This window comes from Klenkia soli, assembly GCF_900103975.1.
Classification (GTDB): Bacteria; Actinomycetota; Actinomycetes; order Mycobacteriales; family Geodermatophilaceae; genus Klenkia; species Klenkia soli.
This window is the reverse complement of the sequence record NZ_FNIR01000017.1, coordinates 1-57,671: the sequence shown is the minus strand read 5'-3', so window position 1 is coordinate 57,671 and position 57,671 is coordinate 1. Positions and strand designations below refer to the sequence as shown.

Sequence of the window (57,671 nt, the reverse complement as noted above, 5' to 3'; positions counted from 1 at the left end):
CGATGGCCGACCTGGTGCCCGACGACGCGCTGCGGGCCGAGATCACCGCCGAGGCGCCGTCCCTGCCGCTGGACCTCTACGACGAGCCGGTGCCGGTGCCCGAGGTGTGGCCGCACGACGACGTCACCTTCGTGCACCTCTCGCGGGCCTACGACGCCGACGCCGAGGAGGCCGGCCGGCGGGGCTGGCGGGTGGTCGGCGACGGCGCCGGCCTGCACACCGACGTCGCCACCGACCCCGCCGCGGTGCTGGAGCTGCTGCGCTGAGCTGCGGGACCCGTCTCAGGCGGGCTGGATGCCCAGCGCTGTGGCCAGCGTGGTGATCTTGCGGGCCCGGCCCAGGCGGGGCAGGTCGCTGCCGTCGCGGATGACCTGGCCGCGGGCGTCGAAGTCGGCCAGGAAGTCGGTGGCCCACGCGACGTCGGAGGGCGTGGGGCTGATGACCTCGTTGATGACCGGCAGCTGCTCGACGTCCAGGCAGAGCTTGCCGGTCAGCCCGAGGGACACGGTGACGCCGGTGGCCTCGCGCAGCACGCCGTGGCTGGAGCCGACGGTCGGGCCGTCGATCGGGCCGGGCAGCCCGCCGATGCGGCTGCCCACGACCAGGCGGGAGCGCGGGTAGGCCATGGCGAGGTCGTCGGCGGCGGTGCCGGTGTCGCGGCGGTAGTCGCCGGACCCGAAGGCCAGCCGGAACGCACCGCGGGCCGAGGCGATGCGCACGGCCTCCTCGATGCCCAGCGCGGACTCGACCAGCGCCAGCACCCGGGTGGACCCGCCGAGGCGGTCGTAGGTCTCGGTGACGTGCTCGGCGGCCTCGGTCTTGGCCAGCATCACGCCGGCCAGGCCCGGCAGGCCGGCCAGGGCGGTGACGTCGTCGGCCCAGAACGGGGTCGAGTGGTCGTTGATGCGCACCCACGCCGGGCGGTCGCGCTCGGCGGAGAGGTACTCCACGACCGAGGCGCGTGCCTGCGGCTTCGCCTTGGGGTCGACGGCGTCCTCGATGTCGAGGATGACCTGGTCGGCCCGCGAGGCCAGCTTCTCGTCGAACTCCGCGTGGTCGCGGGCGCCGTTGACCAGCAGCCAGGAGCGGGAGATGTCGGCGTCCACGTGTCGTCTCTGCACGCGGCGATCATCCTCGTAGGACCGGTGTCACTCAGGGCCGGGGCCTGGCCCGGCGGGTGGGCACGGCCCGGGCCGGGTCCTCGGGCCAGGGGTGCTTGGGGTACCGCCCCTTGAGCTCGCTGCGCACCGCGGGGTAGCCGGTGGTCCAGAACCCACCCAGGTCACCCGTGGTGGCCACGACGCGGCGGGCCGGCGACAGCAGCTCCAGCCGCAGCGGGCGACCGGCGACCACCGGGGTGTCGGCCCAGCCGAACGCCTCCTGCACCCGCATCGACGCCGTCGGGCTCTCCGGGTTGGCGTAGTCGACCCGGTGGCCGGTGCCGCCGGGCACCACCACCTTCTCGGGGACGACGTCCTCGAGCGTGCCGGCGACCTGCCACGGCACCAGGGCCCGCAGCGCGGCGACGACGTCCAGCCGGCGCAGGTCGGCGCGGCTGCGGGCGGCACGCACCTGCGGGGTGGCGCCGAGGGCGGAGCGCAGCGCTGCGTCGTCCACCGCGGGCCAGGGCTCGCCGAGCCCCGCGTGGGCGGCGGCCAGCCGCTCGCGCAGCGACGTGGCGGCCGGGCTCCACCGCAGCAGCGCGAGGCCCTCGGCGCGCAGTCCCTCGGCCACCGCGGCGGCGACCAGGTCGGGGTCGGGGTCCGGCAACGGCCGCTCGGTCAGCACGATCGCGCCGAGCCGCTCGACCCGGGCGGCCCGCACGTCGCCGTCCCGCCAGACGACCTCCGGGCCGTCGGTGTGCTCGCCGATCTCGAGGGCGGTCGCCTGGTCCACGGCGACGGCCAGCCGCACCCGGGCGTCGCGGCGGCCCGGGGCCCGGTCGGCGGCGGCGACCGCGATCCACCCGGCGCCGGCCAGCGCGGTGCCCGGGGGGAGCTCGGCGCCGGTGCCGGCCGCCAGCAGGTAGGTGCGCTCGGTGCGCGGCCGGCGCCGGGCCAGCCACTCCGGGTGCGCCAGCGCCGTGACGAGCCCGGCGGCGGTGTCGTCGGGGACGTCGGTGCGGCGGGAGTCGGGGACGGCGCGCTCGAGCCGGGCGACCTCGTCGCGCCAGGGCCCGTGCCCCTGCCGGGCCTCGCGGAGGGCGGCGACCAGGTCGTCCGAGCGCGGGCTGCTGTCGGTCGAGAGCAGCGCGACCACCTCGGCGGCCCGCCGGCGGCCGACCAGGGGGGCGCCGTCGAGCAGCGCGCGGGCCAGGCGGGGGTGGGCTCCCACGGAGGACAGCCGGCGGCCGCGGTCGGTGACCCGCCCGTGCTCGTCGACGGCCCCCAGGGTGCGCAGGGTCTGCCCGGCGACGGTCATCGCGGCCGCGGGCGGCGGGTCCAGCAGTGCCAGCCCGACCCCGCCCCGCGCGCCCCAGGAGGCCAGCTCGAGGGCGACCTGGGTGAGGTCGGCGGTGGCCATCTCCGGCTCGGGGGCAGCCGGCCGGCGGGCATGCTCGGCCTCGGACCACAACCGGTAGACCCGGCCCGGGCCCTCGCGCCCGGCCCGGCCGGCCCGCTGGGTGGCCGCGGCCTGGGAGGCCGGCACGGTGACCAGGGCGCCCAGCCCGCGGGACAGGTCGACCCGCGGGGTGCGGGCCAGGCCGGCGTCGACGACCACCCGGACACCGGGCACGGTCAGGCTGGACTCGGCGACGTCGGTGGCCAGCACCACCCGCCGCCGCGGGCCGGGGGTGAGAGCGGCGTCCTGCTCGGCCGCGGGCAGCCGGCCGTGCAGCGGACGGACGTCGACGTCCAGCCCGCCCAGCCGGCGCTGCACCCCGCCGATCTCCGCCGCGCCTGGCAGGAACACCAGCACGTCGTGGGCGGTCTCGGCCAGCGCCCGCCGCACGGTGTCGGCGACGGCGTCCAGCAGCCGGGGGTCGACCCGGGTGCCCAGGGGTGGCTGCACGGGCGGGGTCGGCGGGCACCACAGGACCCCGACGTCGAACAGCGCCCCGGTGGCCTCGACCACGGGGGCCCCGCCGAGCAGGGCGGCCAGCCGGTCGGCCTGGGCGGTCGCGGACATCGCCAGCAGCTGCAGCTCGGGCCGCAGGGTGGCCCGGACGTCGAGGGCGAACGCCAGGGCCAGGTCGGTGTCGGTCTGCCGCTCGTGCACCTCGTCGAGCACCACGGCGTCGACGCCGGGCAGCTCCGGGTCGGCCTGCAGCCGGCGCAGCAGCAACCCCGTCGTCACCACCTCGACCCGGGTGGCCGCCGAGCGCCGGGACTCCCCGCGCACGCTGAACCCGACCCGCTGCCCGACCGGCTCGCCGAGCAGCGATGCCATCCGCCGGGCCGCGGCTCGGGCGGCCACCCGGCGCGGCTCGGCGACCAGCACGGTGCCGGTCGCGGCGAGGGCCAGCGGCACCAGCGTGGTCTTCCCGGTGCCCGGGGGAGCGACCAGCACGGCGCTGCCGTGGTCGGCCAGGGCGGCCAGCAGCTCGGGCAGCACCGCGCGCACGGGCAGGTCGACGTCGGCGGGCAGCACGCACCCAGTCTGCCAGGGCCGGGTGCGTCAGGGGCCGGACGCCAGGACCTCGGCGACCCCGCCCAGCACGCTGGCCCGGCCGGGGCGCAGGACGTGGGCGAACAACGCGGTGGCCAGCTCGTCGTCGGGGGTGTGCGGCGCACGCACCTCGATCGCCGGGCCGGGCGCCGACCGCAGCAGCGTGGACAGCCAGGCGCCGTCCCGCAGCACCCGGGCCCGCCGCCCGGTGCGGTGCTGCAGCACGTAGGAGACCCCGCCCAGGGTGAGCAGACCCCGGGTGCGGGCCCGGCGGGTGCCCCACCAGCGGGTGCCGTTGCGCAGCGGCGTGGTCGACCCGTCGGGCAGGTGCACGGTCAGGGTCTGCCGCGCCGCGGCCGTCGTCCGTCGGCGGCGCAGGCCGGAGACCCGGGCGCGCTGCACGCCGGCGCCGTCGGTGACGTCGAGCCAGCCGGGCTCGCCCGGCGCGGGCGTGCTGGTCCAGCCGCGGAGGGGGAGGTAGCCGGGCACGTGGGCAGCCTCCCGCACACCCAGGTCGCCGGAGCGGCGGGTACCCGATAGACACAGGCCATGACCGACCCGGACCTGCACGCGTGAGGGTCAGCGACACCGCGGACCTGTGGTGGAAGAACGCCGTCCTGTACTGCCTGGACGTCGAGACCTACATGGACTGGGACGACGACGGCACCGGCGACTTCCCCGGGCTGGTGCAGCGGCTGGACCACCTGGTCGACCTGGGCGTCACCTGCCTGTGGCTGATGCCCTTCTACCCGACCGCCGAGCGGGACGACGGGTACGACATCACCGACTTCTACGGCGTCGACCCGCGGCTGGGCACCCACGGCGACGTGGTCGAGCTGATCCGCACCGCGCACGACCGCGGGCTGCGGGTGATCGTCGACCTGGTGGTCAACCACACCTCCGACCAGCACCCGTGGTTCAAGGAGTCGCGGAGGTCCACCGACAACCCGTACCGCGACTGGTACGTCTGGCGCTCGGACACCCCGCCGGACACCAGCGACCAGGTCGTGTTCCCCGACCAGGAGGACTCGATCTGGGAGCTGGACGAGAAGACCGGCGAGTACTACCTGCACCAGTTCTACAAGACCCAGCCCGACCTGAACGTCACGAACCCGCTGGTCCGCGACGAGATCGCCAAGATCGTCGGGTTCTGGACCCAGCTGGGCATCGACGGCTTCCGCATGGACGCCGTCCCGTTCCTGCTGGACACCGCCGGCACCTCGACGGCCGAGGCCGACCGCCTGCCCGACCCGCACGCCTACCTGCGCGACATCCGGGCGTTCCTGGACCGGCGGACCAACGGCGGGATCCTGCTCGGCGAGGTCAACCTGCCCTTCGACGAGCAGCTGGAGTTCTACGGCGGCACCGACGGCGACGAGCTGACGATGCAGTTCGACTTCATCGGGATGCAGGCGACCTACCTGTCGCTGGCCCGCGGCGACGCCGGTCCGCTGGCGCGTGCGCTGACCGGTCGGCCGGCCACGGCGCCGGAGTCGCAGTGGGCGACGTTCGTGCGCAACCACGACGAGCTGACGCTGGACAAGCTGACCGAGGACGAGCGGCAGGAGGTCTTCGCCGCCTTCGGCCCCGAGCCCGAGATGCAGATCTACGACCGCGGCCTGATCCGCCGGCTGCCCCCGATGCTCGGCGGCGACCCCCGACGGATCCGGCTGGTCTACAGCCTGCTGTTCTCGCTGCCCGGCACCCCGACGATCTTCTACGGCGAGGAGATCGGCATGGGGGAGCAGCTGTCGGTGGGCAGCCGGCTCGCCGTGCGCACGCCCATGCAGTGGACGTCGGGGACCAACGGCGGCTTCTCCCGGGCCCGTGCCTCGAGGCTGCCCGGCCCCGTGGTCACCGGTGGCTACGGGCCGGAGTTCGTCAACGTCGCCGACCAGCGCAAGGACCCGGACTCGCTGCTGACGTTCTTCCGGCTGCTGATCGCGCGCCGGAAGGAGTGCCCCGAGCTCGGGTGGGGGTCCTTCGAGGTGCTGGACCAGCCGCACACCGCCGTCCTGGCGCACCTGTGCTCGTGGGACGACGGGGCGCTGCTCGCGCTGCACAACCTGGGGGCCGAGCCCGTGGTCGTGCCGGTGGCGCTCGACGGGTGCGGCGCCGAGCACCTGCTGGCCGACCTGCTGGTGGAGGGCACCACGGCGCTGGACGAGCGAGGCCGCGCCGAGGTGCCGCTGGAGGGGTACGGGTTCCGCTGGTTGCGGGTGGTGGCACCGGGGACGCGGAGGTTGCTGTGAGTCGAGGAGTCGACACGTCGACCGACTCGTCGGTGCTCGCCGGGGTGGGGCCCCGGCTGAGGGCGCTGCGCCAGCGGCGGGACCTCACGCTGACCGCGCTGTCGGCCACCACCGGGATCTCGGTGAGCACGCTGTCGCGGCTGGAGTCCGGCGGGCGCAAGCCGACCCTGGAGCTGCTGCTGCCGATCGCGCGGGCCCACGGGGTGCCACTGGACGAGCTGGTCGGCGCGCCGCCGGTGGGCGACCCGCGGGTGCGGGCCACGCCGGTGCAGATGCACGGCATGACGATGTGGCCGCTGTCGACCCAGCCCGGCGGGCTGCAGGCCTACAAGCTGCTGCTGCCCGCCGGGGGCGAGCGGGGTGAGCCCGACCAGAAGACCCACGAGGGCTACGACTGGCTCTACGTGCTCGCCGGTCGCCTGCGCCTCGTGCTGGCCGAGCACGACCTGGTGCTGGGGCGGGGTGAGGCGGCGGAGTTCGACACCCGCACCCCGCACTGGTTCGGCAGCGCCGACGGCCACCCGGTCGAGCTGCTGGCGCTGTTCAGCAAGCAGGGGGAGCGGATGCACCTGCGGGCCCGTCCGAAGGGCTCTGCCTGACCCAGATCCGCAGCGGCCCGAGCGGGACCATGCCGGCCGCGCACGCGGCCACCAGCTCGTCCCCGTGCTCGTAGCCGGTCACGTCGGCGCCGGCGTGCATCGCCAGCAGGTCGGCCCAGGGGTCGTCGCCGGCGACGTTCGTCAGCCCCACGGCGCCCCGCCACCGGTTCGCCGTGGCCCCCGCCACCAGCCGACCGGCCCGGCGCCGGGCGAGGACGGCGACCTCCGGTGCGTCCAGCAGCGCGACGGGCAGCGACTCCGGCAGACCCGCCGCGACGCTCCAGGCCCCGAGCTCGGCGGGGGTCGTCACGGTGCCCCACCCGGTGGGTGCTGCCGCCGGCTCGCCTGCCGCCGCCCGGCCGATCCACGTCGCCTCGAGCAGCATCCGGAACCCGCTCGACGTGAGGTCGACGTCCGCCCAGCTGTCCTTCACCGAGCAGACCGGACGGTCCCGCAGTGCCGCGGCCACGTCCGTGGCGGACACCAGCGGCCGGAGGGTGACCAGGTCGGGGAAGAACGGGGGAGGGTCCGGCGGTGCCAGCCAGCACCCCGGGTGGGGCTCGGTGCCGGGGCCGCCGGACACCCGCGCGCACCACGCCACGTTGGCCCCGACGGCGTCCTCGAGCAGGGTCACCCGGTCACCGTGCCACCTCGGCCCGGTCGGTGTCGGTGGGTGGTGGCAGGCTCGGGGCCGTCCGTCCGTGCCGTGGAGGTTGCCCGTGCCCGTCTCGTCGTTGGACCCCGCCAGCACTGCGCTCGTGCTCGTGGACCTGCAGCGGGGGGTGGTGAGCCGGGACGTCGGACCGCACCCGGCGGACACGGTGCTGGAGAACGCGGTGCAGCTGGCCGAGGCCTTCCGGGCGGTGTCGGCGCCGGTGGTGCTGGTGCGGGTCGAGGCCCGCGAGGGGACCGCGCCGCCGACGGACGCGGATGTGCAGCGGCGCGCCGGCGGGCCCGCCCTGGGCGAGGTCGTCGACGAGCTGCGGCCGCTGGGCGACGTCCTGGTGGTGAAGCGCGGGTGGGACGCCTTCCACGAGACCGACCTGGACGCCGAGCTGCGGAAGCGGTCCGTGGAGACCGTGCTGCTGGCCGGTCTGGCCACCAACATGGGGATCGAGTCCACCGCGCGGTCGGCGTACGAGCACGGCTACGCGGTCGTCGTGGCCGAGGACGCCACCAGCAGTGTGGACGCGGTCATGCACGAGTTCGCCGTGGCCCGCGTCTTCCCGCTGATCGCCCGGGTCACCACCACCGTCGCCGCCATCGCCGCCCTGGGCTGAGCACCCGCCCGGCCTCCCCGTCGCCGGGCACGGCATCGATCACCGCGCAGCGATCTGGTCGGGTCCTGCGGTGACCGAACCGCTCTGCGGTGACCGAGCCCCCTGCGATTGCCGACTCCACCCAGTGGCGCCCGGACCCGGACGACCGCTCCGTCCTGCGCGAGCTCCCCGTGGCGGTCGCCGGCTCGTCGCGCGATGAGTCGCAGTGCGACAACCACGTCGCGTCACCCGGATCGGCACGCGATCGTCCGCGCGCTGGTTCGGCTCAGAAGGGCGGCGGCTCGTCGTCCTGGACCGCCGTCGGCCCGTCGGCAACCGGCGCCTGGTTCGCGGCAGCTCCCGGCGAGGGCTCCCGGCCCCCGGCAGGTCGGCTCCCGTCGGCGCGGCGGGCGAGGGCTGCGTCGAGCTCGGCCTCGATGTCTGCGGCCAGCCGTGCTCGTTCGACTGCGGCCGTTCGCCTTGCGGCGCGTTGTTCAGGTGTGGGGGTGCGGTAGCGCTTCGGGGTGGGGCCTAGGAGGTCGGTGAGGGTGTCGAGGTGGCCCCGTGTCGACATGTCGGCCTCGGCGATGCATGCGGGCTTGGTGGTGCGGGTGCGTCCGCCGGGTGGGGTGACGTGCAGGGTGCCGTCGGGGTCGATGGCGAAGTGCCAGCCGGGGGCGTGGGTCTTGAGCCGGTGGTGTCGTCGGCACAGGCAGACCAGGTTGGTGACGCAGGTTCGTCCGCCGGCGGTGGGGTTGTCGTGGTCGTAGGCGGTGACGTGGTCGAGGTCGACGTACTCGGCGGGCCGGTGGCAGCCAGGGAACCGGCAGTGCTGGTCGCGGGCCTTGACGAAGCGGACCTGGTCGGCGCTGGGGCTGTACCGGTCAACCGCCGGTGGCGGGCCCAACCCGGTGCCGCGGCGAACCGCGGCGCGGGCCTGGGCCGGTGAGGTGAGCGCCTGCAGCCGGCCGGTGGCGTCGGTGATCTCGAACCACACCTGCCCGCCGTCGACCCACCCGCGAGGTCCGGTGACCAGCAGCGCCTCGTAGCGGGCCAGCAGCTCGGCGACCGCCACCGGGGACACCGTCAGCCCACCGATGGACCCGATCCCCGACCCGGCACCGGGCGCTGACACCGGCAGGTCGTCGGCCGGCGGGTCCACGGTGGCTGCGGCGGTGGTCGTCGGGTCGTCCCGTGGATTCGCCACCGGGCCGAGGTGGTCCAGGTCGGCCAGGTCCACGCGCATTCGTAGCTGCCCGCGGGCAGCTGCGACGTCATCGGGCAAGGGCTGCCAGGGGCGGGTGATCAGCTGGTGGTGGGCGGCGACCCGGAGCTGACCCATCGGGCGCTTGTCCCCGCCCTTGCGCATGCTCGCGGCCAGGGCGTCGATGACCTCGAGCTGCTCGGCGACGTCGGCGGCATCAGCGTGGTCGGTGCGCAGCGAGGCCAGGCCGTCGCCCTGGCTCAGGCTGGTGACGTTCTGCCGGCGCTTGCGGCGCTCGGCACGGCGGTCGGCCTCGGCCGGGTCGGCGGCGATGACGGCACCGGCGATCCGGTCGGTGAGCGGCGTGGGGCCGATGCCCTCGCCGATCCACCCGAGACCCTGGGCGGCGATGGCGTCGACCACGTCGTCGGGCAGACCGCCACCGGCGGACTGCTTGCGGTCGGCCAGGGCATCGACGAGCACCTGGGCGCGGCGGACGTCGATCCGGCCGTCGGCCAGCGCCACCCACACCGCTGGCAGCTGCTCGAACAGCGCCCGCTGCTTGGCCACCAACGTCGACGCCGACCCCACGCTGATGCCCAGCACGACCGCGACCTCGTCAGCCACCCAGTCGTCGGGACGATCCGGGTCGGCCGGGTCGTCGTCGCGGGCACCGGGCAGCACCGTCTGCGCCGGCTGCAGCTCGGCCAGCCGGGAGATGGCGGCGGCCTGCAGGGCATGCAATTCGGCCTGGGCCTCGGCCACGTCAGCCAACACCGCCTGCACCCCCGCCCGGGTCGTGGCAGAGGTGACCAGCAGCTCGGACAACCGCATCGGCCGGTGCACCACATCCAGCGGCAGACCAGCCGCGACCTGCGCGGCCCGCTCGGCCTCCAGCACCGCAGCCTTCGCCGCAGCCGAGGCGAACACCTCCACCTGGGCGATGCCCAGCGACAACCCGAACCGGGTGCCCACCACCGCCTGCTGCACGTCACCCTCCCGACCGTCGTGTTCGAATGTGTGTTCGAAGTCTACCGGAACGGGTCGCTGTCGGCGAGGTGAATGCACAGGTCAGCGGGTTGTCCACAGATCAGCTGCGGGTCTTGACCATGTTCGCCTTGCAAGGAAAGAAGTCGCGACTCCCGTGGCAGCGGTCTGCCGGGCCAGGAGACGAGCGACGAATTCGGTGGCCGCCCGCCGCGCAGCACGCAAAGCTGGCGGCGATGTCAGCGCGCATGCACCCCGACCAGGTCATCGCGACGCCTGCACTCGTGCGACAGCTGGTCGACGAGCAGTTCCCGCAGTGGGCCGACCGCCCGATGACCCGGGTCGAGCACCACGACACCGACCACGACGTGCACCGGTTGGGCGACGACCTCGTCGTCCGGTTGCCGGTGGTGGGTTGGGCGACCGGGCAGGCCGAGGCCGAGCGCCGCTGGCTGCCGGTGCTCGGCCCGCACCTGCCGCTGGCGGTGCCGCAGCACCGGGCGACGGGGCGACCCGCGCACGGCTACCCGTACGCCTGGTCGGTCTGGGAGTGGTTGCCCGGCCACCCGGTGCGGCAACGGCTCGGCGACCAGGACGCCGACCTCCTGGCCCACTTCGTCGCGGCCCTGCACGCCGTCCCGACGGACACGGCACCGCCGCGCAGGCCGCGGAGCAGGGGTGGGCCGCTCGCGGAGCGGGACGACGAGGTCCGGGAGTGCGTCGCCGTCCTGGGCAGTGCGGTCGACGGCCCCCGCACGCTGGCGACCTGGACCGACGCCGTGGCGGCACCCGGCTGGGGCGAGGACGTCTGGCTGCACGGTGACCTGCTGCCCGGCAACGTCCTGGTGCACGAGGGGCGGGTGTCGGCGGTCATCGACTGGGGCTCCCTCACCACCGGCGACCCGGCGGCCGACCTCGTGCCGGCCTGGCACCTGTTCCGCCGTCCCGACCGGTTCCTGCACGGTCAGGACGACGCGACCGTCGCCCGGGCCCGCGGGTGGGTGATCAGCCAGGCGGTGATCGCGCTGCCGTACCACCGGGACACCAACCCCGGCATCGTCGCCCAGTCGCTGCGCGCGCTGGCCGCCGTCCTCAGCTGAACGCGTCGAACCCCAACTTGATCGCCAGACCCAGCCCGAGGACGGCGATGACCCGGCGCAACCAGGTGCCGTCGACCCGGCGCACCACGCGCGGACCCAGCCGGCCCCCGACGAAGAACCCGATGGCCAGCGGCAGCATCGCCGCCCACGCCACCTCGGCGAACAGGGCGAACCCGACCGCGGCGACCAGGTTGGCCACGAACAGCAGCACGTTCTTGGCCGCGTTCCCGCGGGGCACGGTGGTGCCCGTGGTCAGCAGGAACATCGCCAGCATGAGGACGCCGGCCGCCGCGCCGAAGTAGCCGCCGTAGATCGCGATGGCGTAGACCCCGAGCGCCAGGCCCCAGGGCGACCCGTGCGACTCCCGGGCCCCCTCGGCGGCCAGTTCACGCGGGGGTCGCTGCACCAGGATCGCCACCGACGCCCCGGCGATGAGGAAGGGCACGATCCGCTCGAACCCGCCGGCCGGGGTGACCAGCAGCAGCACGGTGCCGGTGACACCGCCCAGCAGAGCGGCGACCGACAGCGGCACCAGCCGGCGTGCCTGACCGACGAGCTCGGGTCGCGAGGCACTCACCGACCCCACCCCGTTGAACACCAGCGCCACGGTGTTGGTGACGTTGGCGGTCACCGGCGGCAGCCCGGCCGCCAGCAGCGCCGGGTAGCTGACCAGCGAGGCGAGCCCGGCGATCGACCCGGTCAGCCCACCGCCCACGCCGGCGGCCAGCAGCAGCACCCACTCCAGGGCGGTCACCGGGTCACCAGCACCACGATCGCGACGACGCCGACCACCACGATGAGCGAGCGCAGCAGCCACGAGGGCAGCCGGCGTCCGTACCGGCCGCCCAGGAAGCCGCCCACCAGCGAACCCGCTGCGACCAGCCCCGCGGCGCGCCAGTCGATGCGGTCGGCGGCGACCACGACGTAGGTGAGGGCGGCGACCGCGTTCACCCCCAGCGTCAGCACGTTCTTCAGGGCGTTGAGCTGCTGCAGCGAGTGGGGGAGCAGCAGCCCGAACAACCCGATCTGCAGCACGCCCTGGCTGGCCGCGAAGTAGCCGCCGTAGGTGCCGGTGGCGTACGCGCAGCCGAACAGGGCAGCGGTCCGGCCGGGCCCCACCCGGTCGGTCGGCGCCGGGCCGGCGCCGGTGCGCCGGGACGCCAGCCACCGCTGCAGCAGCGGCTGGGTGGCCACGAGCACGACCGCGAGCCCGACCAGCACCGGTACGACGGTCTCGAACGCCGATGCGGGCAGGTGCAGCAGCAGGAACGCCCCGGTCAGCGCACCCAGCACCGAGGCGGGGAACAGCGAGAGCAGCAGGCGGCGCTGGCCGGTCAACTCGTGCCGGTAGCCCAGGGCCCCGGTGAGGTTGCCGGGCACCAGACCCATCGAGTTCGACACCGTCGCGGTCACCGGCGGCAGCCCGACGGCCAGCAGCACCGGGAACGTCACGAGGGTCCCCGAGCCGACGACGGCGTTGATGCCGCCCGCCGCCAGGCCGGCGCCGACCACCGCCAGCATCTCGAACCAGCTCACGACCGCATCGCCCGCGACGATGCCACAGCCGGTCCGGGCCCCCCGACGCGGCTAGGCGTCCTTGCGGCCGGCGTCGACCACCCGCAGCACCGGAGCGCCCTGCTCGTCGGAGGCCTCCAGGTCGACCTCGACGTCGATGCCCCAGTCGTGGTTCCCCTCGGGGTCGTCGACGATCTGCCGCACCTTCCAGAGGCCCGCAGACGACCGGTCGACGACGAACAGGGCCGGCCCGCGCGCGTCGGCGCCGGTGAGCACCTCGGCGTGCTCGGCGAAGTAGGCCTGCACCACCTCGCCCCACCGCTCGGCGTCCCAGCCCGCGGGAGCGTCCAGCTCGCCCAGGTCGTACCAGCGCCGGCGGGCCCAGAACTGCACCCGCTGCCAGACCGCGTTGCGCACCATCGCGGTGAACGCCCGCACGTTGCCGGTGAGCGGCCGCGGCCGGGCCGGGACGGCGGGCACGTCGACGGCGTCCGAGGGGTTGGTCAGCTCCTCCCACTCGTCCAGCAGGGACGAGTCGACCTGCCGCACGACCTCGCCGAGCCACTCGACGACGTCGGTCACCTCCTCGGTGCGCGCCTCGGCGGGCACCCCCGACCGCAGCGCCCGGTAGGCATCGGTCAGGTAGCGCAGCACCGCACCCTCGGACCGGGTGAGCCCGTAGGCGTTGACCAGCTCGCGGAAGGTGTAGGCGCTCTCCCACATGTCGCGGACGACGGACTTCGGCGAGGGCTGGACCGCGGCGGCCCACGGGTTGCCGCGCACGAACGTCTCGTGCGCGGCCTCGAGCAGCTCGGCCAGCGGCTTGGGGTAGCTGACCTCCTCGAGCAGCTCCATGCGCTCCTCGTACTCGATCCCCTCGGCCTTCATCTCGGCCACCGCCTCGCCGCGGGCCTTGTTCAGCTGGGCGCCGAGGATCTGCCGGGGGTCGTCCAGCGTCGACTCGATGACGCTGACGACGTCGACCACGAACGTGTCGGACTCGGGGTCCAGCAGGTCGATGACGGCCAGCGCGAACGTCGAGAGCTGCTGGTTCAGCGCGAACCCGGCCGGCAGGTCACCGGTCAGCTGGTAGGTGACCCGGCCGTCGTCCAGCACCACCCGCTCCACCACCTCGGCGGCGATCAGCGTGCGGCCGATGCCGATCGCGTCGCGGATCAGCTTCAGCTGGCGCTTGCGCGGCTCGTGGTTGTCGGTCAGCAGCTTCGCGAGCGCCGCCACCGGGTCGCCCGGGCGGGCCAGCACGTTGAGCAGCATCCCGGTGGTCACCTGGAAGTGGCTGGTCAGCGGCTCGGGCTCGGCGGTCTCCAGCCGCTGCGCGGTGGCCTCGCTCCACGGCACCATGCCCTCGGGCACCTTCTTGCGCACGAGCTTGCGGCGCTTCTTCGGGTCGTCGGCGACCTTGGCGAACTGCTTGAGGTTCTCGACCTCGTGGTCGGGCGCCTGGACGACGACGTACCCCGCCGTGTCGAACCCGGCCCGCCCGGCCCGACCGGCGATCTGGTGGAACTCCCGCGCCGACAGCATGCGCACCCGGGTGCCGTCGTACTTGGACAGCGCGGAGAACACCACCGTGCGGATCGGCACGTTGATGCCCACGCCCAGGGTGTCGGTGCCGCAGATGACCTTGAGCAGGCCGGCCTGCGCCAGCTGCTCGACCAGCCGCCGGTACTTGGGGAGCATCCCGGCGTGGTGCACGCCGATGCCGTGCCGCACCAACCGCGAGAGGGTCGTCCCGAAGGCGCTGGAGAACCGGAACCCGCCGATCAGGTCGGCGATCTTGGCCTTCTCCTCCTTGGTGCAGACGTTCACGCTCATCAGCGCCTGCGCCCGCTCGAGCGCGGCGGCCTGGGTGAAGTGCACGACGTAGACCGGGGCCTGCCGGGTGTCCAGCAGCTCCTGGATCGTCTCGTGCGCCGGGGTGGTGGCGTAGGAGAAGTGCAGCGGCACCGGGCGCTCGGCCCCGGCGACCAGCGCGGTGGGCCGGCCGGTGCGGCGGGTGAGGTCCTCGCGCAGCGCGGTGGTGTCGCCCAGCGTCGCCGACATGAGCAGGAACTGGGCGTTCGGCAGCTCCAGGATCGGCACCTGCCACGCCCAGCCGCGGTCGGGGTCGCCGTAGAAGTGGAACTCGTCCATCACGACCAGGCCGATGTCCGCGGAAGGCCCCTCGCGCAGCGCGATGTTGGCCAGGATCTCGGCGGTGCAGGCGATGATCGGGGCGTCGGCGTTGACCGCGGCGTCGCCGGTGAGCATGCCGACGTTCTCCGCGCCGAAGACCCCGCAGAGGGCGAAGAACTTCTCGCTGACCAGCGCCTTGATCGGCGCGGTGTAGAAGCTCACCCGGTCCTGCGCCATCGCGGCGTACTGCGCACCGGTGGCCACCAGCGACTTGCCCGAGCCGGTGGGGGTCGCCAGCACCACGTTGGCGCCGCTGACCAGCTCGATCAGCGCCTCCTCCTGGTGCGGGTACAGCGTGGTGCCGGCGGCCTCCGCCCAGGCGGCGAAGTCGGTGAACAGGGTGTCGGCGTCGGCGCCGTCAGGCGGGGAGAGGACGGTCATGGTGCCCCCCAGCCTCCCTCATGCGGGTCGGGACACGATCGCGTCCACCACCAGTTCGGGTACGAGGTGCCCGTCGGTGCCGTCGCTGCGCGCCGGGAAGTCGAAGACGGCGACCATCAGCTGCAGCGGGTAGGTCGGGGGTGCAGCGCACCGGCGCACCACCTCGCCGTCGACCCGGAACACCGCCTCGGACGCGTCCCAGTCGACGGCGTACGTGTGCGGTTCCGCGACGTCGACCGGCAGCCGGGGTGCGGCGAAGTCGGCGGCCAGGTGGGGATCGCGGATGGGCTTGAGGCCGATGCCCACCTCCGCCGAGACCCCCGGGTCGACGGCGTCGCCGAACACCTCGACCACGCAGATCTCGCCGGACTCGGCCGGCACCTCCTCGAAGCCGCACAACCACAGCGCGGCCATGGACCGCGGCGACAGGTGCATCGCGCAGGTGATCTCGACGTGCCCCGCGGAGACCAGGTGCCCGACGCTGCGCGGCTGCTCCTCACGCACGCGCTGCCCGGGGAAGACCTCCTGCTGGCCGGACGTCGACCCGACCGGACCCGACCGGTTGCCGGACTGGATGCCCGACACCCGCAACGGGGGGTCGTGGTCCTCGGGCAGCCACACCGGGTGGTCCACCGGCACCGAGAGCACCAGCTGCGAGTCGGCGAGGCGGTAGGCGGCCGCGGTCGCGGCGCGGCTGCTCCACATCGGCAGGTAGTGCGGTGTCCACACCGCCGGGTCGAGCTCGGGGCCGTCGAAGTCCTCGTGCATGCCGGGGAAGCTAGTGCAGCCCTCCGACGGTCCCGGCCACGGTCGCGATGTGGGCCGGCCGCACCCGGCAGCAGCCGCCGACCAGCCGCGCACCGGCCGACAACCAGGCGGACACGTCGCCGACCCCGGCGTCCCCGGTCCACGCGCGGGCGTCGGCGTCCCAGGTCTCGCCGCTGTTGGGGTAGACGACGACCGGCTTGCCGCTGGCCACCCGCGCCCACACCACCGCCGGGACGACGGAGGCCGGATCGGTGCAGTTGACGCCCACCGCCACCACCTGGTCGACCCCGCGGACCATGCCCAGGACGTCGCTCAGCGGTTCGCCGCGGCGGGTGCGGGTCACGCCGTCCGGGCCGGTGACCGAGGACAGCGAGAACCAGGCGGGGACGTCGAGCGCGGTCACCTCGGCCAGCAGCGCCTCGACCTCGGCGGCCCCGGGCAGCGTCTCGCAGGCCAGCACGTCCACGCCGGCCTCGGCGAGCACCTGGAGCCGCGGCCGGTGGAAGGCCCTCAGCTCCTCGACGCCCACGGAGGAGAGGTACGCGCCGGTGTACTCCGACCCGTCGGCCAGGTACGCCCCGTACGGGCCCACCGAGCCCGCGACCCACGAGGACGGCGCCCCCTCCCGGGCCAGCTCCACCGAGCGGGCGATGAGGCCCTCGGCGTCGGCGAACCCGGCGGCGGTGAAGCCGGGCACCGTGGCCTGGTAGCTGGCGGTGGTCGCCACCTGGGCGCCGGCGGCCTCGAAGGCGGCGTGGGCGTCGCGGATCGCACCCGGGTCGTCCCGCAGCAACTGCGCCGACCACAGCGCGCTGGTCACGTCGTGCCCGCGGGACTCCAGCTCGGTGGAGAGCCCGCCGTCCAGGACGACGGGTCCGGCGGCCAGGGCGTCGGCGAGGGAGGAGCGCACGGACGCCGATCCTCCTCCGGTCCGCCGATCAACCGGGTTGCCGGTCACGGGAGACTGGTCGCCGTGCCCACCGACGACCCCGCAGGCGACCTCCCGGTCACCCCGCGGCTGGTCGTGCCCGCGGGCATGCTCGGCTGGCGGTTCAGCCGCTCCTCGGGCCCGGGCGGGCAGGGTGTCAACACCGCCGACAGCCGGGTCGAGCTGTCGGTGCACGTGCTGGACGTCCCCGGCCTGACCGAGCACCAGCAGGCCCGCCTCGCCGAGCGGCTCGGGTCACGGCTGGTGGACGGCGTCCTCACCATCGCGGCGTCCGAGCACCGGCAGCAGCTGCGCAACCGCGAGGCCGCCCGCGCCCGCATGGCCATGGCCATCGGTCAGGCGCTGGCGCCCCCGGCCCCGCCGCGCAGGAGGACGAAGCCGACCCGCGGCTCGAAGGAACGCAGGATCACCGCCAAGAAGCAGCGCGGGCAGCTCAAGAGGCAGCGAGGCGGACTGGACTGACGCCGCGCTCGCGGTCGAGGTCGCGCTCGCGGCGCTCGGCCCGCCCGGGCACCACGACCTCGCGCAGCTCGTGGCTGGCCACGTCGTGCACGAACCCGCGCACCGCTTCGGGGTACAGCAGGAACGCCGAGCGCCGCACCCGGCGCACCGACTGGGCGACGTCCTCCTCGAGGTCGGTGAAGGTCTCGATCGCGAACGAGGGCGCGACCCCGCTGGCGGCCTGCAGCTCGGCCCGGAACCCGTCGTCGGTGATCTTCTGCATGCCGCAGTCGGTGTGGTGCACGAGCACCACCTCGCGGGTGCCGAGCTTGCGCTGGGAGATGGCCAGCGACCGCACGACGTCGTCGGTGACGATGCCGCCGGCGTTGCGCAGCACGTGCGCCTCACCCGGGGCCAGCCCCAGGACGTCGAAGAGGTCGAGCCGCGAGTCCATGCAGGTGACCACGGCGACGTGCAGCCGCGGCTGGATGGGCAGGTCGGACGGCGCCTGGGCGGCCGACCAGGTGCGGTTGCGCTCGACGAGGTCGTCGGTGGCGGTCACGGGTGCTTCTCCTCGATGTCGGGGTGCGTCCCCGAGGTCATCGGCAACGAGCGCCCGGGCTGCATGACCCCGAGGGATGAACCGACCGCACGGTGGCCCCCGCCCGCCGGTGAGGACGACGGAACGCGACCTTGACGTCGGCGCAGCGGACCGGACACGGGCCGTCTGCAGGCTCGCCCACGTGCCCACCCCAGCGCCGCCCCGCACCCGGACGACGCAGACCCACTGCCCCTACTGCGCCCTGCAGTGCGGCATCGCGCTGACCGCCGGCGACCGGCCGGCCACCCTCGTCCCGGCCGACTTCCCGACCAACCGCGGTGGCCTGTGCTCCAAGGGTTGGTCGGCCCCCGAGCTGCTCGACCACCCCGAGCGGCTGACCCGACCGCTGGTCCGCAGCACCCCCGGCGACCGCACGTCGCCGTTCGTGGAGACCAGCTGGGACGCCGCCCTCGACCTCGTGGTCGCCGGCATCCACGCCACCCAGGCCGGACACGGCCGCGACGCGGTCGGCTGCTTCGGCGGCGGTGGGCTGACCAACGAGCAGGCCTACCAGTTCGGCAAGTTCGCCCGGGTCGCGCTGCGCACCTCGCAGATCGACTACAACGGCCGCTTCTGCATGTCCTCGGCGGCCGGTGCGGCCAACCGCGCGTTCGGCCTGGACCGCGGCCTGCCGTTCCCGCTGGCCGACGTCGGCGGGGCCGACGTCCTGCTGCTGGTGGGCAGCAACCCGGCCGACACCATGCCGCCGGCGATGCAGTACCTGGACGCCTCCCGGGAGAAGGGCGGCCGGTTGTTCGTCGTCGACCCCCGCCGGACGGCGACCGCCCGCGCCGCCGAGCTGCACCTGCAGGCCCTGCCCGGCACCGACCTTGCGCTGGCCAACGGACTGCTGCACATCGCGGTCGCCGATGGCCTGGTCGACGAGCAGTACGTCGCCGCCCGCACGACCGGGTGGGACGCCGTCCGGGCCTCGGTGCAGGCGTACTGGCCCGACCGGGTCGAGCGGCTGACGGGGGTGCCGGTGGCGCAGATGCGCCGGACCGTGCTCGCCCTCGCGCAGGCCGAGAACGCGATCGTGCTGACCGCCCGCGGCGCCGAGCAGCACCGCAACGGCACCGACACCGCGCAGGCGTGGATCAACCTGGCGCTGGCCCTCGGCCTGGTCGGCCGCCCGGGCAGCGGCTGGGGCACCGTCACCGGGCAGGGCAACGGCCAGGGCGGCCGCGAGCACGGGCAGAAGGCCGACCAGCTGCCCGGCTACCGGATGCTGGGCGACCCCGCCGCGCGGGCGCACGTCGCCGCCGTGTGGGGCGTCGACCCCGCCGACCTGCCGCAGCCCGGTCGCAGCGCCTTCGAGCTGCTCGACGCCCTGGGCCGCGACGTGCACGCCCTCCTGGTGCTCGCCTCCAACGTGGCGGTCTCGGCCCCCGACGCCCGCCGCGTGGTCCGGCGGCTGCGCGATCTCGAGTTCCTCGTGGTCAGCGACTTCTTCCTGTCCGAGACCGCGGAGCTCGCCGACGTCGTCCTGCCCAGCGCCATGTGGGCGGAGGAGGACGGCACCATGACCAACCTCGAGGGCCGGGTCATCCGCCGACGCAAGTCACTCGACCCGCCCGGCGAGGCCCGCGACGACCTCGCGCTCATGGCCGACCTGGCCGACCGGCTCGGCGCCGGGGCGCACTTCAGCGCCGACCCCGAGACCGTCTTCGCCGAGCTCGGCCGGGCCAGCGCCGGCGGCAAGGCCGACTACGCAGGCATCACCTGGGACCGGGTGGACGCCGAGCAGGGCGTGTTCTGGCCCTGCCCGACGCCTGCGCACCCCGGCACCCCGCGGCTGTTCCTCGACCGCTTCCCGACCCCGGACGGTCGGGCCCGGTTCGTCGCCGTCGAGCACGTCGGCGCGCACGAGCCCCCGGACGCCGAGCACCCCTACGTGCTCACCACCGGCCGGGTGATGGCCCAGTACCAGTCGGGCACCCAGAGCCGGCGCTCCCGCAGCCTGCAGCTCGTGGCCCCGGCCCCGCGCTGCGAGCTGCACCCCGACCTCGCCGCCCAGCACGGCATCGCGCACGACGACGTCGTCGAGCTGACCACCCGTCGCGGCAAGGCCCGGTTCACCGCCACGGTCACCGACGCCATCCGCCCGGACGTCGTCTTCGCGCCCTTCCACTGGGGCGGCGGGTCCAGCGCCAACGCGCTCACCGACGCCGCCCTCGACCCGATCAGCCGCATGCCGGCCTTCAAGACCTGCGCGGTCGCCGTCGCCCGCGTCGGCGGACCCGTCGAGCAGGTGCCCGCCCCGATCTCCCAACCGGTGCCCCTCGTCCTCGAGACCGCACCCCGCACCCCGCTCACCCCCACCCGGAGGAGAACCGCAGCCGTGAAGAGCACCCCGAGGTTCCTGCAGGGCGTCTACCCGATCACCGGCGAGGGCCTCACCAAGCCCGGCCCCGTCGACCCGGCGCTCACCTACACCGTGCCCGCCGGCGCGAGTGCCCAGGCGCTGTACTTCCGCGGCGGCAACTCCACGCCCGAGCTGGTCTACGTGCTGCTGGTGCGCGACGGCGAGCCGATGCGCTGGTTCCCGATCGGGGCCAGGGGCGACGTGCACGTGCCGCTGCGGGTGGTCGAGGACCTCCCCGGCGGCAGCGTCGTCACCCTGCACGTCGCCGCCCCCGAGGGCATCACCGGCGAGCTCGTGGTCGACCTGGGCCTGGTGGAGGTCTGATGACGGCGATCCTGGGTGGCTCGACGCGCGAGTTCGCGGTCCTGCAGGCGGCCGACTCGCGCGCGCAGATCGTCGTGGTCGGCAACGGCATGGCCGGGGCACGGTTCGTCGAGGAGGTGCTCGAGCGGGACGGCGGCGAGCACTTCCGGATCACCGTCTTCGGCGACGAACCGCACGGCAACTACAACCGGATCATGCTGTCCCCGGTGCTGGCCGGGGAGGCCGACGAGGCCGACATCGTGCTCAACAGCCACGACTGGTACGCCGAGCGCGACGTCGAGCTGCGCGCCGGGGTGCGGGTCGAGCGCATCGACACCGCGGCCAAGGTGGTCCACGCCGCCGACGGCACGGCCACCGCCTACGACCACCTGGTGCTGGCCACCGGCAGCCACTCGTTCATCCCGCCCATGACCGGCGTCCGCACCGCCGACGGCGCACTCCTGGACGGCGTCGTCGGGTTCCGCACCATCGACGAGACCCGGCAGATGCTGGCGGCCTCCCGCACGCACCGGAAGGCCGTGGTGATGGGTGGCGGGCTGCTCGGGCTGGAGGCCGCCCGTGCGCTCCAGGCCCAGGGCATGGAGGTCGAGCTGGTCCACGCGATGGGCTGGTTGATGAACGCCCAGCTCGACGTCGAGGCCGGCGGGGTGGTGCGGCGCAGCGTCGAGGAGCTCGGCATCGCCGTGCACACCGACGCGATGGCCACCGAGGTGCTGGGCACCGACCGGGTCACCGGTGTGGTGCTCAAGGACGGCCGCACCCTGGACTGCGACCTGCTCGTGGTGGCCGCCGGGGTGCGCCCGCACACCGACGTCGCCGTCCGGTCCGGGGTCGAGGTCGAGCGGGCGATCCTGGTCGACGACCGCCTCGCCACCGACGTCCCCGACGTCTACGCGATCGGTGAGTGCGCGCAGCACCGCGGCACCGTCTACGGCTTGGTCGCCCCCGCCTGGGAGCACGCCACCGTGCTGGCCGACCTGCTCACCGGGGCCGACCCCGAGGCCGCCTACACCGGCTCCCGGACGGCGACCAAGCTCAAGGTGGCCGGGGTCGACGTCGCGGTCATGGGCGTGAGCACCCCCGAGCGGGACAGCGACGAGTTCCTGGTGATCAGCGAGCCCAAGCGGGGGGTGTACCTCTCGGTCGTCGTCCGCGACGACCAGCTCATCGGCGCCACGCTGGTCGGCGACACCCGCAAGGTCGCCTTCCTGACCCAGGCCTTCGACCGGCGCACGCCGCTGCCGGCCGAGCGGATCAAGCTGCTGGTCGACCTCTCCGACGGCGACGCCGAGGTGGGCGTGGCCGAGCTGCCCGGCGACTCCCAGGTCTGCAACTGCAACGGCGTCACCAAGGACCGGATCTGCGGTGCCGTCGCCGACGGCTGCACCTCGCTGCCGAAGGTCATGGACGCCACCCGCGCCGGCAAGGGCTGCGGCTCGTGCAAGGGCCTGGTGCAGCGGATCGTCGAGTGGGCCGCCGACGGCGCCCTCACCGAGGAGGAGTCGGCGTCCTGGTACGTGCCGGGTGTGCCGATGCCCAAGCCCGAGCTGATCGCGGCGATCAAGCGGCACGACCTGCGCAGCGTCTCCGCCGTCTTCGCCACCCTCGCCCGGGGCGGCGAGGAGGACGCGAAGTCGAAGATGGGGCTGGCCAGCCTGCTCAAGATGATCTGGGGCAGCGACTACGTCACCGAGCCCGACGCCACGTTCGTCAACGACCGGGTGCACGCCAACATCCAGCGCGACGGCACGTTCTCCGTCGTCCCGCAGATGAAGGGCGGGGTCACCACCCCCGACCAGCTGCGCAAGATCGCCGACGTCGCGGAGAAGTACGACGTGCCGATGGTCAAGATCACCGGTGGCCAGCGGATCGACCTGCTCGGCATCCGCAAGGAGGACCTGCCGAAGGTGTGGGCCGACCTCGACATGCCCTCGGGCTACGCCTACGGCAAGTCGATGCGCACGGTGAAGACCTGCGTGGGCAGCGACTTCTGCCGCTTCGGCCTGGACGACTCCACCCAGCTCGGCATCGACCTGGAGACCCGGTTCCAGGGCGTCGAGAGCCCGGCCAAGATCAAGATGGCCGTGGTCGGCTGCCCGCGGAACTGCGCCGAGGCCTACGTCAAGGACGTCGGTGTCGTGGCCACCGGCAAGGGCCGGTGGGAGGTCTACGTCGGCGGCGCCGCCGGTGCCTCGGTGCGCAAGGGCGACCTGCTGGCCACCGTCTCCACCACGGCCGAGGTGCTGGAGCTGACCGGCCGGTTCCTGCAGCTCTACCGGGAGAACGGCAACTGGCTCGAGCGCACCTACGACTTCGTGCCGCGCTTCGGCCTCGACCGGCTGAAGGCGGTGCTGCTGGAGGACAGCGAGGGTCTGTGCGCCGCGCTCGACGAGGGCATCCAGCGCTCGGTCGACGCCTACACCGACCCGTGGGCCCGCGACCGGGCGGAGCCGGCGTCGCCGGGGCAGTTCCGCACGTCGCTGCCGCTGACCGTGCTTCCGCAGGTGCCGGTCCGATGACGACGACCGTGACCGCCCACGTGGTCGGCCGGGCCGACGAGGTGCCGGTGGGGGAGGGCCGCGCTTTCACCGCCGGCGACACGTCGGTGGCGGTCTTCCGGCTGCGCGACGGCTCGCTGCGCGCGGTCGCCGCGGTCTGCCCGCACGCCGGCGGACCCATCGCCGACGGCCAGAGCGACGCCCGCGTGGTGGTGTGCCCGCTGCACCTCAACGCCTGGCGCTGGGACGGCACCCCGACGACCGGCGCGGGCCCGCTGCCGGTCTACGCGGTCCGCGAGGCGGACGGCCACCTCGTCGTCGAGGTCTGACACCGCGGCCCACGGGTGGCAGGGTGGGGGCATGGCTGCGCAGTACCCGGCGATCGAGCCGCACGACAGCGGGATGCTCGACGTCGGCGACGGGCACCGGCTCTACTGGGAGACCTCGGGCAACCCCCACGGCAAGCCCGCCGTGGTGCTGCACGGCGGCCCGGGTGGTCGCAGCAGCCCCGGCATGCGCCGCTCCTTCGACCCCGAGCGCTACCGCATCGTGCTGTTCGACCAGCGCAACTGCGGCCGCAGCACACCGTTCGCGGGCGAACCCGAGGTCGACCTCTCGGCGAACACCACCCAGCACCTGGTCGCCGACCTCGAACGGCTGCGCGAGCACCTGGGCATCGACCGGTGGCTCGTGTGGGGCGGGTCGTGGGGCGTGACGCTGGCGCTGGTCTACGCGGAGACGTTCCCCGAGCGGGTGACCGAGCTGTGCCTGGTCGCGATCACCAGCGGTGACCAGGGCGAGATCGACTGGATCACCCGCGACGTCGGCCGGGTCTTCCCGCGCGAGTGGGAGGCCTTCGCCGGGCACGTCGGCCACGCCGCCGACCTCCCCGCCGCCTACGACCGGCTGCTGCACGACCCCGACCCCCGCGTGCGCGCCGACGCCGCGGCCGCGTGGTGCGCCTGGGAGGACGCCCACGTCTCGCTCGCCCCGGACCACCGGCCCCGCTTCACGGTCATGGCGCCGACCGACCAGCTGGCCATCTGCCGGGTGGTCACCCACTACTGGGCCCGCGGCTGCTTCCTCGAACCCGGGCAGGTGCTCCGCGACGCCCACCGGCTCGCCGGCATCCCGGGGATCATGGTGCACGGCCGGTTCGACGTCAGCGGCCCGCTCGGCACGGCCTGGGCGCTGCACCGGGCCTGGCCGGCCGGCGAGCTCGTGGTGGTGGGCGACGCCGGCCACTCCAGCGCCTCGATGGGCGCGCCCTTCGGCGCCTTCCTCGACCGGGTCGCCGGGGTCAGCTGAGCGCGGAGAGGGCGGCGTCGACGTCGTCGGCGCGGACGAAGTCCAGGGCCAGCAGCCGGTGCAGCAGCACGCCGCGTCGGGTCAGCCGCAGGTCGGCCGGGCGCAGCCGGGGCTGGGCGGCGCCGCCGGGCCGGGGGACGGCGACCGGCGGGTCGAGCAGCCCGGCCTCCTGCAGCCCCACCAGGTCCTCGAGGGCGCCCCAGGTCGACCAGGCCCGCGGGTCGACCGGCACCGGGACCAGCGGCAGCGGTGAGCGCTCGCGGCGGCCGACCGCGGCCAGCAGCGCCCACTGCCGCCAGGTGAGGTCGCGGGCCACCAGCAGCGCCCGCTCGGCCAGGGCGGCGTCGACGTCGGGGGAGAAGACCACCTCGGCCAGCAGGTAGCCCAGGTGCCGCACCCGCCGCTCGTCGGCCGCGGCGCGGGCGGCCAGCAGCACGCCCTCGCCCACCTCGCGCGCGGCCACCCGGCCGCCGGCCCGCTCGGCGAAGAAGCCGTCGGAGCGCACGTGGCGTTCCCGCCGGGACAGCGAGACGCCGTGCTCGACGGCGAAGGCCAGCGCCGCCCCGGCCCGGGCCGCCTCGCGCTGCGGCAGCGCTCCGCCGCCGAGGTCGTCGGCCAGGTCGCGCAGGCACCCCGAGAACCGGTCGTCCAGCTGCAGCGCGGCGTCGGCGGGGGAGTAGACGACGGTGGCGGCCGAGCCGGTCATGGACCCGGCGATCCCGAAGCCCGACTCGATCAGCGAACGGCCCGGTTCGGGAGAGGTCACGGGGTGATCATGCGGGTCGCGACCCGCGCGCGCAGCATTCCTCACCACGTCGGGTCAGCCCCGGTGCGGGGAACGGAACACAGCTCGCCCGCAGGGGCAACCGTCGGGTCACCCGGGATCGGCAGGGTCGCCGCATGGCCGTGACCACCGAGACCGCACCCACCACCAGCACCCGCCGGGGCGGGAGGTGGATCGACGACTGGCGCCCCGAGGACCCGCAGTTCTGGGCCGCCACCGGCAAGCGCATCGCCCGCCGGAACCTGTGGTTCTCGGTGTTCTCCGAGCACATCGGCTTCTCGATCTGGAGCCTGTGGTCGGTGATGGTGCTGTTCCTCGGCCCGGCCTACGTGGCCGCCGGCACCTTCACCGGCGAGCCACCCGAGGTGGCCGCGCAGAAGTTCCTGCTCACCGCGCTGCCCACGGCGCTGGGCGCGTTCGTGCGGCTGCCGTACACCTTCGCCGTCGCCCGCTTCGGCGGCCGCAACTGGACGATCGTGTCGGCGGCTCTGCTGCTGGTGCCGACCGTGGCCACCGCCCTGGTGCTCGAGCCCGGCGTCTCCTACTCCACGCTGCTGCTGGTGGCCTGCCTGGCCGGTGTGGGCGGCGGAAACTTCGCCAGCTCGATGACCAACATCAACGCCTTCTACCCCGAGCGGGAGAAGGGCTGGGCGCTCGGGCTCAACGCCGGCGGCGGCAACCTCGGGGTGCCGGTGATCCAGCTGGTCGGGCTGCTCGTGCTGGCCACCGTCGGGGCCGAGCACCCGCGCGTCGTGCTGCTGGTCTACGTGCCCTTCATCGTGCTGGCCGCCGTCGGCGCCGCCCTGGTGATGGACAACCTGACCACGCTGGCCAACCAGCCCCGGGCGCTGCGCGACGCGGCCCGCGAGCGGCACACCTGGGTGATGTCCTTCCTGTACATCGGCACGTTCGGCTCGTTCATCGGGTTCAGCTTCGCCTTCGGCCAGGTGCTCACCAACCAGTTCGCCAGCTCGTTCGCCACCCCGCTGGCCGCGGCGTCGCTGACCTGGCTCGGCCCGCTGCTGGGCTCGCTGATCCGCCCGGTCGGGGGCAAGCTCGCCGACCGGTTCGGCGGCGCCCGCATCACGCTGTGGAACTTCGTGGCCATGGCCGTCGGCGCCCTGGTGGTCTTCGTCGCCAGCCAGGTCGGCTCGCTGCCCTTGTTCGTCGTCGGCTTCGTGCTGCTGTTCGTGCTCAGCGGCCTGGGCAACGGCTCGACCTACAAGATGATCCCGGCGGTCTTCCGGGTGCAGGCCATGGACGCCGTCGCGGCAGGCGAGGAGTCCGCGACCGCTGATCGTCGGGCACTGCGCATGTCCGGTGCCGTGATCGGCATCGCCGGCGCGGTCGGGGCCTTCGGCGGCGTGCTGGTGAACCTGGCCTTCCGGCAGTCGTTCCTCACCACGGGCACCGGGGACGGCGCCTACCTGGTCTTCATCGCCTTCTACCTGGTCTGCGTCGCGGTCACCTGGGCCGTGTACCTGCGCCCGGGAAAGGTCGCGGTCTAGACGGCCAGGCGGTAGCCGCGCTTGACGACGGTCTCCACGACCGGTGCGCCGAGCGCGGCCCGCAGGCGGGTCACGGCCATCTCGACGGCGTGCGCGTCCGACCCGCCGGAGACGGTGGCCAGCAGGTCCGGCCGCGAGACCACCGCACCCGGGCGGCGGGCCAGGGACTTCAGCACGGTCATCGGCGCCGGCGCCAGCTCGACCAGCCGGCCGTCGAGGACGACGGCGTGCCCGCGCACCTGCAGGCGGTGCCCGCCGGCGGTGAGGACGGCGTCGCGCTCGGGCAGCCGGGCGACCACCTCGCGGGCCAGCGCCCCGAGCCGGGCCCGGTCGGGCTGGGCGGTGGTGATGCCGGCGGCCTCCAGCGGACCCGCCGTCACGGCGCCGACGGCGACGGCGAGCACCCCGTCGGTCAAGCCGGCGAGCACCCCGGCCAGCACGCCCTCCTGCTCGGCCACCTGCAGCAGCGAGGCGGCCGCGGGGGCGGAGGTGAAGGTGACGGCGTCGACGGCCCGGGCGGCGATGGTGTGCACCAGCCGGCGCAGCGGGGCGGTGTCCTCGGGCAGCACCCACCGGTAGACCGGCACCTGCAGGACGTCGGCCCCGACGGCGAGCAGACCGGCCACCAGGTCGGGCAGCGGGTCCCCGTGCAGCTGGACGGCGATCCGGCGGCCCTCCAGCGGTCCCTCGGCGCCGGACAGCAGGTGCTCGAGCACCTCGGCCGAGCTCTCGGACGCCGGTGACCACGCGTCGACCAGCCCGCCGCCGCGGATCGCGCCGCGGGCCTTGGGGCCCCGGGCCAGCACCCGGGCGCCGGAGAGGTGCTCGACCAGCGGCAGGTCCCAGGCGTCGGCGGCCTCCAGCCACCCGCGGAAGCCCACGCCGGTGGTGGCCACGACCAGGTCGACCGGGGCGCGGAGCACCTCGCGGGTGGCGGCCACCAGCTCGGCGTCGTCGGACAGCGGCACGATCCGGATGGCCGGCGCGGCGATGACCCGGGCGCCGCGGCGGTCCAGCAGCGCGGCCAGCTCCTCGGACCGGCGGGCCGCGGTGACGGCCACGGTGTAGCCGGCCAGGGGCAGGACGTCCACGGGCTCGGGCGCGGGCTCGGGCACGGTCTCGGTCACGCCGTCCATCGTGCTGCGTCCGTGTTCCGGGGATGTGTCAGGGAGTCACCGGTGCGGCGTGCTCGGCGATCGCGCCGGCCGTGGTGAGCCAGACGTCGTCCCGGTGCGCCGCGACGTGCGCCAGCGCCGCCCGCAGCGGTCGCAGCCGGTGCGGGTGACCGACGACGTAGGGGTGGACGGCGATGCCCATGACCAGCGGCGCCGAGCGGGACTGCTCGAGCATCTCGTCGAAGGTGGCCACGACCATGTCGGCGAAGTCCTGGCCCGACACCTGGCGGGACACCACGGCCGGGATGTCGTTGAGCTCCTGCGGGTAGGGCACCGAGAGGATCCGCCCGCCGTCGCGGGTGGTCAGCCAGGTCGGCTGGTCGTCGTGCGCCCAGTCCAGCAGGTACCCGTAGCCGGCCTCGGCCAGCAGGTCCGGGGTCACCCGGCTCTCCGAGATCCACGGCCCCAGCCACCCCGCGGGAGCACGCCCGGCGGCCGTGGTCAGCGCGGCGGTGGCCTCGGCGACCAGGGCCCGCTCGTCGTCCTCGGTGAGGTCGGCCTGCCGCTCGGCGTTGGTGCGGCCGTGCCCGACCAGTTCGTCGCCGCGGGCCAGGAAGGCCTCGACCAGGCCGGGGCACTCGGTGAGCACCCGGCCGTTGGCGATCACCGAGGTCGGCAGCCCGAGCGCGTCGAGGGTCTCCAGCAGTCGCCAGGCGCCGACCCGGTTGCCCCAGTCCCGCCAGGAGTAGTTGAGGACGTCGGGGTCACCGCCGCCGGGGGCCAGCTCGGCGCCGAGCCCGTCGCCGAAGTCGAACACCTCCAGGTTCAGGCCGACGTAGACCGCCAGCCGGCGCCCGCCGGGCCAGTCGTACAGGGGGCGCTCCGGGAGCGGGGACCAGGGGTAGCGGCCGTGCCGGGCGGGGGAGTCCACGACACCCCACTGCCCGGCCGGGACCCGAGGGACACGTGGTGCAGGTGGGACGACGTCCTGCCCGGTGCGGAGCCGACTGCCGATGGGTGAGGAACCTCACCCCTCTGGGACCCCAGGACCGGCCATGTCGCTTCCGCTGCCCACCCTCCCCGCCGCGCCCGCCGCGGACCCCGCCTCGGCCGCCGCCCTCGCCGCAGCCGTGCAGCTGCTGGCCGAGCGGGGGTGGCACGGACTGGCCCTGGACGACGTCGCCGACCGGGCCGGCCTGCCGGTGACCCGGCTGCGGGCCACCTGGCCCTCGCTGTCCGCCCTGGTCGGCGAGGCCGTCGCGACCGTGCCGGTGGTCGTCGACCGCGGCGACACCGGCAGCACCGCCCGCGACCTGGGGGCCGCCCTGGAGCACTGGTCCCGCCCGCTGGGCCGGGGTGAGCTGGCCGTGGCCGCCGTCGCCGAGGCCGCCGGCCGGGACCCGCTGCTGCGCGCCGGCGTCGAGGTCGCGGTCACCGACGCCGTCTGCGAGGTGATGTGCGCCGTGGCGGCCCGCGCCCGTCGCCGGGCCGAGCCGATCGGCGCCGCCCGCCAGCAGTGGATCACCGCCGTCCTGGGCGGGGCGGTGTGGGAGCGCATCACCGGCCGCGGTCGTCCGGTCCCGGCCCACCGCCGGGCCGAGCTGGTCGAGTCGATCCTCGCCTGCGCCTGACCTCAGAGCACCGCGAAGGACCCCGGGGACGGCGGGACGGCGGGGGCACCGTCGACCCGCAGGTCCGCCCGGTCCCGGGTGCCCTCGCGGGCGAAGACGACCCCCTCGGCGCGGGCCCAGGCCGGCTGGAACGCCGTCATCGCCGCACCACCGCGGGCCGCCCACCGCTGCGCGCAGACCTCGGGCGGGGCCTCCACCCAGATCCGCAGCGAGGCGGCGTCGTCCACGGCCCGGGAGGCGGCGCCGCAGCCCTCGACGACCAGCGCGCCGCGGGCCGGCACCGTCGTGGGGACGGCGAACCGGCCGGTCGCCCAGTCGTAGGCGGCGAACTCCGCGTCCCGGCCCTGCCCCAGCGGGTCCAGCACCCACGCGGCGAGCCGCTCGGTGACCCCGTCGAGGGTCCAGCCGTCGTAGAGGTCGTCCAGGTGCACCACCGGTGCGCCGTCCAGCTCGGCGGCCAGCCGCCCGGCGAACGTCGTCTTGCCCGACCCGGCGGGGCCGTCCACGAGCACCAGCCGGGTCGTCCCCAGCCGAGGTGGTGCGGCCATCACCCGGGCGGCCAGGTCGGTGAACCTCACGCCGCCGACCTCACGCCGCGGTGAAGCGCGGCACCGGCCCCGCGGTGCCCACGACGGCGCCGCGGCTGGCCAGCAGCCGCAGGTGCGCGTCGGTCTCGGTCACGGCGAAGACCCGCATGCCGCGCTCGTAGGACGACCACGGGCGCGACCAGGTCAGGTGGCCCGCGAGGTCCCACGGCGTGCTGCCCGGGTGCTCGCGGACGGCGGTCAGCAGCTCGGCCAGCCGGCCCTCGTGGTGCGCCCGCAGCGCGTCGGTGCGGGCGGTCAGCCCGGTGAACCGCCACTCGTGGGCCGGCAGCACCTCGGCCGGCTCGGGCCGCTGCCCGACGGCGGCCAGGGCGGCCAGGTAGTCGCGCAGCGGGTCGGCCTCGCCGCCGGGGTTGGTGGAGATGTTCGGGCTGATGCGGGGCAGCACGTGGTCGCCGGACAGGAAGACCCCCGTGCGCTCCTCGTCGAAGCACAGGTGCCCGGCGGTGTGGCCGGGGGTGTGCACCGCCCGCAGCGACCACCCGGGGAAGTCGGCGACGTCGCCGTCGAGCAGGTCGCGGTCGGGGGTGGCCATGCGGTGGAAGGACTCCCACCGCGCGGGGTCACCGACGTCGGACACCGCGGTCTCCCGGTCGGCCCCCAGGCCCACCAGGAACCCGACCTGGGTGGCCACCGCGGCCGCGCCGTCCCGGCCCGACATCTGCCGGACGACGTCGCCGTCGGCCGGGTGCATGGCGATCCACGCCCCGCTGGCCTCGCGCACGCGGCCGGCCAACCCCAGGTGGTCGAAGTGCAGGTGGGTGATGAGCACCCCGCGGACGTCGGCGATGCCCGCGCCGATGCCGGTCAGGCCGTCGGTGAGCGCCGTCCAGCCCGCCTCGTGCTCCCACCCGCAGTCGACCAGGCCGAGACCGCCGCCCTCGAGGGCGAAGGCGTGCACCGACACGTAGCGCAGCGGGTTGTGCGGGATCGGCACCGGGATGGACCACAACCCCGGGCGGACCTCCTCGACCGGCGGCAGTTCCCTGGCCTGCCAGGCCGCGTGCTGGGCGGTCCCGGTGATCTCGCTGCTGGTCACCGCCCGCACTCTGCCAGTGGGACACTGCGGGGGTGACCTCGACCGCGATCACGACCGTGTCCGCCACACCCCGCCGCCAGCGCATCATGTGCGGCCTCATGGCGGCGGTGATCTTCGGCGTGATGCTGGTCGTGTCGATCCTGCTGAAGTCCTCCACCACCGGCGTCGTGGCCTTCCAGACCTCGGACCAGGTGGCCACCAGCGGCCTGGGCCTGGCCATGGCCGCGGCCACGCTGTACCTGTCCCGCGCCCGGGTCGACGCCGACGCCGAGGGCGTGACGGTGCGCAACATCGTGGGCACCCACCGGCTGCCGTGGGCGCACGTCCGCGCGGTCCGGTTCGACCAGAACTCGCCCTGGGCCTCGCTGCTGCTCGTCGACGACGACGAGCTCTCCGTCCTCGCCGTCCAGGCCGCCGACGGCGAGCGCGCCGTCCGCGCCGTCGAGGGCATGCGCACCCTGCTGGCCGCCAGCCGCGCCGACGGGGTAGTCTGAAGGGCGTCTCACCCCGCTACATGAGGCGCACCACCACCGGCAGCCCCGCCCCGGGCCGCCGGACCAAGAGGAGCCCGCTCCCACCTGACGCCGTCACAGGCACCCAGGTCACCTGAAGTACGGGGGTCGGTCCGCCGGCTCCTGGCCCTCCCCGCACCAGCGGGTCGAGGGCCCTTCTTCGGGTCGGGACGCTGACTCCTCGTCGCAGAACGCAGAGGAGAGGCCATCACCGAGCCACGCATCAACGACCGCATCCGCGTCCCCGAGGTCCGTCTCGTGGGGCCCGAGGGCGAGCAGGTCGGCATCGTCTCGATCGGCGAGGCGCTGCGCCTGGCCCAGGACAGCGAGCTCGACCTCGTCGAGGTCGCCCCCATGGCGCGCCCGCCCGTCGTGAAGCTCATGGACTACGGGAAGTTCAAGTACGAGGCCGCGCAGAAGGAGCGCGAGGCCCGTCGCAACCAGACGCAGACCGTCATCAAGGAGATGCGTCTGCGGCTGAAGATCGACCCGCACGACTACGAGACCAAGAAGGGCCACGTCGTCCGCTTCCTCAAGGGCGGCGACAAGGTCAAGATCACGGTGATGTTCCGCGGTCGCGAGCAGTCCCGCCCCGAGATGGGCTACCGGCTGCTGCAGCGCCTGGCGGGCGACGTCACCGACCTCGGCGTCGTGGAGTCCAACCCCAAGCAGGACGGCCGCAACATGGTCATGGTCATCGCGCCGCACCGCAACCAGGCGGCGCAGCAGGCCCAGATCGTGGAGCGCAAGAAGGCCAAGGCCGCCGAGAACTCGGCCGAGCCCGCCGCCGAGGTGCAGGAGCGGCCGCTGGCCCCCCAGTCGCCGCCGAAGCCCGCACCCCCGTCGCCCGTCGAGGCCGACCAGGCCTGACGGGCCGACCCAGACCGCACGAGTGAGGACCAGGACATGCCGAAGAACAAGACCCACAAGGGCACGGCCAAGCGCATCCGCGTGACCGGCAGCGGGAAGCTCGTCCGCGAGCACACCAACAACCAGCACAAGTTCGAGGTGAAGTCCTCCTCCCGCAAGCGCCGGGTGAAGGGCACCGAGGTGCTGTCCCCGGCCGACGCCCCCCGGATGAAGAAGCTGCTCGGTCTCTGACCGGCGCCCACACCCTTACCGACAGAGGAGTACTCACGTGGCACGCGTGAAGCGGGCGGTCAACGCCCAGAAGAAGCGCCGGACGACCCTCGAGGCCGCCAGCGGCTACCGGGGTCAGCGTTCGCGCCTGTACCGCAAGGCCAAGGAGCAGCTGCTCCACTCGGCCACCTACGCCTACCGCGACCGCAAGGTGCGCAAGGGTGACTTCCGCAAGCTGTGGATCACCCGCATCAACGCCGCGGCCCGGCAGAACGACATGACCTACAACCGCTTCATGCAGGGCCTGAAGCTGGCCGGCATCGAGCTGGACCGCAAGGTCCTGGCCGAGCTGGCCGTCAACGAGCCGGCCGCCTTCGCCGCGCTCGTCGAGACCGCGCGCGCCGCGGTCGCCGCCGCCCCGAACCAGACCGGCGTCGCAGCCGCGTAGTTCGACCCCGTACGACGCCGTCGCCGGTGGGCCCCCGCCCATCGACGGCGGCGTCGTCGCATGTCCAGGAGACGAGATGACCGACGCCCTCACCGCGCGCAACGCGCGGGTCGCCGCTGCCCGCAAGCTCACCCGCCGGGCCGGGCGCGACGCGGCGGGCCTGTTCCTCGCCGAGGGCCGGCAGGCGGTGGTCGAGGCGCTGGCGGCCGGGGTCGCCCAGGAGGTCTTCGTGACCGGGTCGGCCGCGGCCACCCACCACGAGCTGCTGGCCGGCGCCGGGGTGCCCGTGCGGTTGGTCACCGACGAGGCCGCCGGCGGGCTGAGCGAGACCGCCACCCCGCAGGGTCTGGTCGCCGTCTGCCCGCTGCGCGACGTCCCCGCGGCGACCCTGGCCACCGACCCGCCGCAGCTGGCCGTGGCGCTGGCCGAGCTGAACGACCCGGGCAACGCCGGCACCGTGCTGCGCACCGCCGACGCCTGCGGCGCCCGCACCGTGGTCTTCGGGTCCGGCTCGGCCGACCCGTTCCAGGGCAAGGTGGTGCGCTCGTCGGCCGGCAGCCTCTTCCACGTCGACGTCGTCCGCAGTGCGCCCCTCGAGCCGCTGCTGGACGACGTCCGGGCCGCCGGGGTGACCGTCCTGGCCGCTGCCGGTGACGGTGAAGTCGCCCTGGACGCCGCCGGTGCCGAGGGTCTGCTGGGCGGCCGGGTGCTGTGGCTGTTCGGCAACGAGGCCCGTGGCCTCGCCCCCGCCCTGGCCGCACGGGCCGACCACCGGGTGCGGGTGCCCATGCGCGGGCGGGCCGAGTCGTTGAACCTCTCGGTGGCCGCGGCGATCTGCCTCTACGCCACCCAGCTCGCCCAGGATGACCACATGCGCAGTCGTTGATGCGAACCACTTGCAGTTAGGGTCGGGTGATCCCCCGTCCTGAGGAGTGGCTGAGTGCTGCGCGTGCACGACCTGTCCGTCGCCCTGCCCGGACGGCGGCTGGTGGACGGCATCTCGTTCGAGGTGGACGCCGGTGAGCGGGTGGGCGTGGTCGGCTCCTCCGGTGCGGGCAAGTCCCAGCTGGTCGGCGCGCTCCTGGGCCTGACCCCGGCCGGGCTGCGGGTCACCGGCAGCGTGCGCGTCGAGGGCACCGAGGTCGTCGGTGCCGGGCCGGCCACCTGGCGGCCGCTGCGCGGACGGGTGACGGCGCTGGTCGCCCAGGACCCGGGCACCGCGCTGGACCCGCTGAGCCGGGTCGGCCGCCAGGTCGCCCTCCCGCTGCGGGCGCAGGGCGTCCCGTTCGGCCAGGCGCGCGAGCGGGCCGCCGCCCTGCTGGCCGAGGTGGGGCTGGCCGGCACCGACCGGCGCTTCCCCAGCCAGCTGTCCGGCGGGCAGCGGCAGCGGGTGGCGATCGCCCTCGCCCTGGCCGGTGCGCCCCGGCTCCTGGTGGCCGACGAACCCACCTCGGCGCTGGACCCCACCGTGCAGGCCGGGGTGCTCGACCTGCTGGACCGGGTCACCGGACCCGACCGCGCCGCGTTGCTGCTGGTCACCCACGACCTCGCCGTCGCCACCCGGCTGTGCACCCGGCTGCTGGTGCTGGCCGGCGGCCGGCTGGTCGCCGACGGACCGGTGGCCGAGGTGCTGACCGACCCGCTGCTGGCCGACGTCGTGGCCGCCTCCCGGGCGCTGGCGGTCACCCGGTGACCCCGCTGCTGCAGGCCGAGGGCCTGACCAGGCGGTACCGGGACGTCACGGCCCTGGACGACGTGTCGCTGCGGCTCGGTGCGGGCGAGCGGGTGGCCGTCGTGGGGGAGTCGGGCTCGGGCAAGTCGACGCTGGCCCGGCTGCTCCTGGCGCTGGACACCCCCGACGCCGGCACGGTCGCCCTCGACGGCCGGCCCGTGCGCCCGGGGTCCGCGCGCTCGCTGCGCTGGTTCCGCCGTCGGGTGCAGACGGTGCCGCAGGACCCGGGCCGCTCGTTCAACCCGCGCATGCGGGTGGGCCAGGCGGTCGCCGAGCCGCTGGCCTGCCTGCGGGTGCACGGCGACCACACCGCCCGGGTCGCCGAGCTGCTGGTCGCCGTCGGCCTGGAGCCCGACGCCGCCACCCGGTGGCCGCACGAGTTCTCCGGCGGGCAGCGGCAACGGCTGGCTATCGCCCGCGCGCTCGCACCGCGCCCCGACGTCCTGCTCGCCGACGAACCGGTCAGCGCCCTGGACGTCGTCGTCCGGCTGCAGGTCGTGGAGCTGCTGGCGCAGGTGTCGGCCGCCGAGGGCCTGGCCCTCCTCGTCGTCTCCCACGACCTCGGCGTGGTGCAGCACCTGTGCGACCGCGTGCTGGTGCTCGAGGCCGGGCGCGTGGTCGAGCAGGGGCCGGTGCCGCAGGTGTTCGGGGCCCCCGCCCACCCGGTCACCGCCGGGCTGCTCGACGCCGTCCCGACGCTCGAGGCGGTCGCGCCGTGAGCTGGGCGCCCTGGGTGCTGCTGCGCCGGCTGCCCGCGGTCCCGCGGTTGCTGCTGGCCTCCCAGCTGGCCTTCAACATCGGGTTCTACCTGGTCGTGCCGTTCCTGGCCGTGCACCTGTCGGAGAACCTGGCGTTGGCCGGTGGCGTCGTCGGGCTCGTGCTGGGGGTGCGCACGTTCAGCCAGCAGGGGATGTTCTTCCTCGGCGGTGGGCTCACCGACCGGTTCGGGGTCAAACCCGTCGTGGTGGTCGGCTGCTCGATCCGGATCGCCGGGTTCGGCGTGCTGGCGGTGGTCGAGAGCCTGCCCGGCGTGCTGCTCGGCGTGGTGCTGGTCGGGTTCGCGGCCGCGCTGTTCTCCCCGGCCGTCGAGTCGGCGCTCGCCGACCAGGGCCGCCGGCTCGAGGAGGCCGGGGTGGTCACCCGGGCCGAGGTGTTCGGGTTGGACGCCGTCGCCTCCAAGCTCGGGTCGGTCACCGGCCCGGTGCTGGGCGCCCTGCTTCTCGGGGTGCCGTTCTGGGTCACCTGCACGATCGCGGCGGGGGTGTTCGGCGTCGTCCTCGTCGCGCACGTGCTGCTCCTCCCGCGCGACCTGCGCACCGGCACGGGGGACGTCGAACCCGTCACCGCCGGCTGGGGTCAGGTGCTCCGCAACCGCCGCTTCCTGGCCTTCACCGCCTGCTACTGCACCTACCTGCTGTCCTACAACCAGCTCTACCTGGCGCTGCCGGTCGAGCTCGACCGGGCCACCGGGTCCCAGGGCGCGCTGGGCTGGATGTTCGTCGCCGCCGCGGTCAGCGTGCTGCTGCTCCAGCTGCCGATCACCGCCCGCGCCCGCCGCGCCGGCCCCACCCGCGCGCTGCCGCTGGGGTTCGCCCTCATGAGCTCCTCGTTCCTGCTGGTCGCCGTCCTCGCGCCGTTCGAGCCGCCGTCGGGTGCCTGGGCGCTGGCCCCGGCCGTCGGGTTCGCGCTGCTGCTGTACCTGGGCCAGATGGTCGCCGTCCCGGTCGCCCAGGACCTCGTGCCCCGGCTGGCCGGCGAGCGCCGCCTGGGCGCCCACTTCGGCGTGCTCGCCTCCGCCGAAGGTCTGGCCGTGCTGGTCGGCAGCACCGGCGTGGGCGCCCTGCTCGACCTGGCCGCGGTGCCGCAGCCGGCCGCCGCCGTCCCCTGGCTCGTCCTCGCCGCCCTGCCCGCCGCGTCCGCGGTCGGGCTCTGGCTGCTCACCCGCCGCACCGTCCGCACCACCACCCGAGCCCCCGAACCCGTAGGAGCCCCGTGAACCGCCGCACCGCCCTGCTCGCCGTCCCCGTCCTGTTCGCCGGCGGGTGCTTCGCCGGCGGAGGGGGGACCGCCGAGAGCGGGTCCGACCGCCTGCGTGTCGCGCTGAACTTCCCCCCGGTGGCCGCGCTGTCGCCCTGGACCGACGACGCCCTGCTGCTGACCCGCATGGGCGCCGCCGAGACGCTGGTGACCTTCGACGACTCCGGCGCCGCCGAGCCGCAGCTGGCGCAGTCGTGGGAGTTCACCGACGACCGCACCGCGCTGGTCGAGCTGCGCGACGACGTCGTCTTCCACGACGGCACCCCGATGGACGCCGAGGCCGTCGCCGGGTCGCTCAACGCCGCCGCGGGCGCCGACCCGGGCGTGCGCGTGCTGCGCGACGTCGGCCTGGTGGCCACCGCCGTCGACGAGGACACCGTGCAGCTGCAGGCCGCCCAGGCCGACCCGCTGCTGGTGCAGCGGCTGGGCGCCCCGTCGCTGGTCGTGCTGTCCCCGGACGCCTACGCCGACCCGACCGCGCCGGACCCGGTGGGCCACGGCACCGGGCCGTACGAGATCACCGAGCTGCAGGGCGCGCAGTCCGCGACCCTCGACGCCGCGGCCGACCACTGGGGCGGCACCCCGGCCGCCGACGGCGTCGACGTCCGCTTCGTCGACGACGCCGACGCCCGGACGTCGTCCCTGCGCGCCGGCGAGGTCGACGTGGTGCAGGGGGTGCCGATCGCCGCGCTGGCCACCCTCGGCGACGACCAGCGGGTGGTCACCACGGCGCTGCCGCGGGTGACGGCGCTGCAGCTGAACACCGCCGGCGGGGTCTTCGCCGACGCGGGCCTGCGCGCCGCCGCCGTGGCCGCGGTCGACGCCGAGCCGGTCGTCGACGGCGTCTTCGAGGGCCAGGCCGACGTCGCCCCGGGTCTGCTCACCGACGACACCCTGGGCGCCGCGGCGCGCAGCACCCCGACCCTGCCCACCGCGGCCGACCCCGCGGGGGCGAGCATCCGGCTGGCCACCTACGACGACCGGCCCGAGCTGCCCGAGGCCGCCGCCGTGCTGGCCGAGCAGCTGCGCGCGGCGGGGTTCACCGTCGAGGTCGTCGTGCAGACCTACGCCACCCTCGAGCCCGACCTGCTCGCCGGCGCGTTCGACGCCGTCCTGGGCAGCCGGCTCACCCTGCTGGACACCGGTGACCCGGTCGGCTACCTCCAGACCGACTACACCTGCGACGGCGGCTACAACCTCGCCCGCCTGTGCGACCCGGACGTCGACGCCGCCGTCACCGCGGCGGCCGCGCTGACCGACCCGCGCGAGCGCCGCCAGGCCGCCGCCGACATCGAGGCCCAGGTGCTGTCCACCGGTGCGGTCGTGCCCGTGCTGCACGAGCAGAGCCGCACCGGCGTGACCCAGGGCGTGCAGGGCGTGGGGGAGGACCCGTTCGAGCGGCAGGTCGTCACGGTCGCCACCACCGCGGGTCGGTGACGGTCGCCCTCGGCGCCCCGACCGCCCGGCGGCCCGCGCCCGCCGTCCTGCGCCGGCTGCCCCGGGTGGCCGGCGTCCTGGGCGCACTGGTCGGCACCGCCCTGCTGGTCGGGGCGCTGCCCTGGCTGTCCGGGGTGGACCCCGCCCGGTCGGTGCTGCGTGCCCGCGAGGAGGAGGGCGCACCCGACGCCGCTGCGCTCGACGCCGTCCGCACCCAGCTGGACCTGCCGACGAACCCGGTGGCCGGCACGCTGGGGTTCCTCGGCCGCCTGCTCACCGGCGACCTGGGCACGTCGTGGGTCTCCCGCACCCCGGTCGTCGACACGGTGCTGCCGGCGCTGGGCATCTCGCTGACCGTGGCCGGCACCGCGAGCCTGGTCGCGCTGGTGCTGGCCGGGCTGCTCACCGTCCCGGCGTTGCTGCGGGCCGCCGACGGCCGGCTGCGCGGCGGAGGGGTCGGGGCTGCCGTCGGCGGGGCGTTGTCCGCGCTGCCGGAGTTCGTGCTCGCCGTCCTGCTGGTGGCCGTGTTCGCGGTCGGCTGGGGCCTGCTGCCCACCACCGGCTTCACCGGGCCCGAGCACCTCGTGCTGCCGGTGCTCGCCCTCGGCGTCCCGGCCGCCGGCGTGCTGGCCCGGCTGCTGGCCGGCGCGGTGGCGGCCACCGCGGGGGAGTCGTGGGTGGGCACGTGGCGGTCGGCCGGCGTGCGCCGTACGACCGTGGCCGCGGCGCTGGGCCGGCGGGCGGTGGGGGTCGTCGTCCCGCAGGTCCTCCTGCTGCTGGTCGGCACGCTCGGCGCCGCGGCCGTGGTCGAGGCGGTGTTCGACATCCCGGGTCTGGGTGGCATCGCGCTCGGCGCCGCGCTGGCGCAGGACGTCCCGGTCGTGCAGGCGGCCGTGGTGCTGCTGGTGGCCATCGGGCTGCTGGTCGGCGGGGGCGGGGTGCTCGCGCACCGCCTGCTGCTGGGCCCGGCGCTGACCGGCAGCGGGTTCACCCCGGAGACCGCCGCGGCCGGTCGGCGCCCGCAGCGGGCCGCCCTGGCCGTCGCGACCGTGCTGGTGGTCGCCGTGGTGGCCGGGCTGCTGCGCGACCCCGACGCCCAGGACGTCGGCCAGCGGCTGGCCGCACCGTCGTGGGCGCACCCGTTCGGCGCCGACCCGCTGGGCCGCGACGTGCTGGCCCGCTTCGGGCACGGTGCGCTGGTGTCGGTCGGCCTGGCGGTGCTGCTGGCGGCTCTGGCCCTCGTGGTCGGGGTGGCGGTGGGCCTGCTGGGCTGCGGTGACCGGGCCGGGGTGGCCGACGTCCTGAACGCGCTGCCCGCCGTGGTCACCGGCATCGTGGTCGCTGCCGTCGCCGGGCCGGGGCTGCTGTCGGCCTGCGTGGCGGTGAGCCTGGTGGCGTGGATCCCGCTGGCGGTGCACACCCGCACGCTGGCCGCCGAGGCCCGGGCGTCGGGCTTCCACGTGGCCGCGCTGACCGGGGGAGCCGGCCGCTGGCACGTGCTGCGGCGGCACCTGCTGCCCGTCGTCGGCCCACCGGTCGTGCGGCACGCGCTGGTCCGGGTGCCGCACGCGTCGCTGGCGCTGGCGGGGCTGTCCTTCCTCGGGCTCGGGGCGGGGGCGGAGTCCCCGGAGTGGGGGCGGGCGCTGGCCGAGACCACCGGCTACCTGGAGCGGGCGCCCTGGGTGGTGGCCGCCCCGGCCCTGGGCCTGGTGCTGCTCGGGGTCGTCGCCGCGCTCGCCGACCCCGCGCCCGAGCGCTGACCGGTCAGGCCACCCGGGCCCGCAGCGAACGCCCCAGCACCAGGACGGCGAGGCCGGCGACCACGACGGTGAGCAACCCGGCGCGGAGGCTGACCACGTCGGAGAGCAGCCCGATGAGCGGGGGCGACACCAGGAAGCCGATCCGCAGCAGCAGGTTGACCACGGTCAGCCCGACACCGGTGCCCAGCCCCGGCAGCGCGTCGGCCGCGGCGTAGACGGCCGGCACGAGGGTGGCCACCCCCAGCCCCGCCAGCGCGTAGCCGACCAGCGTGGTGGGCACGGTGGGTGCGGACAGCATCAGCACGAACCCGGCCGCGATGACCGCGCCGCCGACCCGGGCCACCCGGCGCTGGCCGAACCGGTCGACCACCCGGTCGCCGGTCAGCCGGCCGGCGGTCATCGCGACCTGGAAGGCCACGAACCCCAGCCCGGCGGTGACCACCGAGGCGGCCAGGTCGTCCCGCAGCCAGATCGCGCTCCACGACGCCGCGGAGTCCTCGACGAAGGCCCCGGCGGCGGCCAGCACCCCGAGGACGGCGAGCGCCCCGACGGCCGAGCGCCGGTGGCTGCGGGCGCCGCTGGCCGGCGCCGGCGCGGTGGACTCCTCCGGCGCGTCGGGACCGGGCAGCATCCACCGCCGGACGAGCAGGGCCACCAGCCCGAACACCGCGGCCGACACCCACAGGTGCAGCCCCAGCGGCACCCCCAGCCCGGCCACGGCCGACCCCAGCACCCCGCCGGCCACCGCGCCCAGGCTCCACAGCCCGTGCAGCGCGTTGAGGATCGAGCGGCCGTAGCCGCGCTGGACCCGCAGGCCGTGCGCGTTCTGGGCGACGTCGACGATGGTGTCCAGCGCCCCGACCAGCAGGAGCGCCAGGGCCAGCACCGCCCAGTTGGGTGCCGACGCGGCCACGGCCACGCCCACCCCGAGCCCGGTCAGCCCGAGCGAGGCCACCGGCCCCGACCCGAGCCGCGCGATGAGGACGGCGGCGGCCGGACCCATCACCAGGGCGCCCAGCGGCGCCGCCGCCAGGGCGGTGCCCAGGGCGGCGTTGGACAGACCCAGGTCGTCGCGCAGCTCGGGCAGCCGTGGCACGAGGTTGGCGTAGAAGACGGCGTTCAGGGCGAAGCAGGTGGCCACCGCGATGCGCGCGCGGCGCAGCTCACGGGTGGGGGTCACGGTGGTCACGGGGTGACCTCCAGGACGCGGGCGAGCACGGCTCGGGTCTCCTCGCGGGTCGGTGGTGCGGTGGTGAGGATCGCGTGCATGGTCAGGCCCTCCATGACGCCGTCGAGCGCGCGGGCCAGGTCGGGGGCCAGCACGCGCTGCAGGGTCTGCCGGCTGCTGCCCATCCAGGACTCCGTGACCTCGCGCAGGGCGGGTCGACGGAGGGCGGCCAGGTAGAGCTCGTAGGCCACCGCCCACTCCCGCGGCGAGGCGCGGTGGCCCTGCAGCACGAAGTCGGTGGCCGCCTCCAGCATCGACGCCCGGTCGGTGACGTCGGCGAAGTGGGCGGCGAAGACGCGGGCCATCGTGCGGGAGTGCCGGACGAAGGCCTCGCGGACGAGGTCGCCGAGGCCGTCGAAGTGGTAGGTCACCGACCCGAGCGGGACGTCGGCCGCGGTGGCGATCCGGCGGGCGGTGAGCCCGGCCAGGCCGTGCTCGGCGATGACGTCGATGGTCACGTCGACGAGTCGGTCGCGGCGGTCGGGGTCGTGCCGCCGGGGTGCGGTGCTCACGGGAGGACCGTAGCAGGCGATGTGTACGTTCGTACGCAGCACTCGCCGGGTGGTCACGCAGCGCAGTCCGACCGACACGTTGTCCGACGCGCGGCGCTGCCTGGGAGACTGCTGAGCCGTGACACCCTCCGGCCGCTCCGACGGACGCTCCTCGCGCTGGACCGAGCACCGTCGGACCCGCCGCGTCGAGTTCGTCACCGCAGCCGTCGAGTCGGTCCGCCGCACGGGGCCCGAGCTGGCCGTCGACGACGTCGCCCGCACGGCGGGGGTCAGCAAGACCGTGCTCTACCGGTACTTCACCGACAAGGACGAACTGGTCGACGCCGTCCTCGAGCAGATCAGCACCGAGATCCTGCTGCCCCGGCTGCTGGGCGAGCTGGCCATCGACCGGGCCACCGACCGGGAGCGGCTGCGGGCCGTGGTGACCGCGTTCGTGGCGATCATCGAGGAGGAGCCGGCGCTCTACCGGTTCGCCTACGCGCAGGCCGGTCGAGCCGGTCGGGCCGACCTCGTGGCCCAGACCGAGCGCGAGGTGGCCGAGGCGCTGGCGTGGGTGATGGCCGAGCGGTTGGCGTCGCTGGGCCGCGGGCCCGAGGGCACCCACACCTGGGCCTACGGCGTGGTCGGCATGGTCCAGCTGGCCGCGCACTGGTGGTCCGCCGAGCGCAGCGTCACGTCGGCCGAGCTCGTCGACCAGCTCACCGAGCTGGCCTGGGGCGGGCTCTCGGCCCTGCTGACGACCGCACCGGCCGACTGAGGTGGGCCGGGAGGCAGAATGGCCTCCCGTGTCCGGCGCCAACGATCCATTCGACCCCAAGCAGGTCGCGGCCCTCTCCCCGGAGGCCCTCGACACGGCGGTGCGCGAGGGCGTGGCCGCCTTCACCGCCGCTGCCGACCTCGACCAGCTCGCCGCCGCCCGACCGGCGCACCTGGGTGACCGGGGGCCGGTGCTGCTGGCCCGCCGCGAGCTCGGCGCCCTCCCGCCCGCCGCGCGCAAGGACGCGGGGCAGCGGGTCAACACCGCCCGCGTGGCGCTCACCGAGGCCTACGACGCGCGGCTCGCGGTGCTGTCCGCCGAGCGCGACGAGCGGGTGCTGGCCGAGGAGCGGGTCGACGTCACCCTGCCCTCCGACCGGGCCCCCGTCGGGGCGCGGCACCCGCTGACCACCATCCAGGACCGGATCGCCGACATCTTCGTCGGCATGGGTTACGAGATCGCCGAGGGTCCCGAGCTCGAGAGCGAGTGGCTGAACTTCGACGCCCTGAACACCGGCCCCGACCACCCGGCCCGCTCGCTGGCCGACACCTTCTTCGTCGCCCCCGAGGGGTCGGGCCTGGTCCTGCGCACCCACACGTCGCCGGTGCAGGCCCGCACCATGCTCGAGCGCACCCCGCCGATCTACGTGGTCGCCCCCGGGCGCGTGTTCCGCACCGACGAGCTCGACGCCACCCACACCCCGGTCTTCCACCAGGTCGAGGGCCTGGCGATCGACCGCGGGCTGACGATGGCCCACCTGCGCGGCACGCTGGAGGCGCTGGCCAAGGCGCTGTTCGGGCCCGGGTCGGAGATCCGCTGGCGGCCGCACTTCTTCCCGTTCACCGAGCCCTCGGCCGAGTTCGACGTCTGGTTCCCCGAGCACCGCGACGGCCCGCAGTGGGTCGAGTGGGGTGGCTGCGGCATGGTCAACCCGCGGGTCCTGGTGGCCTGCGGTCTGGACCCCGAGGAGTTCGGGGGGTTCGCCTTCGGCATGGGCATCGAACGCGCCCTGCAGTTCCGGCACGGGGTGTCGGACATGCACGACATCGTCGAGGGCGACGTCCGGTTCACACGAGCGTTCGGAGTCGAGCAGTGAAGGTCCCCATCAGCTGGCTGTCGCAGCACGTCGACCTGCCGGCGGGCACCGGTGTCGAGGAGCTCGACGCCGCCTTCGTCCGGCAGGGGCTGGAGGTCGAGGAGGTCCTCACCGTGCCGCCGACGACCGGTCCGCTCGTCGTCGGCCGGGTGCTCGAGATCGAGGAGCTCACCGGCTTCAAGAAGCCGATCCGGTACTGCCGGGTCGACGTCGGCAACGAGGTCCCCCAGGGCATCGTCTGCGGCGCGCGCAACTTCGCCGTCGGCGACCTGGTCGTCGTGGCCCTGCCCGGCGCGGTGCTGCCCGGGGACTTCGCGATCGCCGCGCGGACGACGTACGACCACGTCTCCGACGGGATGATCTGCAGCAGCCGCGAGCTCGGGGTGGGCGACGACCACGACGGCATCCTCGTGCTGGGCACCGACGGCCCCGCCCCGGGCACGCCGGCCGGTGGTCTGCTCGGCCTGGACGACGTCGTCTTCGACCTCGAGGTCACCACCGACCGCGGCTACTGCATGGCGATCCGCGGCGTGGCCCGCGAGGTGGCCGCGGCGCTCGGTGCCCCGTGGCAGGACCCCGCCGCGACCACCCCGCCGGCCTGGTCGGGCGACCCGGCGTGGACCGTCGAGGTCGAGGACCCGCAGCGCTGCGACCGGTTCTCGATGATCGCGATGCAGGGCCTGGACCCCGCCGCGCCGAGCCCCTGGTGGCTGCGCCGTCGGCTGACCCGCTCCGGCGTCCGGTCCATCTCGCTGGCAGTCGACGTCACCAACTACGTGATGCTCGAGCTCGGCCAGCCGATGCACGCCTTCGACCGGGACGCCGTCCGCGGCCCGGTGGTGGTGCGCACCGCCCGACCCGGCGAGCGGGTCACCACCCTGGACGGCGTCGACCGCGCACTGGACGCCGACGACCTGCTCATCACCGACGAGTCGGGGCCGATCGGCCTGGCCGGCGTCATGGGTGGGGCCAGCACCGAGATCTCCGGCTCGACCACGGCCGTGCTGCTGGAGGCCGCGCACTGGGAGCCCGCCGGCATCGGCCGGGGGGTCCGCCGGCACAAGCTGCCCAGCGAGGCGGCCAAGCGGTTCGAGCGCGGCACCGACCCCGACGTCACCGTCGTCGCGCTGGCCCGGGCGGCCGAGCTGCTGGCCGAGTACGGCGGCGCCACGGTGGTGGGCGGGGTCGTGGACGTCGACACCCGGGGCCCGCGGCCCGAGATCGTGCTGCCGGTGTCCCGACCGCAGGCGGTGGCCGGCATCCCGATCGACGCCGACACCGTCATCGACGCGCTGCGCACGGTCGGCTGCACCGTCGTCCCCGCGGGCGCGCAGCTCACGGTCACCCCGCCGTCCTGGCGGCCCGACCTCACCGACCCGGCCGACCTGGTCGAGGAGGTCGTCCGCGCCGTCGGCTACGACGAGATCCCCGGCGTGCTCCCCACCGTGCCGCCGGGCCGCGGGTTGACCCCCGGGCAGCGTCGCCGACGCTCGGTGGGCCGGGCACTGGCCGACGCCGGGTACACCGAGGCGCCGGCCTACCCGTTCGTCGGACCCGCCGCGCTGACCGCCCTCGGGTTGCCGACCGAGGGGCTGCTGACGCTGCGCAACCCGCTGTCGGACGAGGAGCCCGCGCTGCGCACGTCGCTGCTGCCGGGCCTGCTGGCCACCCTGGCCCGCAACCTCGGCCGGGGTCAGCGCGACCTGGCGGTCTTCGAGGTGGGCGTGGTGTTCCTGCCCGGCGACGGCGCGGCGGCCCCGCTCCCGCCGGTCGACCGACGGCCGGACGACGCGACGCTCGCCGCACTGCTCGGCGCGGTCCCGGCCCAGCCCTGGCACGTCGGCACGGTGCTCACGGGTCTCCGGGAGCCGCGCGGGCACTGGGGCCCGGGCCGGGCCGCGGACTGGGCCGACGCCGTGCAGGCCGCCCGCACCGTGGCCGCCGCGGCCGGGGTCGAGCTGACCGTGCGGGCCGGTGACCGGTTGCCGTGGCACCCGGGCCGGTGCGCCGAGCTGCTGGTGGAGGGTGTCGTCGTGGGGCACGCCGGTGAGCTGCACCCCCGGGTCTGCGCCGCGCTGGAGCTGCCGCCGCGCACGTGCGCGATGGAGCTGGACCTCGACGCCCTGCCCGAGCGCGCCGTGGCGCAGGGGCCGGCGATCTCGTCGTTCCCGCCGGTGCACACCGACCTCGCGCTCTCGGTTCCCGCCGGCACCCCGGCCGCCGACGTCGAGTCCGCCCTGCGGGCCGGGTCCGGCGAGCTGCTCGAGGACCTCCGGCTCTTCGACGTCTACACCGGGTCGCAGGCCGGCGAGGGCCAGAAGTCGTTGGCCTACGCGCTCACCTTCCGGGCGCCGGACCGCACCCTGACCCGAGCCGAGGTGGCCGAGGCGGTGTCCGCGGCGCTGGCCTCGGCGGCTGCCGTCGGTGCCGTGCAGCGTGCCTGAGGGGTCGCTGGCCGGGCAGGTCGCGCTGGTCACCGGTGCCTCCACCGGCATCGGGCTCGAGCTGGCCCGGGGGCTCGCCGAGCGCGGCGCCCGGGTCGCCGGTCTGGCCCGCGGCGCCGACCGGCTGGCCGCGGCGATGGACGGCCTCGGTGGTCTGGCCGTCCCCGCCGACGTCACCGACCTGGGCGCCGTCCGGGCCGCGGTCGAGCGGGTGACCGCCGAACTGGGCCCCGTCGACCTGCTGGTCAACAACGCCGGGCTGATCGACGCCGCCGAGGTGCCGGTGTGGCAGGCCGACCCCGACCAGTGGTGGTCGGTCGTGGAGAGCCAGCTGCGCGGGCCGTTCCACCTGGTGCAGGCCGTGGTGCCGGCGATGGTGGCGCGGGGGAGCGGTCGCGTGGTCGACCTGGCCAGCGGCATGTCCACCCGGGCCAACCCCGACTACAGCGCCTACTCCGTCGGCAAGGCCGGTCAACTGCGCATCACCGAGTCCCTCGCCGCGGCCGGGGTGCTGGCCTTCGACGTCGCCCCCGGGGTCGTGGACACCCCGATGACCCGCTCGATGGCGATGTGGCAGGGGTTCGAGGACTGGACGCCGGCGTCGGCCGTCGTCGACCTGGTGGCCGCGATCGGCGAGGGCCGCCTCGACCACTGGTCGGGCCGCTTCGTCCGCGCCGGCAAGGACACCGTCGAGGCCCTCGCCGCGACGCACCCCGAGGGCACCCAGCGCCAGGTCCGGCTGCTTCCCCACGGGGCGGCAGACCCGGTCGCCTGAGTCGCTCCGTGTGACATCCAGGGGTGTCCGGGGCCGGCGACACCGCTGGATGTCACATCGAGCGAGGGCTGGTGCTCAGCCGATCGTGCGCAGCGCGCCGGCGGCGATGTCGACGGCGACGTGGGTGTCGGCGGCCAGCTCCACCAGCTCGCCGTCCAGCTGGAGCGGCATCGGGCTGCGGATGGTCAGCTCGTGGTGCGTCTCGTGCGGCTGCGGGCCGAGCCCGATCGTGGCCGAGCGCAGCGCGGTGACCAGCACCCGCAGCTTGCTGTGGTGGGGGAGCAGCACAAGCTCGAACTCGCCGTCGTCCGGGCGGCCGTCGTCCGAGAGCGTGGCCACCTTGGCCATCCGGTCGATGTTGGCGTAGAGCAGGCTGTCCACCTCGAGCCGCGACCCGTCGGCCAGGTCCACCGGGAACGGCCGGAACCGTCGGAACCCGCGGACGACGGCGACGATCTCCCGCCAGCTGCCCTTGCCGCCCTCCTCGATGTCCACCGCGACCACCGGTGTGATGCCCAGCCCGATGTAGGAGTGCGCGTAGCGGACCTCCGGCCGGCCCCCGGGCGGGGTCACGGTGAGCCGCAGCAGGTCGAAGCGGGCGGTCTCGCCGGTGCGCAGCGCGTGCCCGATCGCGGCGTCCAGCGGCCGGCGCCTGGTCGCGCGGCGGTGGTCGTTGGCGTTGCCGGCCCCCCGCACGGCGGCCACCGCGTCGGGGTTGGCGGCGTCCATCATCCCGTTGACGACGTCGTTGTAGCCGCCGTCCCCGCTGACCGAGACGACCAACGGCCGCCCGTCGCGGGCCGCCGCGGCGGCGAGCTCCCGGCCGTGCCCGGCGCGCTGGGTGGGGGCGAGCTCGACGGGCAGGTCGGGGTGCTGCTCGGCGACGTCGTCGCGCAGCTCGCGGGCCAGGGTCGGGGCGTCGCCGGTGCTCTGCGGGTTGAACACGATCACGATCCGGTCGAACGGGGACACCGGGGGCCTCTCGTCGGGCGGGTGGACGGCGTCCTCCTGCGCGACGATCATCCCGGACCGCATCCGGCTGCGCCGCTCCGACACCGGTCACTGCAAACCCATCCGGCGTAGTGCATACTCATGCATCGTGAACGCAGAGCGGACGTGGACGGTCGGGGTCACCGGCGCCACCGGGTACGCGGGCGGTGAGGTGTGCCGGCTGCTGGCCGGGCACCCGCAGCTGCAGCTGGCCGGGGTGCACGCAGCATCGAGCGCCGGCCGACGCCTGGGGGAGTCGCAGCCCCACCTGCTGCCCTACGCGGACATGGTCGTGCAGCCCTCCGACCCCGCCGACCTCGCCGGCTACGACGTCGTCGTCCTGGCCCTGCCGCACGGTGCCTCCGGGGCCATCGCGGCCGGTCTCCCGGACGACGTCCTGGTGCTCGACTGCGGCGCCGACCACCGGCTCGCCGACCCCGCGGCCTGGCAGCGCTGGTACGGCAGCGAGCACGCCGGCACCTGGCCCTACGGGCTGCCCGAGCTGCCCGGTCAGCGGGCGCAGATCGCCGGTGCGCGGCGGATCGCCGTCCCCGGCTGCTACCCGACCAGCGTGTCGCTCGCCATGGCCCCCGCCCTGGCGGCCGGCCTGGTCGAGCCCGAGGTCGTCGTCGTGGCGGCGTCGGGCACGTCCGGTGCCGGCCGGGCGGCCAAGCCCAACCTGATCGGCTCCGAGGTGATGGGCGCGGCCAGCGCCTACGGCGTCGGCGGCGTGCACCGGCACACCCCGGAGATGGTGCAGAACCTGTCGGTGGCTGCCGGTACACCTGTCGGCGTGAGCTTCACCCCGACCCTGGTGCCCATGGCCCGCGGCATCCTGGCCACCTGCTCGGCGAAGGTGCTGCCCGGCGTCGACGCCGAGGCCGCCCGGGCCGCCTACGAGAAGGCCTACGCCGACGAGCCGTTCGTGCACCTGCTGCCCGAGGGCCAGTGGCCGACCACGGCCGCCGTCCTCGGGGCCAACACCGTCGCCCTGCAGGTCACCGTCGACCCCGACGCCGGCCGGCTGGTCGTCGTGGCCGCGGTCGACAACCTGACCAAGGGCACGGCAGGCGGCGCGATCCAGTGCGCCAACCTCGCCCTCGGCCTGCCCGAGACCCTCGGCCTGCCGCTGGTGGGGGTCGCGCCGTGAGCGTCACCGCACCCCAGGGGTTCCGGGCCGCCGGCGTCGCCGCCGGTCTCAAGTCCTTCGGCGACCCCGACGTCGCCGTCGTCGTCAACGACGGCCCGGACGACGTCGCGGCCGCCGTGTTCACCACCAACCGGTTCCCGGCCGCCCCCGTGCTGTGGTCGAAGCAGGTGCTCGCCGGCGGGCGGGTGCGCGCCGTGGTCCTCAACTCCGGCGGGGCCAACGCCTGCACCGGCCCCGAGGGCTTCCAGGACACCCACGCCACCGCCGAGCACGCCGCGGCCGCCCTCGGCCTGGGCGCGATCGACGTGGCGGTGGCCTCCACCGGGCTGATCGGCGTCCGGTTGCCGATGGACCACCTCACCGCAGGGGTCACCGCGGCCGTGGCCGCGCTGTCCGCCGACGGCGGGCCGGCCGCCGCCCGCGCGATCATGACCACCGACTCGGTGCCCAAGACGACCGTGCAGGCCCGCGAGGGGTGGACGGTCGGCGGCATGGCCAAGGGCGCGGGCATGCTGGCCCCGAGCCTGGCCACGATGCTCGTCGTCCTGACCACCGACGCCGTGGTGCCGGCCGAGGTGCTGGAGCCGGCGCTGCGGCACGCCACCGCGCACTCCTTCGAGCGGGTCGACAGCGACGGTTGCCTGTCCACCAACGACACCGTGGTGGTGCTGGCCAACGGGGCCTCCGGGGTCACCCCGACGGCCGAGGAGCTCGGCGCGGCGCTGGACGCCGCCTGCCTGGACCTCGCGATGCAGCTGCTTGCCGACGCCGAGGGCTCGACCAAGGACATCGCGATCACCGTCCGCGGTGCGGCGACCGTGCAGGACGCCCTCACCGCCGGCCGCGCCTGCGCCCGCAACAACCTGCTCAAGACCGCGCTGTTCGGCAACGACCCCAACTGGGGTCGGGTGCTGGCTGCCATCGGCACCACCGACGCCGCCTTCGAGGCCGGCCGGGTCGACGTCACCATCAACGGCGTGACCGTCTGCCGGGGCGGCGCGATCGGCGACGACCGCGACGGCGTCGACCTCACCGGCCGGGCCATCACCATCGACGTCGACCTCGCCGCCGGCACCGAGCAGGCCACGATCTGGACCAACGACCTGTCCATCGCCTACGTCCACGAGAACTCGGCCTACTCGACATGACCGCCCAGGACCCCACCCCGCCCGACGTCCGCCCCGACGAGGTGCCGCCCAAGCGGCGCTACGGCACCAGCCGGGTCATGCGCACCCCCGACCCGGCGGGCGACGCGGCCAAGGTAGCCGTCCTCACCGGGGCGCTGCCGTGGCTCAAGGAGTTCCACGGCAACGTCGTCGTCGTGAAGTACGGCGGGCACGCCATGGTCGACGAGGCCTGCCGGGCGGCGTTCGCCGAGGACATGGTCTTCCTGCGCACCTGCGGCATCCTCCCCGTCGTCGTGCACGGCGGCGGCCCGCAGGTCAGCTCGATGCTGTCCCGGCTCGGCGTCGAGAGCGAGTTCCGCGGCGGCCTGCGGGTCACCACGCCCGAGACCATCGGCGTCGTCCGCATGGTGCTGGTCGGCCAGGTCGGCCCCGAGGTCGTCGGGCTGATCAACACCCACGGTCCGCTGGCCATCGGGCTCTCCGGCGAGGACGGCGGCCTGTTCACCGCCGAGCGCACCACCGCCACCGTGGCCGGTCAGCAGGTCGACGTCGGCCTGGTCGGCGATGTCGTCGCCGTCGACCCCACCCCGGTCACCGCGCTGCTCGAGGCCGGGCACATCCCGGTCGTGGCCACCGTCGCGCCCGACAAGGACGGCGTGCTGCACAACGTCAACGCCGACACCGCCGCGGCCGCGCTCGCCGTCGCGCTCGGCGCGGTCAAGCTGGTCGTGCTCACCGACGTCGAGGGCCTCTACTCCGACTGGCCGGACAAGGCGTCGTTGGTCGAGCAGATCGACGCCGCCGAGCTCGAGACGATCCTCCCGACGCTGGACGCCGGGATGATCCCGAAGATGGCCGCCTGCCTGCGGGCGGTGCAGGGCGGTGTGCAGCGCGCGACCGTCGTCGACGGCCGGTTGCCGCACGCCCTGCTGCTGGAGATGTTCACCACCGAGGGCACCGGGACGATGGTCGTCCCTGCCGCGCCAGGAGAGGAGTCAGCACCGTGACCACCACCGAGGAGCTGACCCGTCGCTGGTCGGCCGTGATGATGCACAACTACCGGACCCCGCCGATCGCGCTGGCCCACGGCCGCGGCGCCTCGGTCTGGGACGTCGACGGCCGCGAGTACGTCGACCTGCTCGGCGGCATCGCCACCACCATCCTGGGCCACGCGCACCCGAACGTGGTCGCGGCGATCACGAACCAGGCCGCCCGGCTCGGCCACGTGTCCAACCTGGCGATGCACGAGGTCGGGGTCACCCTGGCCGAGCGGTTGCTGGAGCTGGCCGGTCGGCCCGGGCGGGTGTTCTTCTGCAACTCCGGCGCCGAGGCCAACGAGGCCGCCTTCAAGATCAGCCGGCTCACCGGGCGGCCCGAGGTCGTGGCGGCGCTGGGCTCCTTCCACGGCCGCACCATGGGCTCCCTGGCGCTCACCGGCCAGCCGGCCAAGGCGCAGGCCTTCGCGCCGCTGCCCGGCGGGGTGCGGCACGTCGAGTTCGGCGACCCCGACGCCCTGCAGTTCACCGAGCAGACCGCGATGGTGCTGCTCGAGCCGGTGCTCGGCGAGGGCGGCGTGCTGCCCGCCCCGGCCGGCTACCTCGCCGCCGCCCAGGCCCAGGCCCGCGCGGTCGGCGCGCTGTTCGCCGTCGACGAGGTGCAGACCGGGACGGGCCGGACCGGGCAGTGGTTCGCCCACGCCGCCGACGGCGTCACCCCCGACGTCATCACGATGGCGAAGTCGCTGGGCGGAGGGCTGCCGCTGGGCGCCACCCTGGCCTTCGGCGACGCCGCCGACCTGCTCGGGGCCGGGTCGCACGGTTCCACCTTCGGCGGCAACCCTATCGCCGCGGCGGCGGCCCTGGCCGTGCTCGACACCATCCGCGACGAGGGCCTCCTCGAGCGGGCCAAGGACCTCGAGCACCGCTTCACCACCGGCATCGAGGGGCTGGGCCACCCGGCCGTCTCCGGTGTCCGGGGCCGCGGTGCCCTGCTGGGCGTCGTCCTCACCGCCGACGTCGCCCCCGCCGTCGAGACCGGCCTGCGCGACGCCGGTTACCTGACCAACGCGGTGGCCCCCGGCGTCGTCCGGCTGGCCCCGTCGCTGGTGGTCACCGATGAGCAGGTCGACGGCTTCGTCGCCGCCCTCCCCACCGTCCTCGACGCAGCACTGGAGACCGCACCGTGAGCCCCCGGCACTTCACCAAGGACGACGACCTCACCCCGGCCGAGCAGGCCGAGGTGCTGGCGCTGGCCGCCGAGCTGAAGAAGACCCGGCACACGCCCGACGCGCCGCAGCCGCTGGCCGGCCCCCGGGCGGTCGCCGTGCTGTTCGACAAGCCCTCGACCCGCACCCGGGTGTCGTTCTCGGTCGGCATCGCCGAGCTGGGCGGGTACCCGCTGGTCATCGACGCCGCCGGCTCCCAGCTGGGCCGTGGCGAACCCGTCGAGGACACCACCCGGGTGCTCGACCGCCAGGTCGAGGCCATCGTCTGGCGCACCTTCGCCCAGGACCGGCTCGAGGCCATGGCCGCGGTCAGCCAGGTACCGGTGGTCAACGCGCTCACCGACGACTACCACCCGTGCCAGATCCTGGCCGACCTGCAGACCGTCGCCGAGCGCCGGCCGACGCTGGCCGGGCTGACGCTGACCTACCTCGGCGACGGCGCCAACAACATGGCGCACTCCTACGCCCTGGGCGGAGCCACCGCCGGCATGCACGTGCGCATCGGCTCGCCGGCCGAGTTCGCACCCGACCCGGTGATCCTGGCGCGGGCCGGCCAGGTGGCCGCGCAGACCGGCGGCTCGGTCACCTGGACCGCCGACCCGGCCGCCGCGGCCGACGGCGCCGACGTGCTGGCGACCGACACGTGGGTCTCGATGGGGCAGGAGGACGAGGTCGACACCCGGATCGCCCCGTTCCTGCCCTACGCCCTGGACGAGGCGGCGCTGGCCCGGGCGGCGGCCGACGCGATCGTGCTGCACTGCCTGCCCGCCTACCGCGGCAAGGAGATCTCGGCAGGTGTGATCGACGGCCCGCAGAGCGCGGTGTGGGACGAGGCCGAGAACCGGCTGCACGCCCAGAAGGCGCTGCTGACCTGGTTGCTGGCGCAGCGGTGACCGGCGCGCTGACCCGCTCGGCCCGGCATGCCCGGATCGCCGAGCTGATCGCCGGTCAGCCGATCACCTCGCAGACCCAGCTGGCCCGGCTGCTCGGCGACTCCGGTGTCGACGTCACCCAGGCCACGCTGTCCCGGGACCTCGAGGAGCTCGGCGCGGTCAAGCTGCGCGGGTCCGACGGCGTCCCGGCCTCCTACGTGCTGCCGCCGGAGAACGCCCCGCTGCGCCCGGCGCAGTCCGCTCCGGGTCGGCTCACCCGCATGCTGGGCGAGCTCCTGACCAGCGCGGAGGGCTCGGCCAACCTGGCCGTGCTGCGCACCCCGCCGGGCGCCGCCCAGTTCCTGGCCTCGGCCATGGACAAGACGGGCCTGCCCGACGTGCTGGGCACCATCGCCGGCGACGACACTCTGCTGGTCGTCTCGCGCGACCCGCACGGCGGCGCGGCGCTGGCGCAGCACCTGCTGGCCCTCGCGGCCGGCACCCCCACCCTCGATCGCGAAGGACACCCGTGAGCACCGCACCTGCCGGATCCGACACCAGGCTCTGGGGAGGCCGCTTCGGCGGTGGACCGTCCGCGGCGATGGCCGCGCTGTCCAAGTCCACCGACGTCGACTGGCGGCTGGCGCCCTTCGACCTCGCCAGCTCCCGCGCGCACGCGCGGGTCCTGCACCGCGCCGACCTGCTCACCGCCGACGAGCTCGAGCAGATGGTCGGTGCGCTCACCGAGCTGTCGGCCGAGGTCGCCGCCGGCACGTTCACCGCGATCGAGGCCGACGAGGACGTCCACGAGGCCCTCGAGCGCGGCCTGACCGCCAAGCTCGGCACCCTGGGCGGCAAGCTGCGCGCCGGCCGGTCCCGCAACGACCAGGTCGCCACCGACCTGCGGCTCTACCTGCGCCACCACGTGCGCGCCCTCGTCGGCGCGGTCGCCGACCTCGAGGAGGCCCTGGTCGGCCTCGCCGAGCGGTACCGCGACGTCGCCGCCCCCGGCATGACGCACCTGCAGCACGCCCAGCCGGTGCTCATCGCCCACCAGCTGCTGGCCCACGCGCACTCCTTCGCCCGCGACGTCGACCGGCTGCTCGACTGGGACCGCCGCACCGCCGTCAGCCCGCTGGGCGCCGGCGCCCTGGCCGGCTCCTCGCTGCGGCTGGACCCCGACGCCGTCGCCGCCGAGCTCGGCTTCGACCGGGCCGCCGACAACTCGATCGACGCGGTCAGCGACCGCGACTTCGCCGCGGAGTTCTGCTTCGCCGCGGCCCTGCTGGGGGTCCACCTGTCCCGGCTGGGGGAGGAGGTCGTGCTCTGGACGTCGACCGAGTTCGGCTGGGCCCGCCTGGACGACGCCTGGGCGACCGGGTCGTCGATCATGCCGCAGAAGAAGAACCCCGACATCGCCGAGCTCGCCCGGGGCAAGGCCGGCCGGTTCGTCGGCAACCTGACCGGCCTGCTCACGATGCTCAAGGGTCTCCCGCTGGCCTACGACCGCGACCTGCAGGAGGACAAGGAGCCGGTCTTCGACTCGATCGAGCAGCTGGCACTCCTGCTGCCGGCGGTCACCGGCATGGTCGCCACCCTCACCCTGCGGCCCGAGGTGCTCGAGGCCGCAGCACCCCAGGGGTTCGCGCTGGCCACCGACGTCGCCGAGTGGCTGGTGTCGTCGGGTGTGCCGTTCCGCTCGGCGCACGAGATCAGCGGGGCGATGGTGGCCCGCTGCGAGGCCCTGGGCGTCGAGCTCGACGAGCTGACCGACGCCCAGCTGGCCGAGGTGTCGCCGTCCCTCACCCCGGACGTGCGGTCGGTGCTGTCCGTGCCCGGCGCGCTCGCGGCCCGCAAGGCCCGCGGGGGCACCGCGCCCGAGCGGGTCGCCGAGCAGCTCACCGCGCTCACCGCGCTGGTGGGGGAGCACCGCGCCTGGGCCGGCGCCTCCCCGGTGGCCGCCGCGCTCTGATGCCGGGGCCGCTGCTGCGTCCCGACGAGCTGATCGGGCCGCTGCCGGACGTCGCGGCGTCCCTGCTGGGGTGCTGGCTGGTCACGGACCGGCCGGGAGGGACGACGGCGGTCCGGCTCACCGAGGTCGAGGCCTACTCCGGGGCCGGTGACGACCCGGCCGCGCACTCCCACCGGGGCCCCACACCCCGGTCGGCGGTGATGTTCGGGCCGCCCGGTCACCTGTACGTCTACTTCAGCTACGGGGTGCACTGGTGCGCCAACGTGGTCGTGGCCCACGAGGGCGACGGATCGGCGGTGCTGCTGCGCGCCGGCGAGGTGGTGGTGGGGGAGACCCTCGCCCGGTCCCGCCGTCCGGCCTCGGCCCGCCCCCGCGACCTCGCGCGGGGGCCGGCCCGGCTGACCTCGGCGCTGGGCATCGGACCCGACGACCGGGGCTCGTACCTGCTGGACGCCGGGTCCTCGGTCAGGCTGCACCGCGGACCGGCGCCGTCGTCGACCACCGCCGGGCCCCGGGTCGGGATCACCCACGCCGCCGACCTGCCGTGGCGGTTCACCGAGACCGGGCACCCCACCGTCAGCCCCTTCCGGGCAGGGGTGCGTCGCCGGGGTGGCGTCGCCGGGCAGGATGGGACCCCGTGACCAGCGCCATGACCAGCTCGACGACCAGCCCCGGCGACGTCGTCGACGACCTGCACCGCCGGGGGCTCATCGCCCAGAGCACCGACGAGACCGAGCTGCGCGCCGCGCTCGCGGCCGGCCCGGTCACCTACTACTGCGGTTTCGACCCGACGGCGCCGAGCCTGCACGTCGGCCACCTGCTGCAGTTCATGGTGCTGCGGGCGCTGCACCGCGCGGGGCACCAGCCGATCGTCCTGGTCGGCGGGGCGACCGGCCTCATCGGCGATCCCCGGCCCACGTCCGAGCGTCAGCTCAACGACCCGGCCGAGGTGGCCCGCTGGGTGGACCGGATCCAGCGTCGGGTGGCCCCCTTCCTCGACCTCCCGGCGGCCGAGCTGGGCCTGCGTGCACCCATCTACGTGAACAACCTGGACTGGACGGCGCCGTTGTCGGCGATCGACCTCCTCCGTGACATCGGCAAGCACTTCCGCGTCAACCGGATGCTGGCGAAGGAGGCGGTGGCCGTGCGGCTGAACTCCGACGTCGGCATCAGCTACACCGAGTTCAGCTACCAGATCCTGCAGGCGAACGACTTCCGCGAGCTGCACCAGCGGCACGGCTGCACGCTGCAGAGCGGCGGGTCCGACCAGTGGGGCAACATCACCGCCGGCGTCGACCTGGTCCGCCGCACCGACGGCGCTCCCGCGCACGCGCTGGCCACCCCGCTGCTCACCACGGCCGACGGCAAGAAGATCGGCAAGACCGAGGGCGCCACCGTGTGGCTGGACCCCGAGCTGACGAGCCCGTACGCGTTCTTCCAGTACTGGCTCGGCATCGACGACGCCGATGCCCGGTCCTGGGCGCCGCTGTTCTCCGAGCGGCCCGCCGACGAGATCGCGGCACTGGTCGCGTCGTCGGAGGAGCGGCCGCAGGCCCGGGAGCTGCAGCGCGCCCTGGCCGAGGAGCTCACCCGCCTGGTGCACGGCGAGGACGAGCTGGCGCAGGCCGAGGCCGCGGGTCGCGCTCTCTTCGGGCGGGACGACCTGGCGGCCCTGGGGGAGGGGGCGTTGACCGCCGCGTTGTCGGAAGCCGGAGCGGTCCAGCTCGGACCCGACGACCTCGTGGACGGCGCCCTGCCGTCGGTGGCGGCGCTGCTGCAGCGGGCCGGCCTGTGCTCGTCGCTGTCCGACGCCCGCCGCACGGTCAAGGAGGGCGGGGCCTACCTGAACAACGAGCGGGTGCTCGACGCCGACACGCCGGTGCCCACCGATGCCGGGCTGGCTGGCCGATGGGTCGTGCTCCGCCGGGGCAAGAGGGCTGTCGCCGGGGTCCGACTGCCCTCCTGACCTGGGCAGGGGGGACCCCGACCACCACGTGCGGCGCGGACGCCCTGTGGCTGCGCGTGCCGTGTGAACGGCCCGTGACGGGCTCGTGTCGGCCACGTGGCGGGCGTCACCACAGGGGGCGTTTGACACGGGCGCCCCGGACACGTAACTTTCTCTCTGCGCCGGGAACGACCGCGAGGCCGGGCCCGAGACGCCGAGATGGACAATCTGCTGGGAAGCGAAGGCCGCGAGGCCGGAGTTCCTGCGCGTCCGCTCTTTGAGAACTCAACAGCGTGCCGAAAGTCAGTGCCATATGTTTGATCCCCTCCCTGCTTTGGTGGGGTGGGTGTTGGGTTGATTGATATCGAGAGTGCCAACTCTTGGTTCTCGGCCTTGGATCTGAATTCATCTACGGAGAGTTTGATCCTGGCTCAGGACGAACGCTGGCGGCGTGCTTAACACATGCAAGTCGAACGATGAAGCCAGCTTGCTGGTGGATTAGTGGCGAACGGGTGAGTAACACGTGGGCAACCTG

At 75.0% G+C, this 57,671-nt stretch carries 54 protein-coding genes and 1 rRNA gene (1 of these 55 running past the window's edge); 36 read left to right on the top strand and 19 right to left on the bottom strand.

Translation table 11 applies throughout. The annotated features are described in order from the left end of the window. Window positions 1-266: the 3' end of a hypothetical protein gene (locus BLS67_RS21510; RefSeq protein WP_091249837.1), read on the top strand. 406 nt of this gene lie to the left of the window's left edge; only the last 266 of its 672 coding nucleotides appear in the window; its start codon lies beyond the left edge, outside the window; its stop codon occupies window positions 264-266. A gap of 15 nt (window positions 267-281) precedes the next feature. Here the strand turns inward: BLS67_RS21510 and BLS67_RS21505 are convergent, their stop codons facing one another. The 3 genes from BLS67_RS21505 to BLS67_RS21495 are packed head-to-tail and all read right to left on the bottom strand — an operon-like array spanning window position 282 to window position 4,098. Then, window positions 282-1,121, bottom strand: coding sequence for an HpcH/HpaI aldolase/citrate lyase family protein (locus tag BLS67_RS21505; RefSeq protein ID WP_091249833.1), 840 nt, complete (start codon window positions 1,119-1,121; stop codon window positions 282-284). A gap of 31 nt (window positions 1,122-1,152) precedes the next feature. Further along, the gene (gene hrpB / locus BLS67_RS21500) at window positions 1,153-3,591 is read right to left on the bottom strand and encodes an ATP-dependent helicase HrpB (protein ID WP_207500794.1); all 2,439 of its coding nucleotides are present in this window, start codon (window positions 3,589-3,591) and stop codon (window positions 1,153-1,155) included. A 27-nt stretch (window positions 3,592-3,618) separates the two neighbouring features. Further along, window positions 3,619-4,098, bottom strand: coding sequence for a hypothetical protein (locus BLS67_RS21495; protein ID WP_131801816.1), 480 nt, complete (start codon window positions 4,096-4,098; stop codon window positions 3,619-3,621). Between the two features lie 83 nt (window positions 4,099-4,181). Here BLS67_RS21495 and BLS67_RS21490 point away from each other — a divergent pair, with 83 nt between their 5' ends. Both BLS67_RS21490 and BLS67_RS21485 read left to right on the top strand, forming a co-directional pair. After that, entirely contained in the window at window positions 4,182-5,861 is a 1,680-nt protein-coding gene (locus tag BLS67_RS21490) for an alpha-amylase family protein (RefSeq protein ID WP_091249828.1), read from the top strand. Then, window positions 5,858-6,460: a helix-turn-helix domain-containing protein gene (locus BLS67_RS21485; protein WP_091249825.1), complete on the top strand. Its 603-nt coding sequence runs from the start codon at window positions 5,858-5,860 to the stop codon at window positions 6,458-6,460. Before BLS67_RS21490 ends, BLS67_RS21485 begins: the two co-directional genes overlap by 4 nt. Here BLS67_RS21485 and BLS67_RS21480 read toward each other — a convergent pair. After that, window positions 6,405-7,094 carry a hypothetical protein gene (locus tag BLS67_RS21480; protein WP_091249822.1) on the bottom strand — a complete coding sequence of 230 codons (690 nt, stop codon included), beginning with the start codon at window positions 7,092-7,094 and terminating at the stop codon, window positions 6,405-6,407. The genes BLS67_RS21485 and BLS67_RS21480 overlap by 56 nt on opposite strands. An 85-nt stretch (window positions 7,095-7,179) precedes the next feature. Between BLS67_RS21480 and BLS67_RS21475 the strand changes: the two genes are divergently transcribed. Next, complete coding sequence (locus tag BLS67_RS21475; RefSeq protein WP_091249819.1) at window positions 7,180-7,740, top strand: isochorismatase family protein; 561 nt, start codon at window positions 7,180-7,182, stop codon at window positions 7,738-7,740. A gap of 265 nt (window positions 7,741-8,005) precedes the next feature. Here the strand turns inward: BLS67_RS21475 and BLS67_RS21470 are convergent, their stop codons facing one another. Beyond that, the gene (locus BLS67_RS21470) at window positions 8,006-9,913 is read right to left on the bottom strand and encodes an HNH endonuclease signature motif containing protein (RefSeq protein ID WP_091249817.1); all 1,908 of its coding nucleotides are present in this window, start codon (window positions 9,911-9,913) and stop codon (window positions 8,006-8,008) included. Between the two features lie 233 nt (window positions 9,914-10,146). Between BLS67_RS21470 and BLS67_RS21465 the strand changes: the two genes are divergently transcribed. Then, window positions 10,147-11,010, top strand: a complete 864-nt coding sequence (locus tag BLS67_RS21465; RefSeq protein WP_091249813.1) for an aminoglycoside phosphotransferase family protein — start codon at window positions 10,147-10,149, stop codon at window positions 11,008-11,010. Here BLS67_RS21465 and BLS67_RS21460 read toward each other — a convergent pair. Genes BLS67_RS21460 through mmuM form a run of 5 tightly spaced genes read right to left on the bottom strand, consistent with a single transcriptional unit; the run spans window position 11,003 to window position 16,780 of the window. Next, the gene (locus BLS67_RS21460) at window positions 11,003-11,764 is read right to left on the bottom strand and encodes a sulfite exporter TauE/SafE family protein (protein ID WP_091249808.1); all 762 of its coding nucleotides are present in this window, start codon (window positions 11,762-11,764) and stop codon (window positions 11,003-11,005) included. The genes BLS67_RS21465 and BLS67_RS21460 overlap by 8 nt on opposite strands. Beyond that, window positions 11,761-12,546: a sulfite exporter TauE/SafE family protein gene (locus tag BLS67_RS21455; RefSeq protein WP_091249805.1), complete on the bottom strand. Its 786-nt coding sequence runs from the start codon at window positions 12,544-12,546 to the stop codon at window positions 11,761-11,763. Before BLS67_RS21455 ends, BLS67_RS21460 begins: the two co-directional genes overlap by 4 nt. Before the next feature lie 51 nt (window positions 12,547-12,597). Next, complete coding sequence (locus tag BLS67_RS21450) at window positions 12,598-15,102, bottom strand: DEAD/DEAH box helicase (RefSeq protein WP_091249802.1); 2,505 nt, start codon at window positions 15,100-15,102, stop codon at window positions 12,598-12,600. A gap of 18 nt (window positions 15,103-15,120) precedes the next feature. Further along, on the bottom strand, window positions 15,121-15,870 hold the full coding sequence (locus tag BLS67_RS21445; RefSeq protein WP_091249799.1) for a glycoside hydrolase family 16 protein: 750 nt from the start codon (window positions 15,868-15,870) through the stop codon (window positions 15,121-15,123). Between the two features lie 10 nt (window positions 15,871-15,880). After that, window positions 15,881-16,780, bottom strand: a complete 900-nt coding sequence (gene mmuM / locus BLS67_RS21440) for a homocysteine S-methyltransferase (protein WP_091249795.1) — start codon at window positions 16,778-16,780, stop codon at window positions 15,881-15,883. A gap of 63 nt (window positions 16,781-16,843) precedes the next feature. On the opposite strand from mmuM, the gene arfB reads away from it, so the two are divergent. Beyond that, window positions 16,844-17,281: an alternative ribosome rescue aminoacyl-tRNA hydrolase ArfB gene (gene arfB / locus BLS67_RS21435; protein ID WP_091249792.1), complete on the top strand. Its 438-nt coding sequence runs from the start codon at window positions 16,844-16,846 to the stop codon at window positions 17,279-17,281. Here arfB and BLS67_RS25085 read toward each other — a convergent pair. After that, window positions 17,253-17,822, bottom strand: coding sequence for a beta-class carbonic anhydrase (locus BLS67_RS25085; RefSeq protein WP_091249790.1), 570 nt, complete (start codon window positions 17,820-17,822; stop codon window positions 17,253-17,255). The two genes, arfB and BLS67_RS25085, sit on opposite strands and share 29 nt — an antisense overlap. Before the next feature lie 181 nt (window positions 17,823-18,003). Here BLS67_RS25085 and BLS67_RS21425 point away from each other — a divergent pair, with 181 nt between their 5' ends. Genes BLS67_RS21425 through pip form a run of 4 tightly spaced genes read left to right on the top strand, consistent with a single transcriptional unit; the run spans window position 18,004 to window position 24,356 of the window. Next, on the top strand, window positions 18,004-20,550 hold the full coding sequence (locus BLS67_RS21425; protein ID WP_242654261.1) for a molybdopterin oxidoreductase family protein: 2,547 nt from the start codon (window positions 18,004-18,006) through the stop codon (window positions 20,548-20,550). After that, on the top strand, window positions 20,550-23,069 hold the full coding sequence (nirB, locus tag BLS67_RS21420) for a nitrite reductase large subunit NirB (protein WP_091249784.1): 2,520 nt from the start codon (window positions 20,550-20,552) through the stop codon (window positions 23,067-23,069). The genes BLS67_RS21425 and nirB overlap by 1 nt, the downstream gene beginning before the upstream one ends. Beyond that, window positions 23,066-23,377 carry a Rieske (2Fe-2S) protein gene (locus BLS67_RS21415; protein ID WP_091249780.1) on the top strand — a complete coding sequence of 104 codons (312 nt, stop codon included), beginning with the start codon at window positions 23,066-23,068 and terminating at the stop codon, window positions 23,375-23,377. Before nirB ends, BLS67_RS21415 begins: the two co-directional genes overlap by 4 nt. Window positions 23,378-23,408: 31 nt before the next feature. Beyond that, the gene (pip, locus tag BLS67_RS21410; RefSeq protein ID WP_091249777.1) at window positions 23,409-24,356 is read left to right on the top strand and encodes a prolyl aminopeptidase; all 948 of its coding nucleotides are present in this window, start codon (window positions 23,409-23,411) and stop codon (window positions 24,354-24,356) included. Here the strand turns inward: pip and BLS67_RS21405 are convergent. Next, window positions 24,349-25,122: a hypothetical protein gene (locus BLS67_RS21405; protein WP_091249774.1), complete on the bottom strand. Its 774-nt coding sequence runs from the start codon at window positions 25,120-25,122 to the stop codon at window positions 24,349-24,351. The genes pip and BLS67_RS21405 overlap by 8 nt on opposite strands. Before the next feature lie 134 nt (window positions 25,123-25,256). Here BLS67_RS21405 and BLS67_RS21400 point away from each other — a divergent pair, with 134 nt between their 5' ends. Next, on the top strand, window positions 25,257-26,648 hold the full coding sequence (locus BLS67_RS21400) for a nitrate/nitrite transporter (protein ID WP_091249771.1): 1,392 nt from the start codon (window positions 25,257-25,259) through the stop codon (window positions 26,646-26,648). Here BLS67_RS21400 and BLS67_RS21395 read toward each other — a convergent pair. Together BLS67_RS21395 and BLS67_RS21390 are read right to left on the bottom strand one after the other, a co-directional pair. Continuing rightward, window positions 26,645-27,775, bottom strand: coding sequence for a uroporphyrinogen-III synthase (locus BLS67_RS21395; RefSeq protein ID WP_242654260.1), 1,131 nt, complete (start codon window positions 27,773-27,775; stop codon window positions 26,645-26,647). The genes BLS67_RS21400 and BLS67_RS21395 overlap by 4 nt on opposite strands. A 37-nt stretch (window positions 27,776-27,812) precedes the next feature. Then, window positions 27,813-28,694, bottom strand: coding sequence for a polysaccharide deacetylase family protein (locus BLS67_RS21390; protein WP_091249764.1), 882 nt, complete (start codon window positions 28,692-28,694; stop codon window positions 27,813-27,815). 124 nt (window positions 28,695-28,818) lie between these two features. On the opposite strand from BLS67_RS21390, the gene BLS67_RS21385 reads away from it, so the two are divergent. Continuing rightward, window positions 28,819-29,394 carry a TetR family transcriptional regulator gene (locus BLS67_RS21385; protein WP_165617684.1) on the top strand — a complete coding sequence of 192 codons (576 nt, stop codon included), beginning with the start codon at window positions 28,819-28,821 and terminating at the stop codon, window positions 29,392-29,394. 2 nt (window positions 29,395-29,396) lie between these two features. Here BLS67_RS21385 and BLS67_RS21380 read toward each other — a convergent pair whose 3' ends face one another. Next, entirely contained in the window at window positions 29,397-29,972 is a 576-nt protein-coding gene (locus BLS67_RS21380) for a uridine kinase family protein (RefSeq protein WP_207500793.1), read from the bottom strand. A 10-nt stretch (window positions 29,973-29,982) separates the two neighbouring features. After that, on the bottom strand, window positions 29,983-31,038 hold the full coding sequence (locus BLS67_RS21375; RefSeq protein WP_091249758.1) for an MBL fold metallo-hydrolase: 1,056 nt from the start codon (window positions 31,036-31,038) through the stop codon (window positions 29,983-29,985). 32 nt (window positions 31,039-31,070) lie between these two features. On the opposite strand from BLS67_RS21375, the gene BLS67_RS21370 reads away from it, so the two are divergent. The 10 genes from BLS67_RS21370 (at window position 31,071) to BLS67_RS21325 (ending at window position 40,044) form a co-directional block, all read left to right on the top strand. After that, window positions 31,071-31,532: a PH domain-containing protein gene (locus BLS67_RS21370; RefSeq protein ID WP_242654259.1), complete on the top strand. Its 462-nt coding sequence runs from the start codon at window positions 31,071-31,073 to the stop codon at window positions 31,530-31,532. 225 nt (window positions 31,533-31,757) lie between these two features. Continuing rightward, a complete protein-coding gene (infC, locus tag BLS67_RS21365) occupies window positions 31,758-32,420 on the top strand; it encodes a translation initiation factor IF-3 (protein ID WP_165617687.1) in 663 nt (220 codons plus the stop codon). A 36-nt stretch (window positions 32,421-32,456) separates the two neighbouring features. After that, complete coding sequence (gene rpmI / locus BLS67_RS21360) at window positions 32,457-32,651, top strand: 50S ribosomal protein L35 (protein WP_091249756.1); 195 nt, start codon at window positions 32,457-32,459, stop codon at window positions 32,649-32,651. A 37-nt stretch (window positions 32,652-32,688) separates the two neighbouring features. Beyond that, window positions 32,689-33,078, top strand: coding sequence for a 50S ribosomal protein L20 (gene rplT / locus BLS67_RS21355; RefSeq protein ID WP_055757838.1), 390 nt, complete (start codon window positions 32,689-32,691; stop codon window positions 33,076-33,078). A gap of 76 nt (window positions 33,079-33,154) precedes the next feature. Further along, window positions 33,155-33,964 (top strand): TrmH family RNA methyltransferase, encoded by an 810-nt coding sequence (locus BLS67_RS21350; RefSeq protein WP_091249751.1) that lies wholly within the window; start codon window positions 33,155-33,157, stop codon window positions 33,962-33,964. Between the two features lie 54 nt (window positions 33,965-34,018). Further along, entirely contained in the window at window positions 34,019-34,771 is a 753-nt protein-coding gene (locus tag BLS67_RS21345; protein ID WP_091249748.1) for an ATP-binding cassette domain-containing protein, read from the top strand. After that, window positions 34,768-35,529 carry an ABC transporter ATP-binding protein gene (locus BLS67_RS24230; protein WP_207500792.1) on the top strand — a complete coding sequence of 254 codons (762 nt, stop codon included), beginning with the start codon at window positions 34,768-34,770 and terminating at the stop codon, window positions 35,527-35,529. The genes BLS67_RS21345 and BLS67_RS24230 overlap by 4 nt, the downstream gene beginning before the upstream one ends. Next, window positions 35,526-36,806 carry an MFS transporter gene (locus BLS67_RS21335; protein WP_207500791.1) on the top strand — a complete coding sequence of 427 codons (1,281 nt, stop codon included), beginning with the start codon at window positions 35,526-35,528 and terminating at the stop codon, window positions 36,804-36,806. Before BLS67_RS24230 ends, BLS67_RS21335 begins: the two co-directional genes overlap by 4 nt. Continuing rightward, a complete protein-coding gene (locus BLS67_RS21330; protein WP_091249740.1) occupies window positions 36,803-38,284 on the top strand; it encodes an ABC transporter substrate-binding protein in 1,482 nt (493 codons plus the stop codon). Before BLS67_RS21335 ends, BLS67_RS21330 begins: the two co-directional genes overlap by 4 nt. After that, window positions 38,281-40,044, top strand: a complete 1,764-nt coding sequence (locus tag BLS67_RS21325) for an ABC transporter permease subunit (protein WP_207500790.1) — start codon at window positions 38,281-38,283, stop codon at window positions 40,042-40,044. Before BLS67_RS21330 ends, BLS67_RS21325 begins: the two co-directional genes overlap by 4 nt. A gap of 4 nt (window positions 40,045-40,048) precedes the next feature. Here BLS67_RS21325 and BLS67_RS21320 read toward each other — a convergent pair whose 3' ends face one another. After that, window positions 40,049-41,233 carry an MFS transporter gene (locus BLS67_RS21320; protein ID WP_091249737.1) on the bottom strand — a complete coding sequence of 395 codons (1,185 nt, stop codon included), beginning with the start codon at window positions 41,231-41,233 and terminating at the stop codon, window positions 40,049-40,051. Next, window positions 41,230-41,784 carry a TetR/AcrR family transcriptional regulator gene (locus tag BLS67_RS21315; RefSeq protein WP_207500789.1) on the bottom strand — a complete coding sequence of 185 codons (555 nt, stop codon included), beginning with the start codon at window positions 41,782-41,784 and terminating at the stop codon, window positions 41,230-41,232. Before BLS67_RS21315 ends, BLS67_RS21320 begins: the two co-directional genes overlap by 4 nt. Window positions 41,785-41,902: 118 nt before the next feature. On the opposite strand from BLS67_RS21315, the gene BLS67_RS21310 reads away from it, so the two are divergent. From BLS67_RS21310 to BLS67_RS21295, 4 genes are read left to right on the top strand one after another with little or no spacing between them, the layout of a single operon-like run. Beyond that, complete coding sequence (locus tag BLS67_RS21310; RefSeq protein WP_091249734.1) at window positions 41,903-42,541, top strand: TetR family transcriptional regulator; 639 nt, start codon at window positions 41,903-41,905, stop codon at window positions 42,539-42,541. A gap of 28 nt (window positions 42,542-42,569) precedes the next feature. Beyond that, window positions 42,570-43,637, top strand: a complete 1,068-nt coding sequence (gene pheS / locus BLS67_RS21305) for a phenylalanine--tRNA ligase subunit alpha (protein WP_091249731.1) — start codon at window positions 42,570-42,572, stop codon at window positions 43,635-43,637. Then, window positions 43,634-46,081 carry a phenylalanine--tRNA ligase subunit beta gene (pheT, locus tag BLS67_RS21300; protein ID WP_091249727.1) on the top strand — a complete coding sequence of 816 codons (2,448 nt, stop codon included), beginning with the start codon at window positions 43,634-43,636 and terminating at the stop codon, window positions 46,079-46,081. Before pheS ends, pheT begins: the two co-directional genes overlap by 4 nt. Then, entirely contained in the window at window positions 46,074-46,856 is a 783-nt protein-coding gene (locus tag BLS67_RS21295) for an SDR family NAD(P)-dependent oxidoreductase (RefSeq protein WP_091249725.1), read from the top strand. The genes pheT and BLS67_RS21295 overlap by 8 nt, the downstream gene beginning before the upstream one ends. Before the next feature lie 75 nt (window positions 46,857-46,931). On the opposite strand, the gene BLS67_RS21290 is transcribed toward BLS67_RS21295, so the two are convergent. Then, a complete protein-coding gene (locus BLS67_RS21290) occupies window positions 46,932-47,879 on the bottom strand; it encodes a diacylglycerol/lipid kinase family protein (protein WP_091249911.1) in 948 nt (315 codons plus the stop codon). A 76-nt stretch (window positions 47,880-47,955) separates the two neighbouring features. Between BLS67_RS21290 and argC the strand changes: the two genes are divergently transcribed. The 10 genes from argC to BLS67_RS21240 all read left to right on the top strand — a co-directional run. Next, on the top strand, window positions 47,956-48,996 hold the full coding sequence (gene argC, locus BLS67_RS21285) for an N-acetyl-gamma-glutamyl-phosphate reductase (RefSeq protein ID WP_091249723.1): 1,041 nt from the start codon (window positions 47,956-47,958) through the stop codon (window positions 48,994-48,996). Beyond that, window positions 48,993-50,144, top strand: coding sequence for a bifunctional glutamate N-acetyltransferase/amino-acid acetyltransferase ArgJ (gene argJ, locus BLS67_RS21280; RefSeq protein ID WP_091249720.1), 1,152 nt, complete (start codon window positions 48,993-48,995; stop codon window positions 50,142-50,144). Before argC ends, argJ begins: the two co-directional genes overlap by 4 nt. After that, window positions 50,141-51,130 carry an acetylglutamate kinase gene (gene argB / locus BLS67_RS21275; protein ID WP_091249717.1) on the top strand — a complete coding sequence of 330 codons (990 nt, stop codon included), beginning with the start codon at window positions 50,141-50,143 and terminating at the stop codon, window positions 51,128-51,130. The genes argJ and argB overlap by 4 nt, the downstream gene beginning before the upstream one ends. Further along, window positions 51,127-52,308 (top strand): acetylornithine transaminase, encoded by a 1,182-nt coding sequence (locus tag BLS67_RS21270; protein WP_091249714.1) that lies wholly within the window; start codon window positions 51,127-51,129, stop codon window positions 52,306-52,308. Before argB ends, BLS67_RS21270 begins: the two co-directional genes overlap by 4 nt. Beyond that, on the top strand, window positions 52,305-53,240 hold the full coding sequence (gene argF, locus BLS67_RS21265) for an ornithine carbamoyltransferase (RefSeq protein ID WP_091249711.1): 936 nt from the start codon (window positions 52,305-52,307) through the stop codon (window positions 53,238-53,240). The genes BLS67_RS21270 and argF overlap by 4 nt, the downstream gene beginning before the upstream one ends. Continuing rightward, window positions 53,237-53,752, top strand: coding sequence for an arginine repressor (locus tag BLS67_RS21260; RefSeq protein WP_091249707.1), 516 nt, complete (start codon window positions 53,237-53,239; stop codon window positions 53,750-53,752). Before argF ends, BLS67_RS21260 begins: the two co-directional genes overlap by 4 nt. After that, entirely contained in the window at window positions 53,749-55,191 is a 1,443-nt protein-coding gene (gene argH / locus BLS67_RS21255) for an argininosuccinate lyase (protein WP_091249705.1), read from the top strand. Before BLS67_RS21260 ends, argH begins: the two co-directional genes overlap by 4 nt. Next, entirely contained in the window at window positions 55,191-55,832 is a 642-nt protein-coding gene (locus tag BLS67_RS21250; protein ID WP_091249702.1) for a DNA-3-methyladenine glycosylase, read from the top strand. The genes argH and BLS67_RS21250 overlap by 1 nt, the downstream gene beginning before the upstream one ends. After that, window positions 55,829-57,157, top strand: a complete 1,329-nt coding sequence (tyrS, locus tag BLS67_RS21245; RefSeq protein ID WP_423221517.1) for a tyrosine--tRNA ligase — start codon at window positions 55,829-55,831, stop codon at window positions 57,155-57,157. The genes BLS67_RS21250 and tyrS overlap by 4 nt, the downstream gene beginning before the upstream one ends. Before the next feature lie 387 nt (window positions 57,158-57,544). Continuing rightward, window positions 57,545-57,671: ribosomal RNA gene (locus tag BLS67_RS21240) — 16S ribosomal RNA — on the top strand; the annotation flags it as partial.

Bases quoted from the DNA above. Each gene is read 5' to 3' on its own strand.
- BLS67_RS21465 (WP_091249813.1), top strand. From the start codon at position 10,147: ATGTCAGCGCGCATGCACCCCGACCAGGTCATCGCGACGCCTGCACTC.
- BLS67_RS21450 (WP_091249802.1), bottom strand. From the start codon at position 15,102: ATGACCGTCCTCTCCCCGCCTGACGGCGCCGACGCCGACACCCTGTTC.
- BLS67_RS21445 (WP_091249799.1), bottom strand. From the start codon at position 15,870: ATGCACGAGGACTTCGACGGCCCCGAGCTCGACCCGGCGGTGTGGACA.
- nirB (WP_091249784.1), top strand. From the start codon at position 20,550: ATGACGGCGATCCTGGGTGGCTCGACGCGCGAGTTCGCGGTCCTGCAG.
- BLS67_RS21415 (WP_091249780.1), top strand. From the start codon at position 23,066: ATGACGACGACCGTGACCGCCCACGTGGTCGGCCGGGCCGACGAGGTG.
- pip (WP_091249777.1), top strand. From the start codon at position 23,409: ATGGCTGCGCAGTACCCGGCGATCGAGCCGCACGACAGCGGGATGCTC.
- BLS67_RS21400 (WP_091249771.1), top strand. From the start codon at position 25,257: ATGGCCGTGACCACCGAGACCGCACCCACCACCAGCACCCGCCGGGGC.
- BLS67_RS21385 (WP_165617684.1), top strand. From the start codon at position 28,819: ATGTCGCTTCCGCTGCCCACCCTCCCCGCCGCGCCCGCCGCGGACCCC.
- rpmI (WP_091249756.1), top strand. From the start codon at position 32,457: ATGCCGAAGAACAAGACCCACAAGGGCACGGCCAAGCGCATCCGCGTG.
- BLS67_RS21350 (WP_091249751.1), top strand. From the start codon at position 33,155: ATGACCGACGCCCTCACCGCGCGCAACGCGCGGGTCGCCGCTGCCCGC.
- BLS67_RS21290 (WP_091249911.1), bottom strand. From the start codon at position 47,879: ATGATCGTCGCGCAGGAGGACGCCGTCCACCCGCCCGACGAGAGGCCC.
- argB (WP_091249717.1), top strand. From the start codon at position 50,141: ATGACCGCCCAGGACCCCACCCCGCCCGACGTCCGCCCCGACGAGGTG.
- BLS67_RS21250 (WP_091249702.1), top strand. From the start codon at position 55,191: ATGCCGGGGCCGCTGCTGCGTCCCGACGAGCTGATCGGGCCGCTGCCG.